We start from the raw sequence: 55969 nt of genomic DNA, 5'->3' as shown, positions 1-55969 counted from the left end.
AAGGTATGGTGCTTTTTTGGTCGCCGAACTTCCTTCGGTTCATGTTTGTGCGGCTCGCCACCGTGCTGTGCCTGGCCGTATTGCTTCCCGCACCGTCTGCGGCGCAGGCTCCGTTGCGCATCGACTATCCCGACTTCTGGCCCTTCTTCACCCGCGACGAGGCGGGGGAGATGACCGGCTTCTTCCACGACATCGTCACCGAGGCGCTGGCGCGCATGGGCATGCGGGCCACATGGCACGCCTTTCCCTGGGGGCGCTGCCAGGAGAACGTGCGCTCCGGCGAGGCGGACGCCATGATCACCGTGCCCACCGCCGTGCGTCTGGAATACTCCGGGACCCACGCCGACCCCTTTCATCTCAAGGAGTTGGTGGTCTTCACCCGGACCGATCATCCGAGGCGGGCCGAGGTGGAGTCCCTTGCCTCCATCGACGACATCCAGGCCGCCGGATTTTCGGTGGTCACCTATGTGGGCAACGGCTGGAACGAGGAGAACATTCGCAGCCGGGGCATCAAGACCTACGAGGTGCCCTACCTGGCCAACGTCTGGCTCATGCTGGCCCAGGGCCGGGCCGATATCGTCATCGAGTGGCCCGGCGGCGCGTGGCCGGACATAACGGCTCAGGGGCTGGCACAGGAGATCGTCCAGACCGGGGTGGTCCTGGAGTCCATGCCCTTCCATCTGCTCATCGGCCGGAACTCGCCCCACGCCGATATCCTACCCCGGTTCAACAAGACCATCCTTGCAATGCGCCTGGACGGAACCATCGACCGCATCCTGAACACCTACCTCGACCAGCTCCGGCTGGACCAGCCCTGAAGCCGATTCCCCGGTAGAAGGGAATGGGGTGTTCTTTCGCAGCGCCGCGCCCGCTGGATCGCCGCGGTCGCTGGTCACCCGTGCAGTGAAATGACCGTGGCCACGCCGGAGATTTTTTTCATTTCGACGACTGATCATGTTTGAATACCGTCTCCGTCCGGCCCATCGCGTGCTCATGACTTTTTTGAGACTCCTTTCACAGTGTTAAAAATGAGCCACTTACAAGATCGGACCTTCGCGAAAAAAAGAGCGAGCTACTTGACGAAACTCTTTTTTCTAGGCATGGGAAACCGTATCCTCGGCGGATAAGCATTGGTCCGAGGTTCCATGCACTATTTACCGTGAAAGGACTGAGTATGGTTTTCGACTGGCTGCATTTTTCCATCATGTTGTTCTTGCTTGCGGGGTTGTTGTTCGCATGCGGTCCGCTGATACTTGCGGGCCTGCTCGCCCCGAGGGCAAAAGGCGGGGACACCGGCATGCCGTACGAGTGCGGCATGGTCCCCTACGGGAGTTCGTGGTCGAGGTGGGGGGTGTCGTATTATGTCTACGCCCTCATCTTCCTCGCCTTCGACGTGGATGTCCTTTACCTCTTCCCGGTGGCCACGGCGTATGCGGACGCCGAGGGCTGGGTCTCCTTCGTGAAGGTATTCATCTTCCTATTTTTCCTCATTCTTTCCATCGTCTACTTCTGGGCGAAAGGGGTGTTCACATGGCCGCGCAGGATTCGGTAGGGCACAAGGAGTTCCTGACGGCGGGCGGTCACCACATGGACCCGCCCATCGTCAACGTGAAGCTGGCGCAGGACATTCTGGATGTCTGCCGCTCCATGTCGCTGTGGCCCATGACCTTCGGCCTGGCCTGCTGCGCCATCGAGATGATGGCCACCGGCATGGCCCGGTTCGACATGGCCCGGTTCGGGGCCGAGGTCTTCCGGCCCTCGCCGCGTCAGGCAGACGTCATGATCGTGGCCGGAACAGTGACCAAGAAGATGGCCCCGGCCGTGGTCAGGCTCTACGAGCAGATGCCCGGTCCCAAGTGGGTCATCGCCATGGGCAACTGTGCCATCTCCGGCGGCCCGTTCAAGATCAAGGACAACTACAACGTCGTCGAGGGCGTGGACACGCTCATCCCCGTGGATGTCTACGTGCCGGGCTGTCCGCCCAGGCCTGAGGGACTGCTTGAGGGCTTCTTCCAGCTTCAGCGCCAGATCACGGGCAAACGCTGGTGGCCGGTGGCCGCCAAGGTGGAGGGCTGATCATGCTCCAGGCACTCGCAGGCATACCCACCCAGTTGGTGGCCCGGCAGGACAAGGGCACGACAGGCAACGTCTGGTCCGTGTTCCTGGCCCCCAAGCAGATTCTCAAGACGGCCCGCAAACTCATGGAGGCCGAATACTCCCTCGAAGACATCCTTGCCCTGGATTTCAACGAGGGATTTCTGGTGCTCTATCACTTCAACCGCTGGACCATCGACGAGCGGGTGACGCTGCGCGTCCTCGTTTCCAGGGACAATCCGGTGGTGCCGTCCATCGCCTCGGTCTTTCACGGGGCCGAGTGGCACGAGCGGGAAACCCGCGACTTCCACGGTGTCATCTTCGAGGGCAATCCGAACCTCGTGCCGCTGCTTATGCCGGCCGAGGACGTTGATGTGCATCCGCTGGTCAAGTCCGCCAAGGCCCGGCTTTCCATCAAGGAGGTCTTGAGCCTTGGCGAGATCGTTTCCTCCACCGGGGAAATAGATGCGTTGTTTGCGGAAGCGGAGGCCGGGGAGGCCTCCGACGCGTAGGCCGGGGCAACCGGTCGGTATATAAACCGGACTGAGAGTTTATGTCGGCTTACCAAAACATGGACCAGATGACGGGTGATTTCTACACCCAGAAGTTTGAGGCCGCAAAGCAGGACGGAACCCTGATCATCAACATGGGTCCGCAGCATCCCTCCACCCATGGAGTGCTCCGGATCGTGATCGAGGTGGACGGCGAATACATCGTCCGCGCCGAGCCCGTATTGGGCTACCTGCACCGCATGCACGAAAAAATGGGCGAAGTTCAAACCTGGGGAGGCTTCATCCCCAACATGGGCCGCGTGGACTACGGCCACGCCATGGCCTGGAACTGGGCCTACGTGGGCGCCGTGGAAAAACTCATGGGCATCGAGGTGCCCGAGCGCGCGCAGTATCTGCGGGTCATCATGACCGAGCTCAACCGCCTCACCTCCCACCTGCTTTGGTGGGGGGCCTACATCCTCGACCTGGGTGCCTTCACGCCCATCATGTACGCCTTTGACGATCGCGAAATGCTCCTGGACATCCTGCAGCGCCCCTCGGCCTCCAGGCTGACCTACAGCAACTTCCGCGTCGGCGGCGTGCAGATGGACATGGACGACAAATGCATCGAGCTGATCAAGGCATTCATCCCGCACTTTCGCGACCGCCTGCCCATGTATCACGATCTGGTCACGGAGAACATCATTCTCCGCCGCCGCATCGAGGACATCGGCATCATCGACCAGGACATGTGCCGCCGCTACGGCTGCACCGGACCGGTTCTGCGCGGAGCGGGCGTGGCCTACGACGTGCGCCGCAGCGAGCCGTACTCGGTCTACGACCGGTTCGACTTCGAGATCCCGACCCAGGATTCGGCTTGCTCGGCCGGGCGCTACCATGTCCGCATCGCCGAGATGGAGCAGAGCCTGCGCATCATCGAGCAGGCCCTGGAGCAGCTGCCCGGGGCCGAGGGCTCGCACATCGTGGACAAGGCCCCCAAGCCCGCCATGAAACCCCCGGTGGGCGAGGCCTACTTCGCGGTGGAGGGCGCGCGCGGCAAGATCGGCATCTATGTCGCCTCGGACGGGACCAAGACGCCGTACCGCGTCAAGCTGCGCGCTCCGGGCTTCTCCAACATGAACGCCTTTGCCGAGGCGGCCACGGGCACCATCCTGGCCGACGCAGTGGCCATTCTCGGAAGCCTCGACCTGATTATCCCCGAACTCGACAGGTAGGATGGATCAATGAACGAATTCATACAGAACCTGATACCGCTGGTCGTAGCCGTGGTCGGCTCCATGGCCTGGCTGGCCGTCAACGCCCTGGTGCTGGTCTACTGCGAGCGCAAGTTCGCGGGCCACATCCAGCGCCGGCCCGGCCCCTTTGAAGTCGGTCCCCACGGCGTGTTGCAGACCCTCATCGACGGCCTCAAACTCATGGGCAAGCAGCTCCTGACCCCGGACAACGCGGACCGTTTCCTCTATTGGCTGGCCCCGATCCTGTCCATGATCCCGGTTTTGCTGCTCTTCATGCCCATTCCCTACGGCCCGGTGCTCACCGGCATGGAGGTCGATCTCGGCCTGCTGCTGATCTTGGCCTTCTCCAGCTTCAACGGCCTGGCCCTGATCCTGGCCGGTTGGGGCTCCAACAACAAGTGGGGCATCCTGGGTGCGGCCCGCGCCGTGGCCCAGACCGTGGCCTACGAAATCCCGCTGCTGCTCACCGTGCTGGCCATCGCCTTCATGACCGGCACCCTCAACCTGACCGAGATCACGGCCCAGCAGGCCGGACACATCGGCAACTGGTTCATCTGGAAGCAGCCGCTGGCCTTCATCATCTTCATCGTCGCCATGTTCGGCGAGACCAACCGCGCTCCCTTCGACCTCGCCGAGGCCGAATCGGAGCTGACCGCAGGATTCCACACCGAGTATTCGTCCATGGGCTTCGGCCTCTTCTTCATGGCCGAGTACGGGTACATGGTCGTCATCTGCTCCATCTGCTCGGTGCTCTTCCTGGGCGGCTTCCACGGCCCCATCCCGGGCATAGAAGGGTGGTGGTGGATGCTCATCAAGACCTACGCCCTGCTGTTCCTCATGATATGGGCCCGCTGGACCTTCCCCCGTGTGCGGTTCGACCAGCTTCTGAACATCAACTGGAAATGGCTGCTGCCGCTGGCGACGTTCAATCTGCTGGCCACGGCACTGATCATGAAGCTGTAGGGGTGTCATAATGAACGCTTTGAGAAAACACGTCATACAGCCGATACTCGACTGCTGGAGCCTGCTGGTGGGGCTCAAGATCACGGGCAAGTACTTCTGCAAGCCGCTGATCACCGTCCACTACCCGCGCCAGGTCATCGACAGCGAGAACCTGTCCACCTACGGCGGGCACGTGGAACTGGTCGGCATGCCCAAGGACCCGGCCATGCCAAAGTGCATCTCCTGCATGATGTGCGTGACCAATTGTCCGTCCAACTGCCTCAAGGTCGTCAAGAGCAAGCCGCCGGCGACCACGCCGGAGCAGGAGCAGGCCTGGAAGGAGGCCGAGGAGCGGGGGGAGAAGGTCGTCAGGCCCAAGGCCCCCAAGCAGCCGACCAAGTTCATGTACGACTACACGCTGTGCAGCCTGTGCGGCACCTGCATCGACAACTGCCCTGTCAACACGCTGCGCTTCTCCAGCAACATCTATTGGGTGGCCACCTCCCGCAAGGAGATGCACATCGATCTTCTCGCCCGGCTGCGCGAGCAGGCGGCCGAGGTGTCCGCCTCCGCTCCCAAGCCCGAAGCCAGGCCGGCCGCGGCGCAGAAGGAGGCATAATATGGAAATAATGGCTAAAGTGGCATTCTGTGTCTACACGGCTGTCATCCTCGGCGGGTCCATTCTCGCCGTGTCGAGTTCCAGCCTGGTGCGCGCCCTGGTCGGGCTGATCATCACCCTGATCGGCGTGGCGGGCATGTATCTGCTGCTGGCGTCCCCCTTCATGGCCTTCATGCAGTTGCTCATCTATGTCGGCGCGGTCAGCGTGCTGATCTTCTTCGCGGTGATGCTCACCCGGGCGGAAAGCGGCGGCGACGAGTCCGGCCGTGTGCCCATGAAGACCAGCGTCCTCGGGCTGGCCGCCACCATCGCGCCCGCGGCGGTGCTGGGCTGGCTGGTCATGACTCGGCCGGTGGAGTCCATCGCGGTGCCCACGGAGGTGAGCATCAAGCAGCTGGGCGAGGGATTGCTCAGCTCCTACTTCCTGCCCTTTGAGCTGATCTCGGTGATCCTCATGGTGGCCATGGCCGGGGCCGTGCTCCTGACCTGGGAAAAAAGGGAGGGAAAATAGATGAGCGCCCTGACCCTTTACCAAATCGTTGCGCTGATCCTGCTGTGCGCGGGCCTCTTCGGCCTGACCCAGCGGAGAAGCCTTGTCGGCATGCTGATCTGCGTGGAGCTGATGCTCAACGGCGCTGGCCTGTCCATCGTGGCGGCTGCCCAGCTCACGGATTTCAGCGCGACCCTCGGCCAACTCGGCACCCTGTTCGTCATGGGACTCGCGGCGGCCGAGGCCACCCTCGTGCTGGCCATAGTCGTGGTCGTTGCCCGGCGGTTCGGTTCCGCCCAAACCAGTGACATCACTACCTTGAAGGAATAGCTATGATGGACGGGGTTACCATAGAGAGTTCCCGGATACTCCTGCCGGTGGTGATCACGCTGATCGCGCCGCTCTTTATCTGGCTGAACCGCAAAGATGAAAACAAACGGGAGGCGGTCAGCTTTGTCGCCGCCGCCGCCACGTTCGTGTGTGTGTTGTCCATGGCTCCCGCCGTGCTGAGCGGCGAGGTGTGGTTCTTCCATGTGACGACGATAATGCCGGGCATCACCATTGCCTTTGCCGCCGACGGCCTGGGCATGATCTTCGCTCTCATCGCGTCGTTCCTGTGGTTTTTTGCCACCAGTTACAACATCGGCTACATGCGCGGGCTCAAGGAACACGCCCAGACCCGCTACTACATCTGCTTCGCGGTGGCCATCTTCGGCGCCGTGGGCGTGGCCTTCGCGGCCAACGTGTTCACCCTCTACCTCTTCTACGAGGTCATCACGGTGTTCACCTATCCTCTGGTCTACCACCACGAGGACGACGAGGCCAAGTCGGGCGCGCGCAAGTACATTGTCTACCTGATGGGAACGTCCAAGCTCTTCCTGCTGCCCGCCATGGTCCTCACCTACGTGCTGGTCGGCAACCTGGACTTCCACCTGACCGACATCGTCAACGGCATGTTCTCCGCCGAGGTGGTGGCAGAGCATCCCAGGCTGGTGGCGCTGACCTACTGGCTGTACATCTTCGGCATTGGCAAGGCAGCGCTCATGCCCTTCCACAACTGGCTGCCCTCGGCCATGGTCGCGCCCACCCCGGTCTCGGCCCTGCTGCACGCGGTGGCGGTTGTCAAGGCGGGCGTGTTCTGCGTCAGCCGCATCGTCCTCTCGGGCTTCGGCACCAAGACGGCGGGCACGCTGACCTTGAGCGACGTCTTCGTGGGAGCACCGGGCACCATGCTCGGCGACACCACGCTGGGCATCGGCACCGCATACATCGCGGCCTTCACCATCGTGGTGGCCTCCCTCATCGCCCTGACCAAGGACGACATCAAGGCGCGGCTGGCCTATTCCACCGTGTCCCAGCTCTCCTACATCGTCATTGGCGTGACCATGCTCACGGATTCGGCAGTGCAGGGCGGGGTGATGCACATCGCCCACCACGCCTTCTCCAAGATCACGCTGTTCATGGCGGCCGGGGCGATCTACGTGGCCACGCACCTGAAGAAGATCAGCCTCATGGATGGGCTTGGCCGCAGGATGCCGTGGACCTTTGCCGCCTTTGGCCTGGCCTCGCTTTCGATGATCGGCATGCCGCCGGTGTGCGGGTTCGCCTCCAAGTGGTATCTGGTCAACGGCTCGCTCCAGGCCGAGCAGATGCCGCTTCTGCTGGCGCTTCTGGCCAGTACCGCGCTCAACGCGGGCTACTTCGTGCCCATCCTCTACCGCGCCTTCTTCAAGACGGCCGCGCCCGAGGCGAACATCGCGCAGTACAGCGAGGCGTCGAAAACCATGGTCGTGCCGCTGTTCATCACCGCGATCATCTCCGTGTTGCTGGGTCTGTACCCGCAGACGTTCCTGAACTTCGTCAACGTCTTCGGCAAGTTCTAGGGGGATATAATGAGTCAGAACGGACTGGGCGAGCTGCTCGCCAAATGGAGAGACAACAGGAAGACGTGGAAGATCATCTTCTTCGTGGTGCTGGCCGTGCTGCTGGTGCTCAACGTCCCCTTTGTCACGCATCACCCGCACTTCGGCCTCGACAAGTACCCCGGGTTCTTCGCCGGATTCGGCCTTGTGGTCGGCCTTGGGATGGTCATCATCATGAAAAAGATCATTCAACCCTTCATCGCCAGAAAGGAGGACTACTATGGAGATTAGCTTCTACCATCCCTCCGTGGCGTTCCTGGCCCTGGCGCTCCTGGTGCCGTTTATCCCCAAAGAACAGTGGATGAACAAGGCCTTTCGCGGCGCGCTGGCGCTGCTGCCGCCCTTCATCGCCCTGGCCAGCATCATGACCATCGAGCCGGGCATGTACGGTGCCATCGGCTATCTCGACCAGGCCTTGGTCCTTGGCCGGGTGGACAAGCTGTCCATCGTCTTCGGCCAGGTCTTCGCGGTCATCGCGGTGGCCGGTGCCATCTACGGCATGCATGTGGAGGACCGGGGGCACTATGTCTGCGGCTCCCTCTATGTGGCTGGCGGGTTCGGCTGCGTCTTCGCGGGCGACCTGCTCACGGTCTTCCTGTTCTGGGAACTGATGAGCATCGGCTCCACGTTCCTCATCTGGCAGGCCCGGACCAAGGAATCGGTGGGCGCGGGCTTCCGCTACTTCATGTATCATACGGTGGGCGGCCTGTTCCTGCTGGCCGGCCTGCTGCTCAAGTTCAAGGCCACCGGCTCCTTCGCCTTCATCGGCGTCGAGCCCGGCGCGGCCCAGCTCTACGACTGGCTGATCCTCATCGGCTTCTGCGTCAACGCCGCGGTGGTGCCCCTGCACGCCTGGCTGCCCGACGCCTACCCCCGCGCCTCCATCGGCGGCGCGGTGTACATGTGCGCCTTCACCACCAAGACTGCGGTCTACGTGCTCTGCCGGGGCTTCGCGGGCTGGGAGGTTCTGGCCATAGCCGGTACCTGCATGGCGGTCTTCGGCGTCCTGTACGCGTGCATCGAGAACAACGCCCGGCGCATCCTCTCGTACCACATCGTCTCCCAGGTGGGGTACATGGTGGCGGGCATCGGCATCGGCACGGCCATGACGCTCAACGGCGCCATCGCCCACGCCTATGCCCATATCCTCTATAAAGGTCTGCTCTTCATGGGCACCGGCTGCCTGCTCTACGCGGTGGGCACGGCCAAGCTCGACAAGCTGGGCGGGCTGGCCTACCGGCTGCCGTGGGTCATGGTCTGGTACATGGTGGCGGCCCTGTCCATCTCGGGCATGCCGCTGTTCAACGGATTCATCTCCAAGACCATGACCATCGCCGGGGCGGCCGAGGCGCATCATACGCTGCTGGCCCTGGGCATGGAGATCGCGGCGGTGGGCACGTTCATCTCGGTGGGCATCAAGCTGCCGTACTTCGCCTTCTGGGGCGGCAAGCGGGACTACGTGGGCGAGATCAAGCCCATCCCGGTCAACATGTACGTGGGCATGGCCCTGACCGGCCTGCTGTGCATCGCCCAAGGCGTCTACCCCGACATGCTCTACCGCTACCTGCCGTTCGCCTCGGATTACTCCTTCAATCCCTGGACCATCGACAAGGTCATCAACTCCGGCCTGCTGCTCGGATTCTCGGGGCTGGCCTTCTACCTGACCCGCGCCATCATCACGCCGCATGCCAAGCTGAACCTCGACTTCGACTGGTTCTACCGGCTCATCGGCCGCGTGGTCATGCGGACCCTGTGCTGGCCAGTCTCGAAGGTTGACGACTTCTGGACCGAGGTCTACCGCACGGCCGGTCTGCGCTCGCTGATCGGCATGGGCGACGGCACCTCCTGGTTCGACAAGAAGGGTATCGACACCGTGGTGGACGGAAGCGCCTACACCGTCAGGAACATCGGCAGGGCGGGGGCCAAGGTCCAGAACGCGAGCCTGCAAGACTACCTGGCGTATGCCGCCGTTCTTGGCCTGGGCATCTTCGCCCTTGTTTGGTACTTCGGCTAAGCCGGACAATCTAAGGAGAGCTAGCTTTGGACTTCGGATATCCGGTACTCACACTGTTGATCCTTTTCCCGCTCGTCGCGGCCTGCGGACTCTTCTTCCTGCGGGCTCCGCAGGTCGTGCGGATGTACACCTTCGTGGTGTCCGTCATCGAGCTTCTTCTGGCCGTGCCCCTGCTCGGCTATACACCAAACGCGGACTTCCAGTTCGTCGAGCGTCATCACTGGGTCCATCAATGGGGCCTGGAATACTACCTCGGCGTGGATGGAATCAGCATACTCATGGTCTGGCTGACGCTGGCGGTGCTGCCGCTTTGCGTCATGTGTTCCTGGACCTACATCGGCAAGCGGGTCAAGGAGTTCCACTTCTGCCTGCTGTTCATGACCTCGGCGGTGCTGGGCGTGTTCTGCGCCCTTGACTTCGTCCTGTTCTACGTCTTCTGGGAGGCCATGCTCATCCCCATGTACCTGCTCATCGCGGTTTGGGGCGGAGACGACAGGAAGTACGCATCCCTCAAGTTCTTCCTGTACACCCTGGCCGGTTCGACCCTGCTCCTGGCGGCCATCGTGGCCTTCAGGATCACGGGCGGCACCTTCGCCATCCCGGAGTTGATGGAACACGTCTTCACCTTCCGCTTCCAGTTCTGGGCATTCCTGGCCATGGCGCTGGCCTTTGCCATCAAGGTGCCCATGTTCCCGTTCCACACCTGGCTTCCGGCGGCGCACGTGCAGGCGCCCTCGGCCGGTTCCGTCATCCTGGCGGCCGTGCTGCTGAAGATGGGCACCTACGGGTTCCTGCGCTTCTGCCTGCCGCTGACCCCGGCGGCCAGTGAATACTTCGCCCCGATGATGATCGCCATATCCATTGTCTCCATCATCTACGGCGGAGCCATCGCCCTGGGCCAGACGGACATCAAGAAGCTGGTCGCCTACTCTTCGGTGGGCCACATGGGCTTCGTCACCCTGGGCATATTCCTGTTCAACGTGCGCGGCGTGGAAGGCGCGCTCTTCCAGATGCTCAACCACGGCATCGTCACCGGCGCGCTCTTCATGATGATCGGCGCGGTCTACGAACGCAGCCACAGCCGCGACATCGAGAAGAACATGGGGCTTGGCAAGTACATGCCCGCCTTCATGTTCTTCTGGGGACTCATGGCCCTGGCCTCCTTCGGCTTCCCGGGCACCAACGGGTTCGTGGGCGAGATACTGGTCTTTGTGGGCGCCTTCCAGAAGTCCATCTGGATCGGCATGCTCTGCGTGCCCGGCGCGCTGCTGGCCGCGGCCTACATGTTCCGCGTGTCGCTCAAGATGGCCTGGGGCAAGCCCGCCACGGCCAGGAACTGGAAGGATCTCAACGCCAGGGAGTGGGTCTACCTGACCATTCCGGCGGTGTTCGTGCTCTGGATCGGGCTCAACCCGGCCCTGTTCTTCAAGGTCATCGACCCGTCAGTCGAAAAGCTGCTGGAGAACTTCGACAGGCGCAAGGTCGCCCACCTGGAGACCGAGCAGCCCATGCAAACCGCCGCAACCGCCATCTTCGGTGTCGTTGCGGACAAGCAATAGGGAGTGGCAGACGTGAACTTTGATATCACTCTGGTTGTTCCGGAACTGTACTTCCTGTGTCTGGTCCTGGTTTTGATGATTCAAAGCCTCGGCGACAGGGAATGGAAACCCGTGGTGGAGAAATGGCTGCCCTTTGGCGCCGGCCTCGGCTTCTTCGTGGCCATCGTCAACTACGGCCACGAAGGCCTGATGCTCTGGGATGTCTACAGGGTAGACATGATGTCCCAGTTCTTCAAGATCGCCATCGCGTTCGGTTTCTTTGTCACGGTCATCAACGCCGCGCGCCAACCCACGCTGGCCGAGGGCAAGCGCAGCGACTACTACATGATGCTCGGCTTCTCCGCCCTGGGGCTGATGATGCTCTCCTCGGCGGTGGAGCTGATCACCATCTACCTCGCTTTGGAGTTGGCCTCCTACAGCCTCTATGCGGTCATCCCCCTGCGCGCCAAGAACAAGGGCGCGGCCGAGGCGGGCGTCAAGTACATCCTGTTTGGCGCGGTGGCCACGGCCCTGGCCCTGTATGGTCTGTCGTACATCATGGCCAGCCAGCACACCACGTACATCGCCGAACTGATGCACAAGTCGTGGACCTTTGCGGACCAGCCCATGGCCGTGGTCGGCCTGTGCCTCTTCCTGGGCGGCATGTTCTTCAAGCTGGCCCTGTTCCCGTTCCACTTCTGGTGCCCGGACGTGTACCAGGGGGCCAGCAACGAAACCGCCGCCTTTGTGGCCACGCTGCCCAAGATGGGCGCCATCGTCATCCTGGCGCGGCTGGCCGTGTTCCTGAAGCCGGGCCTGGAGATCACCACGCTGCTGGCTGTGCTCGGCGCCCTCTCAATGACCTATGGAAACCTCGCAGCCCTGGCCCAGACGGACATCAAGCGGCTGCTCGGGTTCTCGTCCGTGGCCCACGCGGGCTACATCATGGTCGGTCTAGTCAGCGGCACCTCCGAGGGGCTGGCCGCAGCCGCCTTCTACGCCTTGGCGTATCTGGTCATGAACCTGCTCGTGTTCTGGGTGGTCTGCCGGGTGGCCGTGGATGGACGCAACCTCAAGCTGAATGATCTCAATGGCTTGTACAAGAAAGCTCCGGTGCTGGCCTTTTCGCTGGCCGCCGGAGCCTTTGCCCTGGTCGGCCTGCCGCCCACCATGGGCTTCATGGGCAAGTTCTTCCTGATCACCTCGGCCTGGGATCATGGCTACAACTGGCTGGTCATCACCCTGGTGCTCAACTCGGCCATCGCCATCTACTACTACCTGAGCCTGTTCCGTCATGCCTTCACCGAAGACAAGACCCCGGATCTGACTCCGGCCCCGGACAACAGTTGGTTCGCCTCGGCCGGAGCCGGGCTGCTGGCTGGCGCGGTGCTGCTGGCGGGCATGGTCCCGGCCCCGCTCTTCAACCTGGCGGTTGAGGCGGGCAGGAGCCTGATGCCGTAGTCTGGTCCTTGTCTCATGCAAACCAGGGGGAGCCTTCCAACAAAGGCTCCCCCTTTGCGTGGGCGGGGCCGAGTTGCCTGTCTGGGAGGTGGACGTGACGAGGTGCGTGCCGTAGACTGTGGGAAAATTAATGGGACAATGAGCGAAAACGGAGGGAGCGCCATGCACGAAACCAGCCTGGGCGGCACCTTGCGCGATTATTTGAGCGGCGAGGAGATCGACGAGACCACCTTCGAGGAGTTTCGGCAGGCATTGGCGCGGCTGCTGGTGGAGGAGAAGGGGTATCCGCGCGAGCGAATCAAGGCCAAGGTGGGGCTGACCTATCGCGTCGAGGGCGAGGCGTTCGAGCGGCCGCTGGACTACGTGGTTTATGACGACCAGGGCAGGCCTATCTTCATCATTCTTTTCTGTGCGGGCAATGTGGGGAGCTTCGAGCGGGAGACCGTGTGTGCCGGGCGACTCATCAAGGACGGCCCAGTGCCCTATGCGCTGGTCACGGACACCATGACCGCCTCGCTCATGGACGTTTCCACCGGCGAGGTGGTGGCCACGGGCATGGCCGCGCTGCCCGACTGGGACACCTTGCAGGACATGGTGGCCCGGGCGGCGGTCACACCGCTCACCGACGAGCAGCGCGAGCGGCAGACCCGCGTTTTTCATACCTATTGCGGTTTTCTCTTCGGCACTTGCTGTAGCGAGTCGTGCTCCCTGCCGCCCAAAAGCGGGGAGGGCAAGTGAGCCGGGCCGCTGTCGCTAATCATCCACGAAGACGATGCAGCCCTCGGGGCAGCAGTTCATGATGTCCTGGACCTCGTCCTCACTCACCTCGGACCGGTTGACAAAGGGCATGTCCAGAACCTCGTCCCATTCGAAGACATCGGGATTGAGGTCGATGCAGCCCCGGCAGGAGCGGCAATCGCCCAACTCGATGGCGACCTCGCGCAGGGTGGTGTCGGCGTTGTTTGTGCTCATAATTAGATAATAGTTCCTGTTCTTATTTAAGGCAAGTGTTTTGGTGCGAAAGTTCGCGAGGAGTGCGGTGCGGATGATGGAAACCAAGAGGTCGGTTCAGGCTGTCGCCGCATTCCTGCGGGGAAAAGGGTGGCTGCTTTCCGAAGACCCGGAAAACCAGATCGTGTCCCTGGGGTCGCGCTGGAACAATGACAACTTCGTGATCACCGTGGATGAGTTGTATGGGGAGAGCCGGTATCTCCTGCGGCTGACACGCGGCGGCGGATTCGGACTCATGGCGCGCATCGCTTACGAGTTCGCGGTGTTGCAGGCCGTCCGCCGGTCCGGGGTCACGCCCCGGCCCTTCTTCTGCGACGAGGCGGCCGAGGTGGACGGTCAACCCACGGGTGCGCTGCTCATGGAGTTTTTGACAGGGCGACCCCTTGCCTGCGACACCCACTGGCGGTTGGCTGCCCAGACCCTGGGCCTGATTCATTCCCTGCCCGCCGACGGAAGGTTCGTGGTGCGCGAGGAGCCGGTCATGGACGTGTACGGCATGTGCGGCGGGAACGAGGCCATGGACACGCAAGCGCATGGCGCGGAGTTGAATCGGCTGGCGCAGCGGGCCGCGAGGCTGTTGACGGGAGAAGATCGGGTGGTGACCCACGGCTCGGCCCAGCCGTCGGACTTCATCGTGGACGAGGACAGGGAACGGGCCTGGCTTGTGGACTGGGAGAACGGGGGCGTGTCTACCCGCTGGGTGGATGTGGGCCTGTTCATGTCCGGGGCCGCGACGGTTCAGGTGGGCGCGTATTGCCGGACCGACGACGAGCGGCGGGAGTTCTTGGAGGCCTATGCCCTGGCCGCAAGGGTGGTCATGCCCATGGAAGCCATGCTGGAGCGGGCGGCTGTGTTCGAGCGCGCGTGCGAACTGCGAGACGAAGCACGGGAAGGGCGGTCCGATCCCCAGGAACCCGGCGGGGTGTGAACCTGGTGGAGCCGTTCGCCCGGGCTCAGACGTTGAAGCGGAACTCGATGATGTCGCCGTCGCGGACCACGTATTCCTTGCCTTCGAGCCGGGCCAGACCCAGCTCCTTGGCCTTCTTGAAGGTACCCGCCCGCAGGAAGTCCTCGTAGCCGATGACCTCGGCCCGGATGAATCCCTTTTCAAAGTCGGAATGAATGACCCCGGCCGCCTGAGGCGCTGTGGAGCCCCTGCGCAGGGGCCAGGTGCGGCATTCGTCCTCGCCTGCGGTGAGGAATGAGATGAGTCCGAGCAGGTGGTAGGTCTTGGCGATGACCGTCTCCAGGGCGGAGCAGGCGATGCCCAGATCATCGAGGAACATGCGCTTTTCTTCGGGGTCGTCCACTTCGGCCAGTTCGCGTTCAAGCTTGGCCGAGGCCGCCATGTGGGCCATGCCCATCGTTTCCTCGGGCAGGGCCACGGACGCCTCATCGCCCTCGGGGCAGTTCCAGACATAGAGAATGGGCCGGGCCGAGAGGAACTTGTAGCCCTTGAGTTCCGGCAGACCGGCCACGGCCGGATCGGTGCGCAGTGGGCGCTCCGCTTCGAGCATGGCCATGGCCCGGGCCAGGGCGTCCTCTTCCTTGAGGTCCACCAGGGCCTTGTTCTTTTTCTTGTCCACCGCGAGCTTTTCAAGGCGTTTTTCAATGACGGCCATGTCCGTGACCATCATGTCCGCCTCGATGGCTTGCCACTGGACCTTGGGATCGTTCATGCCGGAGAAGGCGTCGAGCACGCCGATGAAGCAGTCGTAGGGGCGGACTTCGTTGAGCACGCGCTCGCCCAGCCCGGTTCCCTTGCCCCCGCCGCCCGGGATGTCGAGGTATTCGATCTCGCTGTAGGTTACCTTTTTGGGATCAAAAAGCTCGATGAGGGGGTCCAGGCGGCTGTCGGGCACCTTGACCATGGCCCGGTTGCCAGCGGCCGCGGCCGAGGGGCCAGCCAGGGCGGCGAAAAGATCGGTCTTGCCGGAACCGGAAAATCCGAAAATTGCGGTCTTCATGGACGACTCCCGTGCTCGATGTTGCGTTGGCCGGGTGAACCTATCAGCATTCCCGGCGATTGCAAAGACGGATCACCACCCCACCATTGAACAGGCCGGGGTTTTGCTCTACTGTCCGGCCATGGATGCAAAAAAGACCATATTTCTCATCGGCCCGCGTGGCTGCGGCAAGACGAGCGTGGGCCGCGCCCTGGCCCGTTGCCTGGACTGCGGGTTCGTGGATACGGACCATCTGGTGGTCGAAGCCGTGGGCTGCGAGATCGCCGACTATGTGGCCGAGCACGGCTGGGACGCCTTCCGCGACCGCGAGACCGAGGCCCTCAAGCGGGCGGCGGCATTGCCCGGAGTGGTCGGCTGCGGGGGCGGCATCGTCCTGCGCGAGGGCAATCGGGCAATTCTCAGGACCGGGGTGGTTCTCTATCTCCAAACCTCGGTCGAGACCCTGACGGCGCGGCTGACACGGAACCCCAACGAGGCCCAGCGGCCCTCCCTGACCGGCAAGTCCCTGGCCGACGAGGTGCGCGAGGTGCTGGCCGCGCGCGCCCCGCTCTACGAGGCCTGCGCCGATATCGTGCTGCCCGAGGGGCCGCTCGACGCGGTGGTGGACAGGGCCCTCGGGGAACTGGAGCGGCTCGCCTGACCCATTTTGACAGCAACGTCGGCCGGGTATACTAGTCTGATGACCGACAAGCAGCCACGTCAGAAAACGATCAAACCACGCCGTCCGGACCGAATGATGCGATCAAGACTCCTGTCCCCGTATTGGATGCCAGTGTGGCTCTTCGCCGGGGCCATAGCCGTGGGGGCGACCCTGCTTCGCCTGGACACCAGCCATCCGGGCGGGCCGATCTCGCTGTTGGATGCTGTCTTCACCGCCACCTCTGCCGTCTGTGTCACCGGGTTGGTCGTGGTTGACACCGGGAGCTACTTCTCCCTTTTTGGGCAGCACGTCATCCTGGTGCTCTTCCAACTCGGCGGCCTGGGTATGATGACCTTCACCACGCTGATTCTGCACCTCATGGGCAAGCACGTCTCCCTTGGCGACCGCATCGCGGTGAGCCAGAGCCTGTTGCATGATCCCTCATTCAGTCTGCCCCGTTTCCTGGGTCGGGTGGTGGGCTGGGTGCTGGCCCTTGAGGCCGTGGGCGCGCTCTGCCTGTGGTTGATGGACCCGGTGGGGTTTTCGCCCTATTCCGCTGTGTTTCATTCGGTTTCCGCCTTCTGCAATGCAGGGTTTTCCCTGTATCCGGACAGCCTGACCCAATGGCAGGGCCACGTGGGCATCAACATGGTCTTCATGCTCCTGATCACCGCCGGGGGGCTTGGGTTCTTCGTGCTCAACGAGTGCGCAGGGCTGGTAAAATCGGTGCTGCTCGGGCGGCGCCCGGCGCGCAGGGGAAGCTATCTTCTCAGCTGGCATTCCACCATCGTGTTGCGCACGTCACTGTTTCTGGTGGTCGCTGGAGCCGCAGTCATATTCGTGGCCGAGGGGGTGGCCGGGACCGGCCCAGCCGACCCGTCCACCCGGTTGCTGACCTCGCTCTTCCAGTCGGTCACCTGCCGAACGGCCGGATTCAACACCGTTGACATAGGAATGATGTCGAACGTGTCGCTGGTCTTCATGATGGCGCTCATGTTCATCGGCGGCTCGCCCGGCTCGTGCGCGGGGGGCATCAAGACCACTTCGTTTCGCGCCCTGTGGGGGTTTGTGCTCGCCCAGTTCAGGGGGCGCGACCAAGTCCGCGTGGGGCGGTACGCCTTGAGCCAGAGCGCGCTGAACACCGTGTTTTCCCTCTTCATCATCGCCACCATCCTGGTGGCTGTGGGGACCATTGCGCTGACCTCACTGGAGACGGTTGGGCACTCCTATCTCATGGGCCGTGACAAGTTCATGGTCAACATGTTCGAGGTCATTTCGGCCTTTTGCACGGTGGGGCTGTCCACAGGCTTGACGGCAAGCCTCAACGGGGCGGAAAAGGGAATGATCGTGGTCTTGATGTTCGTGGGCAGGCTCGGGCCGATGTGGCTGCTGTCCGCCCTGCACAGCTGGCAGACGGAGTGCCATTACCGTGTGCCCACCGAAAACCTGCCGCTGGGCTAGCCAAGGAGCGAAAATGAGCAGGAAGATGGAAATCGGCGTCGTGGGGCTCGGCAAGTTCGGCTTCGCCCTGGCCTCGGCCATGATCGAGCTTGGGCACGAGGTGGTCGGTGTGGACCGCAGCGAGGCCAACATCCGCCGGGCGCAGGGTATGCTTACGCAGGTCTACCAGGCCGACGCCACCGACGAGAAGGCCCTGGAGCAGATCGGCTTCAAGGAGCTTGAGACCGTGGTGGTCTCCACCGGATCGTCCATGGAGGCGAGCATCCTTGTGGTACTCAACCTTCAGGCGCTGGGCGTGGACCAGATATGGGTCAAGGCCATGAGCGAGGAGCATGAGCGGGTGCTCTACAAGCTGGGTGTTCCCTTCGTGGTTTTTCCCGAGGCCTTCGTGGCCTTTCAGCTTGCCCACCGGCTGGCCGCTCCCGGCTTGCACGACTACCTCGGCCTGGGCAAGGACGTGGTCACCCGCGAGATCCTCGTCAGCCAGTGGACCGGCAAAACCCTGCGCGAACTCAATCTGACCAACAAGTACTCGGTTCAGGTCATCGCCTTTCGTCACGCCGGTGATTCGGATTTCAGCTTCGTGCCCCAGGCGGACAAGGCGCTGGAGGAGGGCGATGTGCTTGTCCTGCTCGGCAACACCAAGAATGTGATGAAAATTTCCAACCATTAGGGGATGGAGCATGAGCGGCAATGTCTTTGGCACACTGTTTCGGCTGGCCACCTACGGCGAATCCCACGGCCCTGGGCTGGGGGGCGTCATCGACGGCTGCCCGGCGGGAATCCCCCTGGACGAGGGCATGCTTCAGCGCGAGTTGGATCGCCGCAAGCCGGGCCAGGGCGGATTGGCAGCCACGGCGCGCAAGGAGGCGGACCGGGTGCGCATCCTCTCCGGCGTGTTCGAGGGCGTGACCACGGGCACACCCATCGGCTTTCATGTGGACAACACCGACCACCGCTCGGCCGACTATTCGGCCGTCAAGGACATCTATCGTCCGGGCCATGCGGATTTTTCCTTTGAGGCCAAATTCGGCCTGCGCGACTATCGCGGCGGGGGCCGCTCGTCCGGACGCGAGACCGTCAGCCGCGTGGCAGGCGGGGCCGTGGCCCAGGCCCTGCTGCGGACCGAGGGCATCGCGGTGTACGCCTATACCGTGGAGTTGGGCGGCATCCCGGCCCGGCTGGTGGACTGGGAGGGGGCGCAGGATCGACCGTATTTCAGCCCGGACCCAGATGCCCCGGCCGCCTGGGACGAGCGGGTCAGAAGCGTCAAGGCCTCGGGCGACACCCTGGGCGGGGTGGTGGAGATCCGCGCCGTGGGCGTGCCCGCAGGGCTCGGGGAGCCGGTCTTTGACAAGCTCGACGCCCGGCTGGCCGGTGCCCTCATGTCCGTGGGCGCGGTCAAGGCGGTGGAGATCGGGGCCGGGTGCCGGGCAGCGCGCATGCTGGGGAGCGAGAACAACGATCCCATGACCCCGGACGGCTTTGCGTCCAACAACGCGGGCGGCGTGCTGGGCGGCATCGCCTCGGGCCAGGACATAGTGGTCCGGGCCTTCATCAAGCCCATCCCGTCCATCGCCCGCGAGCAGCGCACCGTGACCCGCACCGGCGAGGCCGCCACAATCACCGTGGGCGGCCGCCACGACATCGCGGCCATCCCGCGCATCAATCCGGTGCTCAAGGCCATGGCCGCCCTGACCCTGGCCGACCTCCTGCTCATGGACAGGCGGCTGGGAATGCGCGAATAACCCGGGCCGCCAAATCGGCGACAGAAAGCCCGTCTCCGGCAGATGCCGGGGACGGGCTTTGTCGCGTCGAAACAGGCTGAAACTACTTGGTCTTCTTCATCCGCACGGCCGTGCCGTAGCAGGAGTAGTATTTGTCGCCCTCGGGGTGGAAGGCCACGCTCTCGCGGTAGCCGATGATGGCGTCCGCATTGACGTCCACGGCCTGGGCCATGAGCCCGTGAAAGGCGTTGTCAAAGACGTAGCTCCGGCAGACGATGAGGCCGAAGGCGGACTGGATTTCCCGGCCCGGTATGGTCTCGGTGGTCACGATCTTGATCTTCCCGGCCATGTACATGTCCTTGGCCAGGGTCAGACGGTGGTCGGTCTTGACGTCTTCCCTGAAGGTGCCCTGCTTCTTGGGCGAGCCGAAAATGAGCGCCATGCGTCAGTCCCCCCGATGCTGGTGTTTGAAGCGGTGCTGACGAGTTGTAGCCCACCGGGCGTACATGGGCAAGCATTTGAAGCTGTTTGGCCCGGGCAGTCGGAAAAAAGGGGCCGGATCGCTGTTGCGCGGTCCGGCCCCGTGGTTCATGGGTGGCTTGGCTCGTCAGGGCGTGACCTGCATCAGGTACGCCTTGTCCGGGTCCAGGTACTCGCGGACAAGCTGGCGAATCCGCTCGGGCGTGACCGTGCGGGCGCGCTCGATGATGTCCTGGTCGTAGCCCCGGTCAAAGCCCTGGATGAGCAGGGTGGCCGCCTCGCGGCTGCGTGAGATGAGGGACTGGTGGTCCTGGTAGTAGTCGCCGGTGAGGATGTTTCGGGCGCGCTCAAGCTCGGCCTCGGGCAGGGGTTTGGCCGCAAGATCGGCCAGGATGCGGCGGAAGCCGTCCAGGGACTGGTCCACCTTGTCCGGGCTGGTGCCGATGTACAGGGCGATGAAGCCGGTTTCGCGGCTCTGCCAGAGCATGGAGGTGACCGAGTAGGCCAGCCCCTGCTTGTCGCGCAGGTCGCGGAAGAGCAGGCCCGATTGGCCGGACAGGGCCGCCTTGAGCAGTTCCAGTTCGACCGAGGCCTCGCGGTCTGTGCGGCCCGGGGCGGGGAAGACCATGATCAGATGCGATTGATTGCGATCGGGCAGGTGCAGCGTTGTTTCGCGAGCCTCGTTCCACTGCGGGGTGGTGTACTGGTAGGCGCTGCCCGGCGCGGTCATGGTCCGGGAAAGCTCGGCGGCAAAGGCTTCGATCTCCTGGCTGTCGAACTGGCCGCACACGGCCAGGACAAAGGGCTGCATGGACTGCCTGCCCCAGAAGCGCATGATGTCCTCCTGGGTCATGGCCTCCACGCCCTCGATGGTGCCCTGGTGGAGCATGGCATACGGCCCGGTCTTGTAGAGGAACGGGAAGAGGTGGCGGAAGGCGAGGCCAAGGGGCTGGTCCTCGCGCCGCTTGATGGCCGCGATCTGGTCCTGCCGGGCGCGCTCGATCTCGGCCGCGTCAAAGGCCGGGGCAGTGAGGATGTCGCGCAGCAACGGCAGCACCTCGCCCGTGAACCGGGTGGGGAACTTGGACTCAAGGGCAAAGACGTTGCGGCCGGAGCTTGCGCCCACGCTGGCCGCGTGATCGGCCAGGAAATCCTGGATCTCGGTGGCCGACATGACCATGGTGCCGCGGGTGAGGGCCTTGGCCGTCAGGGCTGCCAGCCCCTGCTGGTCCGGGGTCAGTTCGCCGTCTCCGCCGGTCCAGTAGATGCTCATGGCCGTGTAGGGCAGGGTGTCGTCGGGCAGCACGACCAGGGTGTTGCCGCCGGGCAGGGCGATCTCGCGCGCCTGATCGGGCAGGCTCGCCGCCTGCTGCGCGGCCGTGAGCGGTCTGGCGGGCCAGCCCGCCTGGGCGATGGCGGTCAGGCCTTCGCCCGTGACATCGCTGTCCTCGGGGGTCAGGACACAGGCGGCCAGCCGGTCGGGCCGCACATACTCCCCGTAGAGCGCACTTAGTTCGTCGCGGCCGGTCTGGGTCAGGGCGAAGAGATAGTTCTGCTCCGCCTGCTCGCCGTTCTCGAAGAACTGGAAATAGCCGAGCTTGCTGGCCAACCCCGAGAGGGTCTCCTTGGTCAGGAACAGGGAGTCCTCCAGGTTGAGCCGGGCGCGCTCGATCTCGCGGTCGGTGAAGCTCTGGGGGTCGAAGGAGGCCAGCTCGGCCATGAGTTCGGTCCAGAAGGGTTCGAGCTTGTCCGCGTCCAGGGTGGCGCTCAGGTAGAGCATGCCGCCGCGCTCGATGGACAGGGTCGAGAGGGAAATGTCGTCCACCAGTTGCTTGTCATACTTGAAGGTCCGGTACAGGCGCGAGGAATCGTCGCCGCCCAGCAGCTGGCAGAGCAGTTCAAGGGCGGGAATCTTGGCCGAGGCCGCGTGGGGGATGGGGAAGGTGGCCCCGAGGTAGACCTTGTTCCACTTGCCGGGCAGCGCGACCACCCGGGGGCCGTCGCCCTCGGCGGGCAGGGCGATGGGCTCCGGCGGCGAGAAGGTCCGTGTGTTCTTCAGCCCGCCCAGTAGCCGCCGGGCCTCGGTCAGCACCGCGTCCGGGTCCACCTTGCCGACCACGGACAGGAGCATGGACTGGGGCTGATAGTGCGTTGCCACGTATGCGTGGATGTCCTTGTCCGTGATGGCGGACACGGTTTCGCGATAGCCGATGATGGGCCACTCATAGGTGCTGCCCTGCCAGACCATGCCTTGCAGGGTCTTGAAGAGCCGACTGCCCGGGGTGTCTTCCCCGCGCTCAAGCTCTTCGAGTACCACCAGCCGCTCGCTGGCCAACTCGTCGGGGTCGATGGTGGCGTTGAAGGCCATGTCGGTGATCACGTCAAGCCCGATCTTCCATTTGTCGTCGGGCACTTCCACGTAATAGACCGTGTAATCGAAGCTGGTGCCCGCGTTCATGCTGCCGCCCACGGTTTCGATGTCGCGGGCGCTCTGGCCCGGGCCGCGCTTTTTGGTCCCCTTGAAGACCATGTGTTCCAGCAGGTGGCTGATGCCCGCGATTTCCGGGGTCTCGTAGGCGCTGCCCGCATGGACGTAGAGGCGGGCGTTGACCAGCGGGAAGCGGTCGTCCTGTTTGATCAGCACGGTCAGGCCGTTTTCAAGCCGGACTATGTGCGTGTCGCTGGCGTCGCGCTCGGCCAGCGAGGGCAGGGGCGGTACCCCGACACCGGTCGGGGTTTTCTTGTTCGTGTGCGTCTGGCACCCGGTCAGGACCATGAGGAGTACTCCCAAAAGCATGATTTTACGGAACATGTTGTTTCTCCGAGGGCTGCGCCCCCTAGGGGCGTCGGATTGATTTCCATTGGTCGATTCATTTGAAATAATACCGGGATGGGTTTGAGGCAAGCGGTGTTGCGGTTGTTCTGGTCGGCAGGGTCCGACACTAACCGAGGCCGGGCGCGATGAATACCACAATCCTGCCCCGGGGCGAAATTTAGACACCACCAAACGTTCGTTTGATGTCCCACAGAGGAATGCGGCCAAAAAAATCGCCTGCGAAAACCAGGGTGCTTGACCGAGCAATCAAAGGGGGTTACGGCCGATTCCGGCTCGGAATTGCTGGACTTTCCTCCCCGCGCTTCTGGTGGGAATATTGACAAGAATCCTTGCCGCGGCATAGAAAATTCGGATTGCTTGTCAAGGGACTTTGTGTGTTCAACAAAACGGAGGAAGTGAATGTCCATCAGTTACGCACCTGCTGGCAGAACCGGTAAATGGGACGGCGCCATGGACTGGGTCCAGATGCTGTCCGGAGCCGGTCTGATCCTGTTCATGTGGTGTCACATGATTCTGGTATCCAGCGTTGTCATCAGCCCGGCCGTCATGGACGCCATCGCGGAATTTTTCGAGGCCACCGGCATGGCCCAGGTCGGCGGCCCCCTCGTCTTTCTGCTTTTCCTGACCCATTTCGTGCTCGCGGCCCGGAAGATACCCTTCGGCTTCGACGGCCAGAAGACCATCTGGCAGCACGCCAGGATGCTGCGCCACGGCGACACCTGGCTGTGGGTCGTCCAGGCCGTGTCGGCCATGATCATATTGATCATGGGCTCCATCCACATGTGGGTGGTCCTGACCGATCTGCCCATCACCGCCATCAAGTCGGCCGAGCGCATCCAGTCCGGCTTCTGGGCCGTGTTCTACCTGATCCTGCTGCCCCTGGTGGAGGTGCATGTGGGCATCGGCCTCTATCGCATCGCCGTGAAGTGGGGATTCATCAAGGACAAGGAACGCGCCCGTTTCAAGCGCGGCGAGAACATCCTTACCCTCGTCTTCATCGGCATCGGCCTGATCACCCTGATCCGGTTCCTGTTCCTCAGTGTCAACTAACGGAGAAATCGTCATGCAGACTATCTACACCGATTTGCTTGTTGTCGGCGCGGGTCTTGCGGGCGAACGCGCGGCCGTGGAGGCCGCCGACGCCGGTTTCTCCGCCATCTGTCTGAGCCTGGTGCCCGCTAGGCGCTCCCACTCCTCGGCCGCCCAGGGCGGCATGCAGGCATCCCTTGGCAACAGCGTCATGGGCGAGGGCGACTGTCCCGACGTCCATTTCGCCGACACGGTCAAAGGCTCGGACTGGGGCTGCGACCAGGAGGTGGCCCGCCTCTTCGCCGATGCCGCGCCCATCGAGATGCGCCGTCTGGCCCACTGGGGCGTGCCCTGGAACCGCGTGGTGCCCGGCAAGTCCATCTACTTCAAGGGCGGCAAGCAGTTCGAGAAGATCGAGAAGGAGGAGAAGGAGGGGCTGATCATGGCCCGGTCCTTCGGCGGCACGGCCAAGTGGCGCACCTGCTACACCTCGGACGGCACCGGCCACGCGGTCATGTGCACCATGGACAACCGCTGCGCCCAGATGGGCGTCGAGGTCCACGACAAGACCGAGGCCATCGCCCTGATCCACGACGGCGAGACCTGCTCGGGCGTGGTCGCCCGCTGCCTGCGCAACGGCGAACTGCGCGTCTATCTGGCCAAGGCGGTGATGATCGCCTCGGGCGGGTTCGGCCGCATCTATCCCAACACCACCAACGCCGTCATCTGCGACGGCGGCGCCCACGCCATGTGCGTGGAGACCGGCCTGGTGCCCATGGGCAACATGGAGGCGGTCCAGTTCCATCCCACGGGCATCGTGCCCACCGACATCCTGGTCACCGAGGGGTGCCGGGGCGACGGCGGCACATTGCTCGACGTCAACGAGAAACGGTTCATGGACATCTACGAGCCGGACAAGGCCGAGCTGGCCTCGCGTGACGTGGTCTCCCGCTGGATGACCCACCACATGCGCGAGGGCCACGGGGTCAAGAGCCCCTACGGCGAGCACCTGTGGCTCGACATCCGCCACCTGGGCGAGGAGCACATCACGGGCAAGCTGCGCGAGGTCTACGAGATCTGCACGTCCTTCCTCGGTGTGAATCCCGTGCATCAGCTCATTCCGGTGCGGCCCACCCAGCACTATTCCATGGGCGGCGTGCGCACCAACAAGGACGGCGCGGCGTACGGCCTCAAGGGGCTCTTCTCGGCTGGCGAGGCCGCCTGCTGGGACATGCACGGCTTCAACCGGCTGGGCGGCAACTCCCTGGCCGAGACCGTGGTCGCGGGCGGCATCGTGGGCCGCAAGATCGCCGAGTACCTCGAGGGGTGCGAGACCATCTTCCAGACCGCGCTGATCAGCGACGCCGTCAAGCATCAGCAGGCGCGTATCGACGCCCTGGTCAAGTGCACCAACGGCTCGGAGAACGTCTACAAGGTCCGCGCCGCCATGCAGGACGCGCTGAACAAGTGGGCCAACATCTTCCGTACCCAGGAAGGACTTGAAAAGTGCGTGGCCTCGCTCCAGGATACCCTGGTCCGGGCCAGAAACGTGGGCCTTCGGTCCGACGGCAAGGGGGTCAACCCCGAGTTGGCCGCCGCCCTCAAGCTGGAGGGTCAGGTCAAGCTGGCGCTGATGGTCGCCTATGGGGCGCTCACGCGCACTGAATCGCGCGGCTCGCACAACCGCGAGGACTTCCCGGCCCGCAACGACCGCGACTGGCTGACCCGCACCCTGGCCTACTGGAAGAGTGCGGACGACACCCTGCCCACCCTGGAATACGAACCGGCCACCGCCGTGGTGGAGATTCCCCCGGGCGACCGAGGCTACGGCAAGTCCGAAATCATCAGCGCCGACGACAAGAAGGAATAGACCATGTCCAGACTGCTCAAATTCAATATATTCCGCTACAATCCCGAGGATACGCTGTCCTCGCCGCACATGGAGGAGTTCGTTCTCGAAGAGACCGACGCCATGACCCTGTTCATCGCGCTCAATCGCATCCGCGAGGAACAGGACCCGTCGCTACAGTTCGATTTCTGTTGCCGCGCTGGCATCTGCGGCTCCTGCGGCATGGTCATCAACGGCCGCCCCGGGCTGGCCTGCCATACCAAGACCAAGGACCTGCCCGGCGAGATCACGCTGCTGCCCCTGCCGGTCTTCAAGCTGGTGGGCGATTTGTCCGTGGATACGGGCAGTTGGTTCCGCGAGATGTACACCAAGACCGAATCGTGGATTCACACCGACAAGGAGTTCGACGCGGACGCCCTTGAGGAGCGGATGGACAACAAGGTCGCGGTGGGCATCTACGAGCTTGAGCGGTGCGTGGAGTGCGGCTGCTGCATCTCCGCCTGCGGCACGGCCCGGCTGCGCGAGGACTTCCTCGGCGCGGCCGCCCTCAACCGCGTGGCCCGGTTCCTCATCGACCCGCGCGACCAGCGGACCGACTCCGACTACTACGAGATCATCGGCAACGACATGGGCATCTTCGGCTGCATGGGCCTCCTGGCCTGCGAAGACGTGTGCCCCAAGCACCTGCCGCTGCAAAACCAGCTCGGCTTCCTGCGCCGCAAGATGGGCATCACGTCCCTCAAACGCATCTTCAGGAAGTAAAGTGGGGAATGCCTCCGGCGGCCAGGGGGAAACCTCTTGAAAGAGGTTTCCCCCTGGACCCCCTTCCAGAACTTTCTGGTGCCACGCCGCCAGGAAGGGCAGGGGAGGCGGGCGAGCCGGACGGCGGCGTGGAGGGGCGCGTGATGAATTGTCGTCGCCCTCCGCATGACAGAAACAACCCCAAAACGGCGTCCTCGCCGTTTTCGCCAAAAAGTTTTGGAAGATTCTCAAGAAACCTTTTTCAAAAGGTTTCTTGAGCCGCCGGAGGCATCCCCTCCGGCACATCTCGCCAAAGGGAGGCTTACAATGAGAGAGATTCCGGTCCAGGACGTCATCGACGCGGTGGCGGCCATGTGCATCAAGGCCAACACCGAACTGCCCGACGACGTTCGCGCCAAGTTCGAGCAGGCCATGGCCGAGGAGACGAGCGCCTCGGCCAGGGAGGTGCTGCGCCAGTTGCTGGAGAACGCCGATCTGGCCAGGGACACCAAGCTGCCGCTGTGTCAGGACTGCGGGCTGGCGGTGTTCTTTGTCGAGGTGGGCGACGATGTGCGTGTGGTGGGCGGCAACCTGCGCGAGGCCATCAACGAGGGCGTGCGCAAGGGCTACGCCGATGGCTTCTTGCGCAAGTCCTCCTGTCATCCGCTGACCCGGGCCAACACCGGCGACGGTACCCCGGCCATCATTCACTTCGACATGGTCCCGGGCGACAAGTTGAAGCTGGTCTACATGGCCAAGGGCGGCGGCAGCGAGAACATGAGCCGCGTGACCATGCTTTCCCCGGCCCAGGGCTGGGAGGGCATCAAGAAGTTCGTGGTCGAGCGCGTGGCCGAGGCCGGGCCCAATCCCTGCCCGCCCACGGTCATCGGCATCGGCATCGGCGGCACCTTTGACCATTCGGCCAAGATCGCCAAGCAGTCGCTCATGCGCCGCCTTGACGACACCCACCCCGACCCGGACATTGCGGCCAGGGAGAAGGAGCTTGAGGACGCCCTCAACGACCTGGGCATCGGCCCCATGGGCCTTGGCGGCAAGACCACGGTGCTGGGCGTCAAGATCACGATGGAACCCTGTCATCTGGCGAGCCTGCCGCTGGCCGTCAATGTCCAGTGTCATTCCCAGCGTCACGAGGAGGTGGTGCTCTGATGGCCGAATATACCCTGAACACGCCGCTGACCGATGCGGATGTCGAGAAGCTCAAGGCAGGGGACGTGGTCTTTCTGAACGGGACCATCTATTCCGCGCGCGACGCGGCCCACAAGAAGCTCATGGAGCTGCTGGACGCGGGCAAGGAGCTGCCCTTTGACCTCAAGGGCGCGGCCATCTACTACGTCGGCCCCAGCCCGGCCCCTCCGGGGCGGCCCATCGGCGCGGCCGGACCGACCACCAGCTACCGCATGGACACCTACGCGCCCAGGCTGCACAGCCTGGGCCTGAAGGCGACCATCGGCAAGGGCAAGCGCAGCGACGAGGTCAAGGCGGCCATGCGCGAGCACACGGGCGTCTACTTCGGAGCCACGGGCGGCGCGGGCGCGCTGCTCTCCAATTCCATCGTCGAGTCCACGGTCATCGCCTTCGAGGAACTGGGCCCGGAAGCGATCCGGGCCATGAAGGTCAAGGACTTCCCGCTGCTTGTGATCAACGACTGCCATGGGGGCGAATTATACGTCAAACCGAGGCTTGACACAGCCGGGTAATTGATTCACCAAGGGGCTGGGCGGCGCTGTCGCCCGGCCCTTTTTGCCCGGTATACGGGCACAATTCCGAGATCGCAGAGGTTTTTCAGTCATGGAAAAGGCGTACGTTGGACAGATCGACTGTCAGGACCAGGACCATCAGGAAGAGAAGATCTACACGCCGTTCCCCGGCGCGGACGAGAAGTATGACGACGGCTCCGATTGGCGGCTCTACAATCCCGACAAGTATCGTGACCCTAGCTGGTCTCCTGACAAGGAATAGCATGCAAGGGGCCCAGTGCCCCTTTTTCATTTCCTTCTCCGGCGGGTCCCCGCTGCCTCCGGCTTCGGTGGTGCTCGTGCCTGGTTTGTCCCGAATTCCGCTGCATTTCGTCCATCGAATCCGTGGGTTGCGGCCTGCGCCGCTGATCGTGCGCGCCTGTTCCGGGTGCTTGCCAGGGGTGGCGTTTCGGAGTATCCCTCCTCATTTGGAGGAAACAGACAATGGCCGAAAAGTTCGCCCGGCGCATGGGCACCGTTCACCGTTCGTTCATCCGCGAGATTCTCAAAGTCACGGCTGATCCCGAAATCATCTCCTTTGCGGGCGGGCTGCCCAATCCGGAGCTGTTTCCCGTGGCGGCCATGGACAAGGCGGCCCACGAGGTCTTCGCGACCATCGGCGCGTCGGCCCTGCAATACTCCACCACCGAGGGCGACGCCGGGCTGCGGGCCATCATCGCGCGCCGCTACAGGGAGAACCGGGGGCTCGACGTGGACCCGGACTCCATCCTCATCACCACCGGCTCGCAGCAGATTCTGGACATGGTGGGCAAGGTCTTCATCGACCAGGGCGACAAGGTGGCCATCGAGCGGCCCGGCTACCTCGGGGCCATCCAGGCGTTTTCCCTGTTCGAGCCGGAGTTCGTCACCGTGTCCCTGGAGCCGGACGGGCCGGATCTGGCCGAGCTTGAGGCCGCGTTCCAGGCCGGGGCCAAGTGCTTCTATTCCGTGCCCAATTTTCAGAACCCGTCGGGCGTGACCTGCTCCCTTGAAAAGCGCAAGGCCGTGGCCGCCCTGCTGGACGAATACGACGTCCTCTTCGTGGAGGACGACCCCTATGTCGAGCTGCGCTTCATGGGCGAGGATCTGCCGAGCATCCATTCCCTGTGCCGCAAGCCGGGCATCCTGTGCGGCTCGTTCTCCAAGATCGCGGCCCCGGGCTTTCGGCTGGGCTGGCTTGTGGCTGATCCGGCCTTTCGCGACAAGCTGGTCATCGCCAAGCAGGCGGCCGACCTGCACACCAGCACCGTGACCCAGGCCATCATGCGCCGCTATCTCGAAACCAACGACATCGAGAGCCACGTGGCCCTCATCCGCGAGCGCTACGGCGCCCAGCGCGAGGTCATGGTCGAGATGATCCGGCGGTATTTTCCGCCCGAGGTGTCCATCATCGAGCCCGAGGGCGGCATGTTTCTGTGGGCGACCATGCCCGAGGGGACTTCGTCCATGGACCTGTTCGACGCGGCCATCAAGGACAAGGTGGCCTTTGTGCCGGGCAGGCCGTTCTATGTTGACGGTACGGGCGAGAACACCCTGCGCCTCAACTTTTCCAACTCCGACCCCTTCCGCATCGAGGAGGGCATCCGGCGGCTGGGCAGGAGCATCGACGCCATTTTGAAGTAACCGGTCCGGCCGCCGAGGGACGGGTGGGTCGAGAAGCATACAAGGATTGAACATGGCTCAGCACATCGTAGTGATCGGCGGCGTTGCCCTGGGGCCCAAGGCCGCCTGCCGCTTCAAGCGGCTCGAACCCGGCTCCACCGTGACCATGATCGACCAAAGCGGTCTCATCTCCTACGGCGGGTGCGGCATTCCCTATTTCGTCTCGGGCGACGTGTCCGAGGCCAGGGAGCTGTCCACCACCAGTTTTCACATGGTGCGCGATGTGACGTTCTTCAAGGATGTCAAGGGCGTGGATGTACGCACCCTGACCCGGGCCACGCGCATCGATCGGGAGAACAAGCAGGTGCACGTGGAGAGCGTGACCACCGGCGAAACTGCGGTGCTCGACTATGACAAGCTCGTCATCGCCACGGGCGCCACCCCGCGCAGGCTGGGCCTGCCGGGCGAGGACCTGGCCGGGGTCAGCTACGTCTGCAACCCGGACGATGCCACGCGCATCCGCGACGGCATCTCCAAGGGCGAGGTGAGCAAGGCGGTCATCATCGGCGCGGGCTTCATCGGCCTTGAGATGGCCGAGGCCTTTGCCGACATGTGGGGCATCGAGACCAGCGTGGTGGAGATCACGGACCAGCTCATGCCCAGGCTGGTCAGCCCGGCCCTGGCCGCCATGGCCCAGAAGCACATGGAAGAGAACGGGGTCGAGTTTTTCTTCGGCGAGTCGGTCAAGTCTATCGAGGGCGAGGACGGCCGCGTCACTCGCGTGGTCACAAACAAGCGGACCCTGGAGGCGGATGCGGTGATCATCGCCGCGGGCGTGGTGCCGGTCTCGGACCTGGCGCGCGACGCCGGGCTTGCCGTGCATGACCGCGGTGGGGTCTTGGTGGACGAGTTCCTGCGCACCAGCGACCCGGACATCTACTCGGGCGGCGACTGCGCCATCGTCAAGCACCTGATCACCGGCCAGCCCGCTTTTCTGCCGCTGGGCTCAATGGCCAACCGCCAGGGCCGGGTCATCGGCAGCAATCTGGCTGGCGGCGAGGCCCGGTTCCCGGGCGTGGTCGGCTCCTTTGTGGTCAAGCTCTTCGAGACCTCCCTGGCCGGGACCGGTCTGAGCCTCGAAGCGGCCCTGGCCGCCGGGTTCGACGCCATAAGCGTGCTCCTGGTCCAGCTGGACAGGGCGCATTTCTATCCCACCAAGGAGTTGATGACCCTTGAGATGGTGGTGGACAAGGCAACCCGCCGCGTGCTCGGCGTGCAGGGCTTCGGCAGCTCGGGCGACGCCATGGTCGGCCGCATCAACGCCGTGGCCGCCATCCTGCCCCATGGCCCGGTGGTGGAGGATATCTCCAACCTTGAGATGGCCTACGCGCCGCCGTTTGCCTCGGCCATGGACGTGCTCAACTCCCTGGCCAATGTGGCGGACAACGTCCTTGGCGGCATCAATCGCGGGGTCGGGCCTGACGGATTTGCCGAGCTGTGGAACCAAAATGGCGACGGAACCTGCCATTTCATCGACTGCCGCGAAGCGTCCGACGCCGAGAGCTTTGTGCAGCGCAATCCAGGGCAGTGGCACAACATCCCCCAGGGCGAGCTGCGCCAGCGTCTCAATGAGGTGCCGCGCGACAAGACAGTGGTCCTGGTGTGCAACACCGGCGCGCGTTCCTACGAGGCGCAGGTCATCCTCGATGAGCAGGGGATGGAAAACGTCGTCAACATCCAGGGCGGTATGGCCGCCATCAAGAAGTACGGGATCGAGCTTTAACCTGCTCACATCATGCGCATTCTCATAGTGGACGACGACGAGAGCATCGGACTCTACCTGCAAACCGTGCTGGCGCCCTTTGCCCGGTGCGATGGCGCGTCCAGTGGCGAGGACGGGCTGCTCCTGTTCAGGCAGGCCCACGATCATGGCAGGCCCTATGACGTGGTCATGATGGACATCCTGATGCCGGGCATGGACGGCCACGAAGCGGCCGAAACCATGCGCGCCCTTGAGGCCGACATGGGCATCGCCTCGCGCGACGCCTTCAAGCTGGTCATGATCACCTCCCTGGTGGACGACGCCAACGTCACCCGGGCCTTCTTCAAGGCCCACGCCACCTGCTATCTGGTCAAGCCCTTTGACAAGGAGAGCGTGCTCGACGAGCTGCGCCAGAATCTGGTGCTCTGATTTCCTGATCCAGTTTCGACCAATGAAAAGGGGACGACCAATGCGGTCGTCCCCTTTGTGCTTTTTGGGATGCCATGTGCGGGCCAAGCGCGGATCAGATGCGCCCTTCCTCCACGGCGTGGCATGCCACCACCGAGCCGCTTGGCAGGGTCAGGCGGGCCGGGATGTCGCGTTTGCACCGTTCGTTGGCGTGGGGGCAGCGGCCGTGGAAGACGCAGCCTGGGGGCAGGTTGATGGGGGTGGGCACGTCGCCCGAGAGCTTGACGTGGCCGCCCGCCCGGCCGCCGAGGCGGGGGATGGCCGAGAGCAGGGCTTGGGTATAGGGGTGGCGCGGGCTGGTAAACAGCTCCCTGGCCGTGGCCAGCTCGCACACGCAGCCCAGGTACATGACCGCCACCCGGGTGGAGATGTGCTGGACCACGCTTAAGTCGTGGCTGATGAAGAGATAGGTCAGGCCGAGCTTTTCCTGGGCGTCCATGAGCAGGTTGAGGATCTGGGCCTGGATGGAGACATCAAGGGCGGCGATGGGCTCGTCCGCGGCGATGAACTCAGGCCCCACCACCAGGGCGCGGGCGATGGAGATGCGCTGGCGCTGCCCGCCAGAGAACTCGTGGGGGAAGTTGGTGGCCCAGACCGGGTCTACGCCCACCTGGCGCATGACCTCGGCCACCCGGTCCGAGACCTCGTCCCGATTGAGGGACGGATTGTGGAAGCGGACCGGCTCCTCCAGGATCTGGCGCACGGTCATGCGCGGATTCAGCGAGGCGTAGGGGTCCTGAAAGACCATCTGCATCCGGGTGCGATAGGGGAGCATGGCCGTGGAGCCGAGGTGGTCGATGCGCTTGCCGCGATAGAGAATCTCGCCCCGGTTGGGCTGGTACAGACCCATGACCGTGCGCGCCAGGGTGGACTTGCCGCAGCCGGACTCGCCCACCACGCTCAAGGTCTCGCCGGGCAGCACGTCCAGAGAAACGCCGTTGACCGCCTTGACCACGGTGCGCTGCCGCGTGAGCTTGCCGCCTTGGAACCTGAGCTGGTCGAGCAGGGAGCCTGAGATGTCGAAGTGTTTGTCGATGTCTCTGATTTCGAGGATTGGCTGCATGGTCACATCCCTCCCTGGCGCACGAAGCAGGCGACCTGCCCGCCGCCCTCCACCGGAGTGAGGAGGGGGATTTCGTGGATACATTTGTCGATGCGCTCGGTGCAGCGCGGCTGGAAGGGGCAGCCCGAGGGCATGTCGCGCAGCGAGGGCATCATGCCCGGAATCTGGTTGAGCCGCCGCTTGCCGCCCGCCATCTGCGGCAGGGCCTTGATCAGCCCCTGGGTGTAGGGGTGCTGCGGGGTGTCGATGATCTGCCGGGTGGGGCCGATCTCCACCACCTTGCCCGCATAGAGCACCGCGATGCGCTGGGTCACTTCCGAGACCACGGCCAGGTCGTGGGTGATGAGGATGAGTCCCATGTTCTCGGTCTCGCACAGCTCCAGGAGCAGGTCCATGATCTCGGCCTGGATGGTCACGTCAAGCGCCGTGGTCGGCTCGTCGGCGATGATCAGGCTCGGGCTGGTCAGAAGCGAGATGGCGATGACGATGCGCTGGCGCATGCCGCCGGAAAACTCGTGGGGATACTGGGTCAGCCGTCTTTCTGGCGAGGGGATGTAGACCTTGCGCAGCTTTTCGAGACAGATGGCTTCCGCCTCCCTGTTCGAGACGTTGCGATGGGCGTGGATGGTCTCCTTCATCTGGGTGCCGATGGTCAGGACCGGGTTGAGGGTCATCATCGGGTCCTGAAAGATCATGGAGATGCGGTCGCCGCGGATGGTGCGCATTTTTTCCAGGGAGTATTTCGCGATGTCCTCGCCCTTGAAGATGATCTGGCCGCCGGTGATCCGGCCCGGCTTGGAGATGAGGTTGATGATGGAGAAGCCGAGCACGGACTTGCCCGCGCCCGATTCGCCCACGATGCCAAGGCGCTCGCCCTTGTTTATGGTCAGGGTGACGTCGCGCAAGGCCCGGACCGTGCCCGAGCGCAGGGCGAAATCGACCCGCAGGTTCTTGATCTGGATGAGTGGTTCCACGGTCTACCCCTTGTACAGTTTGGGGTTGAGGAAGTCCCGGAGCCAGTCGCCAAGGAGGTTGATGACCAGGATCAGGGTGACGAGCAGGACTCCGGGGAAGATGGTGATCCACCACGAACCCGAGAAGATGTATTGGAATCCCGCAGTGATCAGGGAGCCAAGCGAGGGCTGCGTCACTGGCATGCCAAGGCCGAGGAAGGAGAGGGCCGCCTCGCTCATGATGGCGTTGGCCACCTGCACGGTGGAGATGACCAGTACCGGCGAGAGGGTGTTTGGCAGGATGTGCCGCCACATGATGCGTATCCTGGGCAGGCCGATGACCCGGGCCGCCTCCACATACTCCTTCTTGCGCTCGGCCAGGACCGAGGCGCGCACCGTGCGCGCGTACTGCGGCCACTCGGCAAGGCCGATGATGACGATGAGCAGCGGCACGGCCACCTTGTTGTACCCGGCCACGCCGAAGGCAGTCTGGACGATGGCCCCGATGAAGATGGCCACCATGTAGGTGGAGAACGAGAGCTGCACGTCGGCTATGCGCATGAGGATGGTGTCGAGCCGGCGGATGTAGCCGGAAACAAGGCCCACGATGATGCCGATGAAGGCTTGCAGACAGACCGCGCCCACGCCGATGATCAGCGAGACGCGCATGCCGTAGAGCATGGTGGAGAGGATGTCGCGCCCCTGGGCATCGGTGCCCATCAGGAACTTGGTACTGCCGCCCTCTGACCAGGAGGGCGGGGTCCGGGCGTCCATGACGTTGATGGTGCGCGAGTCGTAGGGATTGTGCGGGGCGATGACGGGCGCGGCAAAGGCGGAAAATACCAGCGTTGCCAGGATGATGAAGCTGCACAGCGCCACAGGGTCGCGCAGGAAGCTGTGGAGCATGTAGGATTCCTTGAAGCGGGTCCATCTGGTCTGCATCACTTCCTCCCCGCCACGCGCACCGTGGGATTGACGAGCCCGTAGATGATGTCCACCATCGTGTTGACCAGCACGAAGACGAAGCCGACAAACACGAGGTAGGCGACCATGAGCGAGGTGTCGGAGCGCTCCACGGATTCGATGAACATGGAGCCCATGCCCTGCCACTGGAAGACCGTCTCGGTCAGGATGGTGAAGGCGACCATGATGCCAAGCTGCACGCCGCCCACGGTGATGACCGGCAAAAGCGTATTCTTGAAGGCGTGGACCCACCAGACGCGCCGGGGCTTGAGCCCCTTGGCCCAGGCGTATTTGACGTATTCGCTCTCAAGCACCTCCATCATCTCCGAGCGGATGAGGCGGATGAAGAGCGGCAGCATGATGGACGAGAGGGCGATGGAGGGCATGATCAGGTGCAGCAGGCCGTCCACGGTGAGCAGGCCTGTGTCCCACCAGCCGAAAAGCATCACGGTCTTGCCTCGGCCGAATGACGGGAGCCAGTTCAGCTCCACCGAGAAAATGTAGATGAGCAGGATGGCCGTGAGAAAGACCGGAATGGACACGCCGACGATGGACCCGCCCATGATGAACCGGCTGAACAGCGTCTTTGGCCTGATGGCCGAGTAGATGCCAAGAGGCACCGAGAGCAGCACGATGATCAGCGAGGCGCAGAAGACCAGTTCCAGTGTGGCCGGGGCCTTTCTGATGATCACCTCCGAGGCGGGGCGCTTGAAGAAATAGCTCTGCCCCAGGTCGCCCTGGACCGCTGCGCCCAGGAAGCGGACATACTGGACCATGAAGGGATCGTTGAGGCCCAGCTTTTCGCGGATTTCCGCCCGCTCGGCCGGGGTGACCCGCTGGCCCACGAGGTCGCGGACCGGGTCGCCGAAGTTGTGTTTGATGGCGAATCCGATGAGGCTGATGATCAGCATGACGATCACCGCCTGGAGGATTCGTTTCATGGCGAATGCGAACATGGCTACTCGTTTGGTGATGGCGTTTCAGGGACCGGGGGATGCCGTTTTTGCCGCGCCCGGGGCGGCGTCAAAGGGGAACCCCGGCCAGGCCAGGGTTCCCCTTATGTGTCTTTTGCGTCGTTGGCAAGTACGGCCGGAAGCCTACTCGACGATCAGGTCTCCGAAGTACGGGAAGTCCATGACGTTCACGATTTCCTCGGTGTTCATGCTGTCCTTGGAGGCCCAGGAGAGGTTCTGCCAGTGCAGGGGGATGAACCCGGCCTCGTCGTACTGGATCTTCTCCACTTCCTGGAGCATGGCGGCGCGCTTGTCCAGATCGGTCTCGGTCTGGGCGGCCAGGGTCAGCTCGTCCACGCGCGGGTTGCAGTAGCTGCCGGAGTTGTACTGGCCGTAGCCGGTCTCGGCGTTGCGGCACATGGACAGGAACTCGTAGAAGTTGCCGGAGTCCTCGGTGTCCGCGTGCCAGCCGATCATCTGGATGTCGGCTACCTGGGCGTCGAACTCATCCCAGTACTGGGCCTTGGGCATGGTCTTCAGGCTGATCTTGATGTTCAGCCGGGACATCATGGAGACAAAGGCCTCGGCGATCTGGGCATCGTTCACATAGCGGTTGTTGGGGGCGATCATGGTCGCCTCGAAGCCGTCAGGGAAGGTCGACTCGGCCATCAGGGCCTGGGCCTTCTCCATGTCGAAGCGCGGGGTCAGCTCGGGGTTGTAGCCCACGTATCCGTCGGGGCTCATCTGGCCTGCGGCGGTGGCGAAGTTGTTCATGATCTTCTCGACCACGCCGTGGTTGTCGTAGGCGTAGGCCATGGCCAGACGGACCTTGGGGTCCTTCAGGGCCGGGTTGCGTTCGCCGTTGAGCTGCATGGTGATGATGCGGGTGCCGGACATGGTGATCAGCTTGAGGCCCTGCGTGTTGCCGATGCGGTCCAGGTCCTGGGGCGGCACGGGCATGATGAAGTCCACGCCACCGGAAAGCAGGGCGGCCACGCGGGTGGCGTCGTTCTTGATCGGGGTGAGGACGATCTCGTCCACGTTGCCGTTTTTGTCCCAGTAGTCGGCGAAGCGGGTGAACACGGTGCGTACGCCGTGCTCGCGGTAGGTGACGGCAAAGGGACCGGTGCCGGACTCGTTCTCGTTGGCAAACGAGTAATCGGTCTTGACGATGCGGTCCTTCTCCAGGCCCTTGTCGTCGATGCCGGTGTAGAACTGCTTGTCCAGGGGGAAGATGTAGGTGGCCATGTTCAGGGCCAGGCCGTAGGGCTTGGCGGTGACCAGATCCACGGTGTGGTCGTCCACGATATTGACGGCCACGAAAGGCTCGAAGAGGCCCTTGTAGTCGTCGCTCATTTTGAGGCGCTCAAGGGTGAAGGCCACGTCCTGCGCGGTGAAGTCGTTGCCGGAATGGAACTTGACGCCCTTGCGCAGATAAAAGCGCATGGTCAGGTCGTCGATGCGCTCCCACCGCTCAGCCAGCCGGGGCACGAAGTGCATGTCCTTGCTGTCGTAGCGGACAAGTGGGTCAAAGACCATGTGCGAGAGCTGGAGCATGCCGCCGGAGAGCTGGACATGCGGGTCGAGGGAAGTGGGGTCGGCGTCGATGGCCAGTTTCAGGGTTACTTTCTGCGGGGCGGCAGGGGCTTCAGGCGCAGCCTGTTCGGCCTGTTCCTTGGGTTGGTCGCTCCCGCACCCGGCCAGCAGCATGGCGCACAGGGCGGTGGCGACAATGAACAGGGAGAAGGTGCTGGCGGATTTCAACGGCAGCAGTTTCATAAGGATTCCTCCATTGTGATATGATACGCCTCGGCGGTGGGCGTACACCAAACCTTTCCATGCCCTGTGCTGCGTCCGGCATGCCTCCCGGCAAGCGGGTTGGCCTCGGCCTGACAACGCGGTATAAGGGCGGACGAAAACGGAACAGGAATACACGCTTCACGGAATTTTAACAATAGCGCGAGCAAGGTTTGTGCAGGGGGCCTTTGGCGAACAATGTTCTGGAAAAATCTGTCAAACAGCTGTTTTGTGATGTTTATTCTCCTGGCCGCTGGCTGTGGCGCATCTTATGACCCCGCGACCGGTCTTGCGCCGACCAGGATTCTTGACCTGCGAGACGGCTTCGACTTTTCCGTGACCGTGGAAAAAAACGAGGTGCTGGCCCTTGATCTGCGTATGCCCGCCAGGAGCGGCCATTCGCTGGTGGGCGCGTCCTTCGATCCGGCGGTGCTCCGTCTGGACCGCTACCTGGAGCGCGATGGCGGCAACGCCAGGTATCTCTTCACGGCCATGGAGAACGGCCTGACCGATGTGCTCATCAAGATGGAGCCCGAGGGCGGCGGGGACGCCGAGGTCTATAAGCGGGTGAGCGTCACAGTGGGCAAGCGCTCGACGTTGTTTTGAGCCTGATCACGCGAAGCGCTGGGCTGTCTTGGTCAGGCTGAAGTCGAGGAGCGTGGCGCCGTCCAGCACGGTCTGCACCAGAACCAGCGGGCTGATGTAGCCCACGCGCCAGTCGCAGGTCAGGGTCACGGTGTCGTCCGAGGTCTCGGCACTGGTGACCATGGCCCGGATGTCCACGGTCCTGGTTCCCTTCTTGGTCTTTCTGGTGACAGAAAACTCCTTCAACTCCATGAAAGCGGCCCACTGGGCCAGACGCGGCGGCGTGTCGCGCAGGATGCGCAGTGCATAGTCTTCCACCACGGGCTGGGGCTGGCGCTTGCCCATGTCCAGCCGCTCGGTGCGCAGGGGGAACAGCCCCTCGGGCATGACCCGGCGCAGCCGAGCCGTGACTTCGTCGGTCTCGAATTCCTCGCGCAGGAAGATGTTGATCCACTCCTCGCGGCTGGCCACGCCCACAGGCAGGGCCATGCCGAAGGAGAGCTTGGGCATGGGGTGGAACCCGGCCGAGAAGCTCAGCGGCAGTCCGGCCCGGCGCAATGCGCGTTCGAACACGGCCTGGAGTTCGAGCTGGCTTAAGAAGGCGGCCGGGCCGGTCTTCTCGTACCAGATGCGGAAGTGGGAGGCGCGCACGGTCAGGTCGGGTTTCTCCACCGAATAGGGCGGCTGTTCGCCCTCCTGGTCGCGCCCGGCAAAGACGAGCCGGGGCCGGATGTCCTTGTGGGCCTGGGCGGTCAGGGTCGAGACGTGGTCGTCGTGGCCGCACACGCCGCAGTTGCGGCAGGCGGCGTAGCGACAGTCGTCGGTCACCCGTCCGGCCATGGCGCGCTCGCGCTCGGTCAGCAGAAAGCGGCGGGTCAGGCCGCAGGAGAGATGATCCCAGGGCAGGGGTGCCTCGGGGTCGCGCGGTCCGGTGTATTCGTCCCAGTTCAGGCCCAGTTCCTCGACCGCCTTGCGGTAGGGCGCAAGGGAGAGATGGTCCTTCCAACTGGAGAAGAGCGCGCCGTCGCGGTACGCCCGCTCCACCACATCGGCCAGCCGCCTGTCACCGCGCGAGAAGAGCCCTTCCAGCGTGGTCATTTCTGGTTCGTGGTATTTCAGGTTGATCCGTTTGTGGGGGCGGAACCTGTCGCGCAGGTGGCCGATGCGTCTGTAGATTTCCTCGTAAGATATCTGCGGTTCCCACTGGAACGGGGTCTGCGGCTTGGGCACGAAGGGCGACACCGCGGCCGTGACCTGGAGGCGTTTGATGTGCCGACCCGCCGCGTCGCGCACCCTGAGGCAGAGATCGACGATGGCGTCCAGGTCCGCGTCGGTCTCGGTGGGCAGGCCGATCATGAAGTAGAGTTTGACCCCCTGCCAGCCGTTGTCGAAGAGCAGCCGGACGTGCTCGATGAGCTCCGCCTCGGTCACGCCCTTGTTGATGACATCGCGCAGCCGCTGGCTGCCAGCCTCCGGGGCCAGGGTGGCACCAGTGCGGCGGATGGACGAGATGCGCTCCATGATGGGCGCGGAAAGCGAGCCGACGCGCAGGGAGGGGAGCGAGATGGAGACCTGCTCGGCCGCACACTTGTCGAAACTGCGGGTGAAGAAGGTGTCGAGCGCCGAGAAATCGCCCGTGGACAGGGAGAGGATCGATGTCTCCTCGTAGCCGGTTTCGGCCAGTCCCCGGGTGAGGATGTCGTCCAGGGTGTCCAGGGAGCGTTCGCGCACGGGGCGATAGATCATGCCCGCCTGGCAGAAGCGGCAGCCCCGGGTGCAGCCGCGCGCGATCTCCATGGTCAGCCTGTCGTGCACCGCGCCATAGGGCACGGCCGTGCCGCGTGGGAACGGGGCCGCGTCCAGGTCGTCCACCACGGCCTTTTCGACCGTCTCATGGCCCGCTACCAGCGGCTTGAGGGGCAGGCCCGGCCCCTGGTCCTCAAAAAAGGAGGGTATGTAGACTCCGGGGATGTCGATGAGTCCGCGCAGCAGTTGTGCCCGGGATTCTCCGCCGCGCTTGCTTTCTTCGATGCGGCCGAGGATGGCGGGCAGGGCCTCTTCGCCGTCGCCCAGGACCATGGCGTCGAAGAACCGGGCCACGGGCTCGGCGTTGAAGGTGGAGCCGCCGCCCGCGATGACCAGCGGGTGGTCCTCGTCGCGATCGGCCGAGCGCAGCGGGATGTCGCCCAGGTCGAGCATGTAGAGGACGTTGGTGTAGCAGAGTTCGTGGGTCAGGCTGAAGGCGATGGCGTCCAGCTCGGCCAGGGGGGTGTCGGATTCAAGGGTGGCCAGGGGCGCGCCGTGTTCGCGCAGGATGGCCGCGGTCTCGACGCACGGGGTGTAGACGCGCTCGGCCCAGAAGCCGGGGTGCGCGTTGACCGCCTCGGCGAGGATGCGCTGCCCCAGGTAGGACATGCCCACCTCGTACATGTCGGGAAAGGCGAGGGCGCAGCGCACGGTCACCTCGGCCTGGTCCTTGCGGACGGTCCCCCATTCGCTTCCGATGTAGCGGGAGGGGCGGGGCAGTATGGGCAGCAGTTCCTTCATATGTGTGCGCCGTGTCCTTGGGGCGGGTATGAACGAAGAACGGGGCCTGTCCGTTCAAGAACCGGCCCCGTTCCCCTCAGGTGTGGAAGAAAGGCGATCAGCCCAGGTTCAGTCCGCCGCCCGCGCCCGAGAGGTCGAGCCCGCCGCTGGACAGGGAGATGTTGGTGGCGGCCTCGATGTATTTGGTCTTCAGTTCCTCGGGGCAGTATTTGTACTCGAACAGCACGTGATCCATGGAGATCGTGCCGTGCATCTCCTGGTCAAAGGGGTAGCCGAAGGGCAGGAGCACCATCTGGGTTCCCTGCTGGGTGGGCATGGCCTGGATGGTCGCGGGCTCCTCTATGGTCCTGGCTTCGGTATTGAATTTGCCGATGACCATGTCACCGCTGACGAGTTTGACCAGCCTGATGTCGTAGCTCATGGATGCGTCTCCTTGGTGTTGTGGGTCGGTCTCTTAAGTATGTATGGCGGGACGCAGTGTCAAGGAGCCAGTTCCCCGGGCCGGTTTACAAGGTTGCGGCAGGCCTGTGACAGGGGCCGGAAAATCGGGCGGGGGCGCGTCGCTTGTGCGACGGCCCCCGCCCCGGTCGCGTCCTTGTCCATCCCGACAAGGACGCGGCCTATGGTATGGAGGTGAGGAGGATTACGCCTGTTCGGGGCCGTGGAGGATGGCCATGACCTCCTTGGTGTCATGGGGCAGGGCGGCTTCGCCCTTGGCGGCCACTTCCATCTTCGAGGCCACATAGATGGCGATGAAGCTCAAGATCATGACGAATCCGCCCGGGTTGGTGAACTGGAGGAAGCTCGGGAGCATCTCCTTGCCCAGGATCATGGCAAATGAGCCGATGATGCCGACCACAAGTCCTGCGCAGGCACCGTTCTTGGTCATCCTCGGCCACCACACGCCCATGACCAGCACCGGGAAGAAGGTGGAGGCCGCGATGGCAAAGGCCAGGCCCACGAGGATGGCTATCTGCATGTTCTCGGCCCACAAGCCCAGCGGGATGCCCAGCAGGCCGACGAAGACCGAGGCCACGCGGGCCACCTTGACGCGGGTGATTTCAGGCATGTTGGGGTTGAAGACATTGACCACCAGATCGTGGCCGATGGCCCCGGCACAGGCGATGATCAGTCCGGCCACGGTGGAGAGGATGGCCGCAAAGGCTCCGGCCACCACGATACCCAGCAGGATCTGGCCGCCGAAGTATGATCCGGCCACGGGCACGGCCAGGTTCTGGCCGTTTTCGGCCAGCCAGGTCATCTGGTGCTGGCTGACGCCAAGGACGTCGCCCTGCAGGTAGATGTAGCGGATGACGTGACCCACATAGGGGCTCAAGATGTAGAACATGCCGATGAGCAGCAGCACGTAGATGACCGTGCGGCGGGCGGCCTTGCCGTCGGGCGCGGTATAGAAGCGTACCAGGATGTGAGGCAGTCCGGCCGTGCCGAACATGAGCGCCAGGAGCAGGGAGAGGGTGTCCTTGAGGCTGGTCAGCCAGAAGGCGGGAGCGGTGTAGGCCGCGCCGTCGAACATCTTGCCCGTCTCGGGCTCAGGCCCCTTGAAGTTGGCGAGGAACTGCACCACGTCGGTGTAGGTGTAGCCCTTGAGGACAAAGGGGATGAAGGCGAGCAGGAACATGGCGCCGAAGAGAATCCAGAACTGGACCAGCTGGTTGACCGTGGTCCCCTTCATGCCGCCCACGGTGACGTAGACGGTGATGATCAGGGCGATGACGATGATGGCCGTGTCGTACTCCATGCCCAGCAGCAGCCCCATGACCTTGCCCGCGCCGAGCATCTGCGGGGCCATGTAGAAGAGGGAGACAAAGAGCACGCCGATGACGCCGAGTATGCGCGCCGTTTTGGAATGGAAGCGCTCGGACACGAAGTCGGGCACGGTGTAGCGGCCGAACTTGCGCAGCGGGCTGGCCAGGAACAGGAGCAGCGCGATGTAGCCCACGAAGAACCCGAGGGCGTAGATGATGCCGTCAAAACCGAAGAGGAAGGCGACACCGGCCACACCCAGGAACGAGGCGGCCGAGAGATAGTCGGACGAGATGGCCGAGGCGTTGATGAACGAATTGACCTTGCGCCCGGCCAGATAGTAGTCGGCCGAGGTTTTCTGTTTTCGGAACATCACGGTGGTGACCACCGTGAAGGCCAGCATCAGCCCTATGAGGACCAGGGCGGTGACGGGTATTTGGTATCCGGCTTCCATGATCAGTCTCCCTGCGCGATGGTTTCTATTTCGTCTTCAATGGCGTTTGCCTTGCCCACGTACCAGATGAACAGCGCCCAGGTGATGGGATAGACGGCCACGGCCACCAGCCAGTAGTGCAGGGGGAAGTCGAGGATGTTCACGCTGGTCACGGTCTCCTTCGCCAGGTAGACGAGCAGGAAGATGCCGATGACAAAGGCGAAGTACGGAATGCCGATGCCAAGCGCGAAGTTGAGTTGCCGTTTTCTGATTCTTTCGATTCGATCCATGGTGTGCCCCCTTTTGGTTAGCAGGTTTGCCGTTGGGTCCTTTTTAAAGTAGGAATGATGCACGGTGCATGGCATTTCAGGTAAACGGTCAAACTCGCCCGGTCGCGGGTTCGGGGTCGGCCGCCCCTGCGGTTAACGGGTCCATTTGACCGGTAAACGGTCGCCAGGGCGGCCACGGAGCACGATTTGAGCGACGAATCAAGGCACTCCGGCTTTCCCGGGCCGCAAACCGAGGCCGTTTTCGGCGCGCCCGCCGGGCTTGATCGCGAACTGCTCAGAATGGCCCGCGACGGCAAGCTGGCCGGGCTGCGCAGCACGCGGCGCGACCTGGTGCAGGATTGGCTCGACACGGGGCTCTCCGCCGAGCAGACCTGCAAGCGTCTCTCGGCCTACAACCGCTCGGTGATCCAGGCCGTGCTGGAGGCGCACGCCCTGGACGCCCCCTGGCTGCGCCAATGCACCTTCCTCGAATTCGGCTCGGGCGGGCGCGACGAGCAGGTCATCGGCTCGGATCAGGACAACGGGATGATCCTGGCCGCTGGCATCGACCCGGACGAGCTTGAGGACGTGGCCCAGTCCATCGTGGTGGCCCTGGACGGCGCGGGCATCCCCCTGTGTGACGGCGGGGTCATGATCTCAAACGAGCAGTGGCGCGGCTCCTTTGACGACTGGCTGTCCCGGCTCACGGGATGGCTCTCCAATCCGGCCGAGAAGGGGGCCTGGCAGTCGGGCCTGATCCTCGATTTCCGGGGGCTCTTTGGCTCTCCCGAGGACGCGGACAGGCTGCGCGAGCGGCTGTGGGAATACGTGCGCACCAAGCCCATCGCCCTGTCCCTGCTCATCGGCGAACTGACGGACTACCGGCTGCCCCTGACCTTTTTCGGCGCCTTCATCACCGAGCGCTCCGGGCCGTGGCAGGGGCATATCAATATTAAGAACAGCGTCCTGGCCCACCTGACCAACAGTGCCCGCATCCTGACCCTCAAGTACAACCTCGGCCCCAGCAACACCTGTGACCGCATCCGAACCATGGCCGGGGCCGGTCACGTCTCCCGTGGTCACGGCGAGCGGCTCCTTGACGCCTGGGAATACCTCCAGCGCAAGCGTCTCGAGATCGGCCTGGCCTGCGATGCCGAGGACATCCGGCCGCACAGCCACGTCAATCCCGCCGATCTGGACTCGGAGGAACGCGCCCGGCTCAAGGGGGCCATCCAGGCCACCGAGAAGCTGGTGCGCCTCGTCCAGGCCGGGGCCGGGCTGTGAGGCCGGGGCGGGGAGCGGCGTGAAAGGGGGACGGCGTCATATTTGCATCGGTCCCGGGCGGTGGCGATTTCGTGACGCCTGATCCATCCGAAGACCCGCAAGGACGCTTTAGTGAATGTGCTGATCATCAACCTGACCCGGTTCGGCGACCTCATCCAGACCCAGCCCGTGATCTCGGGCCATCGGGCCTTGGGGCATCGTGTGGGGCTGGTCTGCCTGGAGAACTTCGCCTCGGCGGCCAGCCTGCTTGACGGCGTGGACCGGATATTTCCCCTGCCGGGTGCGGGCCTGCTGGCCCGGCTCGACCAGGACTGGCGGCTGGCCGTGCGCGACATGGCCGCCTTTGCCGCCGACATTCCGGCATCCTTTCCGGCGGATGTGGTCATCAATCTGACGCCGTCCGTGTCCTCGCGGCTGCTCACCCGCGCCCTGGCCCCGGCCGGTGCCCGGGTGGCAGGGTTCGGCCTCGACCAGTTCGGCTTCAATGCAGACACCTCGTCCTGGGCCGCATTCCTCCAGATGGCCGGGGCCAATCGCGGGGCCAGCCCCTTCAACATCTGCGACATCTTCCGGCGCGTGGCCGGGCTGCGGGGCGAGGGCAACACCCTGGTCCTGGCGCAGCCCGACCGGGCGGCCCTGGACCGTGCCGACGCCCTTCTGGCCGGGGATTATGGTACTGGACAGGATGCCGGGCATGGGGCTGGAGATGGGGGAGGGCGGGGAGGCTTTCTGGCCCTGCAACCGGGCGCGAGCGAGGAGCGCCGCCGCTGGCCCGTTGAGCATTTCGTGGCTCTGGCCCGGCAGGCCCGGGAGCGACACGGCCTAGTGCCCGTGCTCCTCGGCAGCGCGGGCGAGGCCGCCCTTGGCCAGCGGTTCCGCGCCGCCTACGGGCATGGTTGCGTCGATCTCATGGGCCGCACCTCCCTGACCGGACTGGCCGGGGTGCTATCGCGCTGCCACGCCCTGGTGACCAACGACACCGGCACCATGCATCTGGCCGCCGGGATCGGCGTGCCCCTGGTGGCCGTGTTCCTGGCCACGGCCCAGCCCTGGGACACCGGGCCGTACCGGCCGGGAACCATCTGCCTTGAGCCGGACATGCCGTGCCATCCCTGCGGGTTCGGCACCACCTGTCCCCACGACAACGCCTGCCGCCGGGCCGTGACGCCCGAGGCCATGTTCGCGGCCCTGGACCGGCTCATGACCGGCCGGGACAGCGGCTTCTCTCCCGGCGCGCGCGTCTGGCTGACCCGGACCGGGGACCAGGGGTTCTTCGATCTCGTCTCCCTCTCGGGCCACGGGGAGTCTGATCGCGCCCTGTGGATCGCCCTGCAACGGGCCAACTACCTGCCCTTCCTCGACGACGGTCCGCTTCCCGGCGTCACCGGAATCGGTCGCTCCCTGGGCCCGGGCATGGCGGCTGAGCTGTCCAAAATTTTGACGAGCGGGGCGGACCTGCTTTTCCTGCTCTCCAGGCAGGGCATGGTCCTGGCCGACAACCCCAGGCCCCAGGCCAAAGCCAAGTTTCTCGCCTCCTGGCAACGGCTGCAAAGCGTGCTGGCCGCGGACAAATATCTCAACATACTGGGATTGCTTTGGATGTTCGAGTCGCAGCAATGCGGCGAGGACCTTGCCTCCCTGCTGAGGCTCATTGAGCGCTACCGCGCCCTGTTCGCTTCCCTGTCCGCAGAGTTCGCATAGTCGGCATGGATATTGAATGGTCCAGCCGAACCGACTTCTGCGGAAAAAAGTATCATCCCATTCGAGGAGGAACAGACATGATAGTCATTGACGGCAAGCCTTACGACATCGGCAGCACGAATTTCCAGAACCTGGAGCAGGTCTTCACCAAGGTGGTCGAGGATGGTCGACTGGAAGACCGCATCGTCACCGACGTGATGATCAACGACGAGCATTTCACGGAGATATATCCCCACCAGTCCGAGGACATCGACATGGCCGACGTCAAGTCCGTGGAGATCGTGACCATGTCCACCGACGAGATGGCCGTGGAGGTCACCCTTGAGCTCTACAAGGTGGTCAATCTCATGTCCGAGGGCGGCAAGCGGGTGGCCCAGCTCTTCCGGCAGGCCGACGACGCCGAGGCCCTGGAAACCTACCAGGACCTGCTTGAGGTGATCAGGAATTTTCTGCGCACCATTGGCGTCCTGCGCGACGAATACTCGCTCAAGGACAATGTCGAGTACACCAAGGCGGCCGAGGAACTCAACGAACTGTTCACCGAGATGAGTTCCGTGCTCGAAAACGAGGACTGGATTCTGCTGGCCGACCTTCTCGACTACGAATTTTTGCCCGCGGTGGAGAAATGGAAAAAAGTCATCAAGCTGATCCGCGACGACATCAGGGCCGCCCGGAGGTAGACATGACCGTCAGACACCGGATGATCGACGAGGCGCTGTCCATCGGCCGCCGCGAGCTGGGCTTTCTGGTGGCGGGTGACGTGTTCGAGGCCGAGAAGCTCTCGCGCGACCGCGGGCGCATTCTCGATCAGGCCATCGAGGACCTTGACCGCCACCACCTGGAGATGCTTGCCGACAAGCTGGTGGAGATGAAATCCCTCCAGGACGAGATCACGGGCGAGGCCAGACGGCTGCACTCGTCCCTCAAGAGCGATCTGGCAGACATGAAGCAGCAGAACCGCCGGATGGCCGGATACAGCTTTGGCGCGGGCAACGTGTCCCGGCTCGCCCGCGACCGCTTTGTCAGCAAAAAGAGCTGAGTTCCTTCTTATGTGGATGCGAGGAGCCCCGGCCGGATGCGGTCGGGGCTCTTTTCGCGCGCGGCGATCAATCGAAGCGGTTCCATCTGAGTCCGCCCCGGGCCAGGGGCTCGGCCGCGCCGTCGAAGCCGATGCCCATGCGGGTGAAGCCGGGGCGGCCCGATTCCATGGTGCGGACCGTGCCGCTGTACCAGTAGGGCTTGAAGGTCTTTTCGCGGAAGTTGAACATGAACAGGTTGATGGTCACGGCCGAGCCCACGGCGCAGGTCTCGGGGATGACCCGGTTCTGCACGCTCAGGCCCAGGCCGCCGCTTGAGATGTTGAGCACGGCGTTGGCCGACTGCTCCGCCCCCTCGGGTGAGAGGGAGTTGACCTCGATGTGGGGCACCGCGTCCTCAAAGGACGTGTCCGAGGCATAGGGGCTTTCCACCCACAGCTTGACCCGGATGAACTGTTGGTCGGCCACGCGCTTGCGCGAGTGTCTGCGGCGCGCAACCATGGCATAGCCGCGCGGCGCGGAGAGGACGATGCGGTCCGTCCTGCGGCCCGATTTGTCCGACTCCACGAGCCGGGCGGTGAAGGCGTTGACCCTGCCGCCCTCTGCCTTGACCGGGGCGAAGACGCAGGTGACGTCCTCACCCTCGGCGGCCTTGATGGTGTCCAGGCGCTCGATGATCTCGCAGGTGAGCTTGCCCGAGGCGGCGGCTGTGATGACGAAGCGTACGGCCACCGAGTCGTCGCGGCCCAGCAGGTCGATGGCCGCGCCCTGCTGCTGGAGGGTGCGGGCGATGTTGACCCGTTTGGCCTTGCCGCCCCTACCCCCTGTCAGCATGCGCAGGGCGGCCAGGAGCAGGACCAGGGCGGTCAGGCCGAGCAGCGCGCCCGCGCCCAGGCGGATCGCTTCGGGCGTCAGCCCGGGCAGTTGGTCGGCCAATAGCCCTGACAGTGAGTCCCCAAGGCGGGTGATGGTGTCGTGGATATTCATTGATGATGGCTTGTTAGAAGTTGACGAAGTGTCGTCTGGCGTCCACGACCTTGCCCAGGTAGCGCCGGGTCTCGGCGTGGGGCAGGCTGGTGCGCAGGGTGTCGTAGACCGCGCCCGGGTGCATGCCGTTGATGCGTTGCGCCGCCTTGGCCCGGTCGCTGTGGAAGGTCCTAAGCACCGCGCCCGCGCCGCCGTTGTAGCCAGCTATGACGCAGTATTCGCGCGACACCGGGTCGGCCACGTCCGAGAGGTAGCGGGTGTCGAGGATGTGCAGGTAGGCGGTGCCGTAGGTGATGTTGGTGGGCGGCTCAAAGAGCGCGTCGCGGCCAGGCTGGCCGTCGCGGCCGTTGAGCAGGCGGTAGACATCGCTCCCGGCCGTGGCCGCAACCACCTGCATCAGCCCCAGGGCATTGGCGTGGCTGACGGCAAAGGGATTGAAGTCCGACTCCACCTTCATGATGGCGTAGATCAGGCTGCGGCTTACGGCGAAGCGGGCTGCCGCAGCTTCCACCAACTCGCGATACTTGCGGGCGCGCACGTCCAGGTGGTCTGGAATCATGCGGAAGGTCACGGCGCGCACGGTCTTGCCGTTGATGGCCCGGGTGGTCACGCCCGAGGCCATGAGATGGTCGGCAAACCGCTCCGCCCGCCACGCCCAGCGGATGTCATGGCCTTCGTGGTCCTTGACCTCGCCATAGAGAAAGGGTGTCTCGCCGAGCCTGACCGGGTTGGATGAATACAGGTCCACGGCGCGCGGATCGGCCGGGGTGAGCAGGGTAGTGATGATGGCGGTGCGCAGGCTGTCCATGGGCCGCTCCTGGTCGAGGGTCTCGACCACGACGATCCCCTTGTCAAAGTCCACGCTGGCCCGCGAGAGGTAGTTGTGGGTGTACTTGACGTATTCCTTGGGGGTGGGCACCCGGGTGTCCTTTTTGCCCCACACGGACTCCACGGCCTTGATGAAGTCCTCCACAATCTTCGCCATCTGCTTGAGGTCGGCGGCCAGAGCCGCCGGATTGACGGCATAGGCCTGCGCCTTGCTCCTGGCCAGGGACTCGGCCGCCGCGGCCGGGCTGCCCGTGGCCGCGGCCCGCGCCACCCTGACCGCGTCGTGACGCGAGCAGGAGCCGAGCAGGGCGACCAGGGTGATCAGGGCGAGCAGGGCCAAAGCGCGGTGTTTCATGCCGTGGGCCATATCCTCAAGGCTTGACAGGGTTCGTGCCAGGGGTGAATGTCAAGGAAACCTTAGGGACATTTCCCAGCAAGTTCAAGTCGGTGCAACTTTCGGCACGAGGGTGTCGCCTCGGCCCAATTCCAACAATACGACCGCATCAAAACGACCGGACAGGAAGGCATGATCGAGACGCCCATCATCGAGCGCATAGACGCGGACCTGGAAGAACTCATGGAGCGGTTCTTCGCCGGCTCGCATCGGGAGGTGGAAGCCATGCGGGCCGCCCTGGCCGAGGGCGACTTCACCGCCCTGGCCCGCCTTGGCCACACGGCCAAGGGCACGGGCTACGGCTATGGCTTCCGTGGCATGGGCCACATCGGCCTGGCCCTTGAAAGCGCCGCCCTGGCCAAAGACCACGCCGAGTCCATCTCCCAGGTCGAGCGCATGGCCCGCTACCTCGCCACGGTGCGTGTGGAATACATCCGCTGATTTTCCTCCTACAACAGGGCCATGGCCGAGTCCACATCCCAGTCCTCGTGGACGACCTTGTGCAGGGCGGCCACGATCTTGGCCGGGTTTTCGTGCTGGAAGATGTTGCGGCCCACCGAGAGGCCGGCCCCGCCCGCGCGGATGGAGTCGTGGACCATCTGGACGAGGTCGCGCTCGCTTTCGAGCTTGGGGCCGCCCGCGATGACCACCGGGACGCAACAGCCGTCCACCACTCGGGAGAAGGATTCGATGTCGCCGGTGTAGTTGACCTTGACGATGTCCGCGCCCAGCTCCACGCCCACCCGGGCGCAGTGGGCGACCACGCTGGGGTCGTACTCGTCGGTGATCTTGGGGCCGCGCGCGTACATCATGGCCAGCACCGGCATCCCCCATTCATTGGCCTCGGAGCAGAGTCTGCCGAGGTCGGCCAGCATCTGCGGCTCGGCCTCGTCGCCCAGGTTGACGTGGACCGACACCGCGTCCGCGCCGAGCTTGATGGCGTCGGTGACCGTGCCCACGATGGTCTTGGCGTTGGGAAAGGGCGAGAGCGATGTGGAGGCCGAGAGGTGGATGATCAGGCCGATGTCCTTGCCGCCAGCCCGGTGCGAGCAGCGGGGAATGCCCTTGTGCATGAGCATGGCGTTGGCCCCGCCCTCGGCCACGAGGTTGACGGTTTCGCGCAGGTCCACCAGCCCGTAGATGGGGCCGACGGTCACGCCGTGGTCCAGCGGCACCACGATGGTGCGGCCGTTGTTGCGGTTCATGATCCGTTCCATGCGAATGGCTTTTCCCAGGTGCATGACGCTCTCCTTTGGGGTTTTTGGTCGCTGGCGCGGCCTGAAAAGAAAGAGGCCGCGGACTTTGCCCGCGGCCTCTTTGGTTGCTGATACTTCTCGTCAGACGTTAGCGCACACCAAGACCGCAGGCGTTCCTGTAAAAAAAGCTAAAGAAAAAGAAACGGGCGGTGGTGCGTGTCATGGGTTCCTGCTTATCGGACCATGGTTGGCGGTGTCAAGGGGAGTTTCGGTGTCGGGCTACTTGGCCAGGGCGATGCACTTGAACTCCACCAGCCCGTCAAGGGGCAGCCCGGCCACCTGGATGGCCGCCCGGGCTGGCTTGTGATCGCCGAAGTATTGCGCATAGATGGCATTGAGGTCCGCGAAGCGGGCCATGTCCATGATGAAGACGTCCACGGCCAGCACGCGGCTTAGGGAGGAGCCGCCCGCTTCGAGGATGGCCTTGAGATTGTCCAGGGCCTGACGGGTCTGGGCCTCGAATCCCTCGGCCAGCCCCTGGCCCGGGATGATGCCCAGCTGGCCGGAGACGAAGAGCATGTCCCCGGTGCGGGTTGCCTGCGAGTAGGGGCCCACGGCGGCCGGAGCCTTGTCCGTGTGAATGGTGGCGATGTCGGTCATGGTGTCTCCCGGCTGGCTCCGGGCGGTCATTTGCCGACCCAGAGGTAGTTGTTTTGAACGTGCGGGGGCAGTCGGCGCACGATCTGGACGATGCCTGCCACGGCCACCACGGCGAAGATCAGCCGCCCCCAGAAGATGCCCGAGATGTGGCCGCCGATGAGGGCCAGAAGCAGGGTATCCTCGATCAGCGAGTGGCACAAGCCCATCAGGGTCAGGGAATAGAAGACATCCTCCTTGCCCACGCTGCCCTTGCGCGCCTCGCTGATGATCAGGCCGCCGCCGTAGGACAGGCCCATGGTCAGGCCGATGACCGTGATGGCCGAGGCCTTGGGGCCGATGCCGATGAGCTTGAGCAGCGGGCGCAGCAGCCTGTTCATCATCTCGACGATGCGCAGCGCCGTGAGCAGGCGCATCATCACCAGCAACACCAGGATGACCACGAAGATGGAGGCGAGGTTGATGGACTGGTCCACGGCCCAGGTGGCCAGCGTGGGATCGGCGGCCTGCTGGTCCACCCGGAAGAGTACGGTGGCCGGTTCCTGTAGGGTGCCTGTGGCGGTGTAAATGGTGTTGAGCAGCCAGCCCAGGGTGAAGGCCCCTACCAGCCGCACCGCGCACTGGAAGAGGAAGCGCGCCCCGGAGCGTCTGGCGATGGCGCTTTCCATGGGCAGGGCGTGGGCCACCAGGATGAGCACGGCCAGCACCGTGGCCTGGGCCGTGGTCAGGGGATGGTCCGCCGCCAGGGAGAGGAAGACGATGAGGCCCGCATAGGTCGTGTTGACGATGGCCGTGGCCCAGACCAGCCCCATCTCGGCGGGCAGCCCCACCAGTCCCATGAGCGGCTTGAGAGGCCACGCCAGATAGCCGATCAGTTCCAGTTCCTGGAGGATCTTGACCACGATGATCACCGGGATCATGACCTTGAACATCTCCCAACTGGCGCGGGTTGCGTCCTTGAGCAGGGATTTCAGGTGAGCGATAAGGGCGGGCATGAATCTCCTTGGTGTTTGCGGGCGCACGATAGGGGATTTGTTTCCAAATGAAAAGGGGAGCCCCGAAGGACTCCCTTTTTTGTGTGTGATGCCGGATGGGTCAGAGCACGAGCCGAGCGATGTTGTATCCGGCCACGGCCATGACATAGGCCAGGGCGGTGGAGCCGATGACGCTGGAGGTGGCCCAGGTCCAGCTAGACTCGCGGGCCATGGCCACCACGGTGACGAAGCAGGGGGCGTAGAGCATGGTGAAGAGGATCAGGGCCACGGCCGAGGCCGGGGTGAACATGGGGTCGTTCACCAGCTTCTGGGCCAGGGTGTCGGTGTCCTCGGGGTCCACCTCGCCCAGCGAATAGGCGGTGCCCAGCGTGGAGACGATGACTTCCTTGGCTGCGAATCCGCCGGTCAGGGCGATGTTGGTCCGCCAGTCGAACCCGGCCAGCAGGGACACGGGCTCCAGCGCCTTGCCGATGCGTCCGGCCACGGTGTGGTGGATGGCCGCCTCGGCCTCGGCGTTGTCGATGTCGGCCAGCTGCTCTTCAAGGGCGGCCATGGCGTCCTCGTCCTCGTTTTCGTCCAGGGTCTCAAGCTGGGCGACGATGGGCGCGCGCTGCGCCTCGAAGACCTCGGCGCGCTCCTCGGGCATCTGGGGGAAGGTCATCATGGCCCAGATGAGGATGGAGATGCCAAGGATGATGGTGCCCGCCTTCTTGGCGTATTCCCAGGTGCGTTCCCAGGTGTGGATGAGCACGCCGCGCAGGGTGGGCATGCGGTAGGGCGGCAGCTCCATGACAAAAGGCGTGGAATCGCCCCGGATGACGGTGGAGCGCAGGACGCGCGCCACGATCAGGGCCATGGCCCACGCGCCCAGAGTGATCATGAGCATGACCGTGGCCGCGTTCTCCGGGAAGAAGGCGGCGGAAAGCATCAGAAAGACCGGCACCTTGGCCCCGCAGGTCATGTAGGGGGCGACAAAGATGGTGGCCAGCTTCTCCTTGGGGCTTCTGAGGGTGCGGGTGGCCATGACCCCGGGCACGGCGCAGCCGCCCGCGATGCCGCCCGAGACGATGAAGGGCAGCACCGAGGTGCCGTGCAGGCCGAATATCTTGAAGACCCGGTCGAGCATGTAGGCCATGCGCGCGATGTAGCCCGAGTCCTCCAGGGCGGAGATCATCAGGAACATGAACATGATCAGCGGTACGAAGCCGAGGACGCCGCCCACGCCGTCGATGATGCCCGAGACGAGCAGCGAGCGCAGATGGCCATCGGGCATGGCCTCGGTGACCGTGTCCCCGAGCCAGCCGAAGAAGGATTCGAGCCAGCCCATGGGCACCTCGCCCACGGTGAAGGTGATCTCGTAGATGACATAGACGATGCCGAGCATGATCAGCGGGCCGAGCAGGGTGTGGGTGAGCACCTTGTCCATGGCGTCCGAGCGGCTGACGCGGTCCTGGTCGAGGACGGGATAGGTGACCACGTCCTTGATCATGCCCGCGATGAATCCGTAGCGGTAGTCGGCGATGAGCGCGTCGGGCCGGGCGTTGAGGGTCTTTCTGGTATGCATCTCCACCGCGTCGGCCATGGCTTCGAGCCTGGCGGAGAAGTCGGCGTTGACCGCGCGGCCTCTGGCGATGACATCCTCGTCGCGCTCCAGGTACTTGATGCCGGTCCAGCGCGAGGGCACCTTGTCCGTCAGGAAGGATTCGGCCTCGATGAGGGCCTGCATTTCGACCAGCACCGGGTCCAGGTCCGGGCCGTAGGAGATGGTCAGCGGTTTCCACTCGCCGCGCTGCTCCCGGGCCAGTTCGAGGGAGGTGCGCAGCAGTTCGTCCGCGCCCTTGCCCTCCCTGGCCACAGTCTCCACCACCTTGCAGCCGCTCAGGACGGCCAGCTTGTCGCTGTCGATGTGCTTGCCGCTCTGACGGACCTCGTCCATCATGTTCAGGCCCAGCACCAGCGGCACGCCAAGCTCCATGATCTGCACGGCGAGGTAGAGGTTGCGCTCCAGCGCGTCGGCGTTCATCACGTCGATGACCACCTGGGGCCGGTCCTCCACCAGGAAGTTGCGGGCGACCAGTTCCTCCTGGGTGTAGGCGGTCAGCGAGTAGGTGCCGGGCAGGTCCACCAGTTCGATGGTGTCCTCCCCGGCCTTGATCATTCCGACCTTTTTCTCGACCGTGACGCCGGGCCAGTTGGCCACATGCTGTCGCGCCCCGGTCAGGGCGTTGAACATGGTCGTCTTGCCGCAGTTGGGGTTGCCCGCGATGCCGAGGGTGTACTTGGCCATAATTCTAGTCCTCAAGGGCGGCCACGGTGATGTGGTCCGCCTCGCTGTTGCGCAGGGTGAGGGTGAAATCCTTGAGCCTGAGGGCCACGGGGTCCTTGAGCGGGGCCTTGCCGATGACCTTGCACTCCGTGCCGGGGATGAGACCCAGGTCGCGGATGCGTCTGCCGAGTTCCCCCTCGGCGGACACGGTCACGATCTTCAGCATCTGGTTGACCTGGGCATTGCGCAGGCAAAAACCTGTTTTCATGATGAATGTTCCTCGTGTATTATAATGAAATTCAATTTCAGCAGGCGGCAATGTCACTTGCCGTCGCAGCCGGAACCGTCCGGTCCCTTGTCCGCGCTCGGGCAGGAGCCTGCGCCGGAGCAGCCAGAGCAGCCGCAGGACGGCGTCTTGGACGAGAATTGAATGAAAATTCGGCGTCCGACATAGACGGCGGCCACCACAACGATGGCACCGACGATCAGGGTGTCGAGCATGGCTTCCCTCGCTTTGAAAAATCCCGTTTGGACAGACAAGGGATAAATAGTGATATTGAGAATCGGTGTCAAGAGGTGTCTCGCAGGTCGGGCAAAAAAAACAGAGTGCGGTCGGGGTACGCCCTGTGGGTGGCGTGGCGTCCGTTGCACTTTCCTTGTCAATGGCCGCCAATTGGCTTATACCCGGCATCTCTTACTTGGGACACATGTTCAAGGAGACCTTCGCTTTTGAAGACCAGGCTGCTGTTGATTGCCGAGGATGGCCCGGCCCGGGCCGCGTACCTTGAAACCTTGCGCCAACTCGATGTCGAGGTGGACTGCGTGTCTTCGCCCGACGGCATCGGCGGGGCGGTCATCGAGGTGCCCTACAGCGGCCTGCTCATCGATGTGCCGACCATGATCCGGTGCGAGTGCACGGACAAGAACCGCGTCAACCGCATCGTGGAGCGGTTTCCTTCGTTGCGCCTGATGTATGACCCGGGTTTCGGCGGCATTCGCGGCCTTGCCAGGGGCGGCACCATGCGCGACAATCGCGATCTGGCCGAGTTTGTCCTGAGCGAATGCGTGCCGTTTCCGCCGCGCTCCATCCGGGTGGCGATCCGGCAGGCACTGGTGTTCAACGTGCTGCTGGGGGGCGAC

Annotated in this window: 56 protein-coding genes and 1 pseudogene; 36 read left to right on the top strand and 21 right to left on the bottom strand. The window is 64.0% G+C overall.

Features of this window, described 5'->3' with window-relative positions:
* Nucleotides 1-41 precede the first annotated feature (41 nt).
* The 15 genes from QQS14_RS03150 to QQS14_RS03080 all read left to right on the top strand — a co-directional run bounded on the left by QQS14_RS03150 (nt 42) and on the right by QQS14_RS03080 (nt 13565).
* On the top strand, nt 42-818 hold the full coding sequence (locus tag QQS14_RS03150; RefSeq protein ID WP_285905448.1) for a substrate-binding periplasmic protein: 777 nt from the start codon (nt 42-44) through the stop codon (nt 816-818).
* A gap of 356 nt (nt 819-1174) precedes the next feature.
* Nucleotides 1175-1552 (top strand): NADH-quinone oxidoreductase subunit A, encoded by a 378-nt coding sequence (locus QQS14_RS03145; protein ID WP_285905447.1) that lies wholly within the window; start codon nt 1175-1177, stop codon nt 1550-1552.
* The gene (locus tag QQS14_RS03140) at nt 1531-2076 is read left to right on the top strand and encodes an NADH-quinone oxidoreductase subunit B (RefSeq protein WP_285905446.1); all 546 of its coding nucleotides are present in this window, start codon (nt 1531-1533) and stop codon (nt 2074-2076) included. The genes QQS14_RS03145 and QQS14_RS03140 overlap by 22 nt, the downstream gene beginning before the upstream one ends.
* A gap of 2 nt (nt 2077-2078) precedes the next feature.
* Nucleotides 2079-2606: an NADH-quinone oxidoreductase subunit C gene (locus tag QQS14_RS03135; RefSeq protein ID WP_285905445.1), complete on the top strand. Its 528-nt coding sequence runs from the start codon at nt 2079-2081 to the stop codon at nt 2604-2606.
* Nucleotides 2607-2647: 41 nt separating this feature from the next.
* Nucleotides 2648-3820: an NADH-quinone oxidoreductase subunit D gene (locus QQS14_RS03130; RefSeq protein WP_285905444.1), complete on the top strand. Its 1173-nt coding sequence runs from the start codon at nt 2648-2650 to the stop codon at nt 3818-3820.
* Nucleotides 3821-3829: 9 nt separating this feature from the next.
* Complete coding sequence (gene nuoH / locus QQS14_RS03125; protein WP_285905443.1) at nt 3830-4804, top strand: NADH-quinone oxidoreductase subunit NuoH; 975 nt, start codon at nt 3830-3832, stop codon at nt 4802-4804.
* 10 nt (nt 4805-4814) lie between these two features.
* Nucleotides 4815-5402 carry a 4Fe-4S binding protein gene (locus tag QQS14_RS03120; RefSeq protein WP_285905442.1) on the top strand — a complete coding sequence of 196 codons (588 nt, stop codon included), beginning with the start codon at nt 4815-4817 and terminating at the stop codon, nt 5400-5402.
* A 1-nt stretch (nt 5403) separates the two neighbouring features.
* The gene (locus QQS14_RS03115; RefSeq protein WP_285905441.1) at nt 5404-5913 is read left to right on the top strand and encodes an NADH-quinone oxidoreductase subunit J family protein; all 510 of its coding nucleotides are present in this window, start codon (nt 5404-5406) and stop codon (nt 5911-5913) included.
* On the top strand, nt 5914-6222 hold the full coding sequence (gene nuoK / locus QQS14_RS03110; protein ID WP_285905440.1) for an NADH-quinone oxidoreductase subunit NuoK: 309 nt from the start codon (nt 5914-5916) through the stop codon (nt 6220-6222).
* 2 nt (nt 6223-6224) lie between these two features.
* The gene (locus tag QQS14_RS03105) at nt 6225-7775 is read left to right on the top strand and encodes a monovalent cation/H+ antiporter subunit D family protein (protein WP_285905439.1); all 1551 of its coding nucleotides are present in this window, start codon (nt 6225-6227) and stop codon (nt 7773-7775) included.
* A 9-nt stretch (nt 7776-7784) separates the two neighbouring features.
* On the top strand, nt 7785-8045 hold the full coding sequence (locus QQS14_RS03100) for a hypothetical protein (RefSeq protein WP_285905438.1): 261 nt from the start codon (nt 7785-7787) through the stop codon (nt 8043-8045).
* Complete coding sequence (locus tag QQS14_RS03095; protein WP_285905437.1) at nt 8035-9828, top strand: Na(+)/H(+) antiporter subunit D; 1794 nt, start codon at nt 8035-8037, stop codon at nt 9826-9828. The genes QQS14_RS03100 and QQS14_RS03095 overlap by 11 nt, the downstream gene beginning before the upstream one ends.
* A 26-nt stretch (nt 9829-9854) precedes the next feature.
* Entirely contained in the window at nt 9855-11387 is a 1533-nt protein-coding gene (locus QQS14_RS03090) for a complex I subunit 4 family protein (RefSeq protein WP_285905436.1), read from the top strand.
* A gap of 12 nt (nt 11388-11399) precedes the next feature.
* Complete coding sequence (locus QQS14_RS03085) at nt 11400-12827, top strand: NADH-quinone oxidoreductase subunit N (protein ID WP_285905435.1); 1428 nt, start codon at nt 11400-11402, stop codon at nt 12825-12827.
* 162 nt (nt 12828-12989) lie between these two features.
* Nucleotides 12990-13565: a type I restriction enzyme HsdR N-terminal domain-containing protein gene (locus tag QQS14_RS03080; protein WP_285905434.1), complete on the top strand. Its 576-nt coding sequence runs from the start codon at nt 12990-12992 to the stop codon at nt 13563-13565.
* 15 nt (nt 13566-13580) lie between these two features.
* Here QQS14_RS03080 and QQS14_RS03075 read toward each other — a convergent pair whose 3' ends face one another.
* On the bottom strand, nt 13581-13799 hold the full coding sequence (locus QQS14_RS03075; protein WP_285905433.1) for a 4Fe-4S domain-containing protein: 219 nt from the start codon (nt 13797-13799) through the stop codon (nt 13581-13583).
* A 76-nt stretch (nt 13800-13875) separates the two neighbouring features.
* Between QQS14_RS03075 and QQS14_RS03070 the strand changes: the two genes are divergently transcribed.
* On the top strand, nt 13876-14766 hold the full coding sequence (locus QQS14_RS03070; RefSeq protein ID WP_285905432.1) for an aminoglycoside phosphotransferase family protein: 891 nt from the start codon (nt 13876-13878) through the stop codon (nt 14764-14766).
* A 25-nt stretch (nt 14767-14791) separates the two neighbouring features.
* Here QQS14_RS03070 and QQS14_RS03065 read toward each other — a convergent pair whose 3' ends face one another.
* Nucleotides 14792-15805 (bottom strand): DUF933 domain-containing protein, encoded by a 1014-nt coding sequence (locus tag QQS14_RS03065; protein WP_285905431.1) that lies wholly within the window; start codon nt 15803-15805, stop codon nt 14792-14794.
* Nucleotides 15806-15926: 121 nt separating this feature from the next.
* On the opposite strand from QQS14_RS03065, the gene aroL reads away from it, so the two are divergent.
* The 4 genes from aroL to aroC all read left to right on the top strand — a co-directional run bounded on the left by aroL (nt 15927) and on the right by aroC (nt 19654).
* Nucleotides 15927-16445: a shikimate kinase AroL gene (aroL, locus tag QQS14_RS03060; protein ID WP_285905430.1), complete on the top strand. Its 519-nt coding sequence runs from the start codon at nt 15927-15929 to the stop codon at nt 16443-16445.
* Nucleotides 16446-16541: 96 nt separating this feature from the next.
* Nucleotides 16542-17906 carry a TrkH family potassium uptake protein gene (locus tag QQS14_RS03055; RefSeq protein ID WP_285905429.1) on the top strand — a complete coding sequence of 455 codons (1365 nt, stop codon included), beginning with the start codon at nt 16542-16544 and terminating at the stop codon, nt 17904-17906.
* A gap of 13 nt (nt 17907-17919) precedes the next feature.
* Nucleotides 17920-18579, top strand: coding sequence for a potassium channel family protein (locus tag QQS14_RS03050; RefSeq protein ID WP_285905428.1), 660 nt, complete (start codon nt 17920-17922; stop codon nt 18577-18579).
* Between the two features lie 10 nt (nt 18580-18589).
* Entirely contained in the window at nt 18590-19654 is a 1065-nt protein-coding gene (aroC, locus tag QQS14_RS03045) for a chorismate synthase (RefSeq protein ID WP_285905427.1), read from the top strand.
* Nucleotides 19655-19736: 82 nt separating this feature from the next.
* Here aroC and QQS14_RS03040 read toward each other — a convergent pair whose 3' ends face one another.
* Nucleotides 19737-20075: a hypothetical protein gene (locus QQS14_RS03040; protein WP_285905426.1), complete on the bottom strand. Its 339-nt coding sequence runs from the start codon at nt 20073-20075 to the stop codon at nt 19737-19739.
* 165 nt (nt 20076-20240) lie between these two features.
* A complete protein-coding gene (locus tag QQS14_RS03035) occupies nt 20241-22925 on the bottom strand; it encodes a M16 family metallopeptidase (RefSeq protein ID WP_285905425.1) in 2685 nt (894 codons plus the stop codon).
* Between the two features lie 423 nt (nt 22926-23348).
* Between QQS14_RS03035 and QQS14_RS03030 the strand changes: the two genes are divergently transcribed.
* From QQS14_RS03030 to QQS14_RS02990, 9 genes are all read left to right on the top strand, one after another.
* The gene (locus QQS14_RS03030; protein ID WP_285905424.1) at nt 23349-23999 is read left to right on the top strand and encodes a succinate dehydrogenase/fumarate reductase transmembrane subunit; all 651 of its coding nucleotides are present in this window, start codon (nt 23349-23351) and stop codon (nt 23997-23999) included.
* Between the two features lie 13 nt (nt 24000-24012).
* Complete coding sequence (locus QQS14_RS03025) at nt 24013-25848, top strand: fumarate reductase flavoprotein subunit (RefSeq protein ID WP_285905423.1); 1836 nt, start codon at nt 24013-24015, stop codon at nt 25846-25848.
* 3 nt (nt 25849-25851) lie between these two features.
* Nucleotides 25852-26589, top strand: a complete 738-nt coding sequence (locus QQS14_RS03020) for a fumarate reductase iron-sulfur subunit (RefSeq protein WP_285905422.1) — start codon at nt 25852-25854, stop codon at nt 26587-26589.
* Between the two features lie 306 nt (nt 26590-26895).
* Nucleotides 26896-27735: a fumarate hydratase gene (locus QQS14_RS03015; RefSeq protein WP_285905421.1), complete on the top strand. Its 840-nt coding sequence runs from the start codon at nt 26896-26898 to the stop codon at nt 27733-27735.
* Entirely contained in the window at nt 27735-28286 is a 552-nt protein-coding gene (locus QQS14_RS03010; RefSeq protein WP_285905420.1) for a Fe-S-containing hydro-lyase, read from the top strand. Before QQS14_RS03015 ends, QQS14_RS03010 begins: the two co-directional genes overlap by 1 nt.
* A 91-nt stretch (nt 28287-28377) precedes the next feature.
* Nucleotides 28378-28548 (top strand): hypothetical protein, encoded by a 171-nt coding sequence (locus QQS14_RS03005; RefSeq protein WP_285905419.1) that lies wholly within the window; start codon nt 28378-28380, stop codon nt 28546-28548.
* A gap of 221 nt (nt 28549-28769) precedes the next feature.
* Nucleotides 28770-29948 (top strand): aminotransferase-like domain-containing protein, encoded by a 1179-nt coding sequence (locus QQS14_RS03000; protein ID WP_285905418.1) that lies wholly within the window; start codon nt 28770-28772, stop codon nt 29946-29948.
* A gap of 52 nt (nt 29949-30000) precedes the next feature.
* The gene (locus QQS14_RS02995) at nt 30001-31710 is read left to right on the top strand and encodes an FAD-dependent oxidoreductase (protein WP_285905417.1); all 1710 of its coding nucleotides are present in this window, start codon (nt 30001-30003) and stop codon (nt 31708-31710) included.
* A gap of 12 nt (nt 31711-31722) precedes the next feature.
* Nucleotides 31723-32118: a response regulator gene (locus QQS14_RS02990; protein WP_285905416.1), complete on the top strand. Its 396-nt coding sequence runs from the start codon at nt 31723-31725 to the stop codon at nt 32116-32118.
* A 94-nt stretch (nt 32119-32212) separates the two neighbouring features.
* Here QQS14_RS02990 and QQS14_RS02985 read toward each other — a convergent pair whose 3' ends face one another.
* From QQS14_RS02985 to QQS14_RS02965, 5 genes are all read right to left on the bottom strand, one after another.
* Nucleotides 32213-33220: an ABC transporter ATP-binding protein gene (locus tag QQS14_RS02985; protein WP_285905499.1), complete on the bottom strand. Its 1008-nt coding sequence runs from the start codon at nt 33218-33220 to the stop codon at nt 32213-32215.
* Nucleotides 33221-33222: 2 nt separating this feature from the next.
* Complete coding sequence (locus tag QQS14_RS02980; RefSeq protein ID WP_285905415.1) at nt 33223-34194, bottom strand: ABC transporter ATP-binding protein; 972 nt, start codon at nt 34192-34194, stop codon at nt 33223-33225.
* Between the two features lie 3 nt (nt 34195-34197).
* Entirely contained in the window at nt 34198-35115 is a 918-nt protein-coding gene (locus QQS14_RS02975) for an ABC transporter permease (RefSeq protein ID WP_285905414.1), read from the bottom strand.
* Nucleotides 35115-36092: an ABC transporter permease gene (locus QQS14_RS02970; protein ID WP_285905413.1), complete on the bottom strand. Its 978-nt coding sequence runs from the start codon at nt 36090-36092 to the stop codon at nt 35115-35117. Before QQS14_RS02970 ends, QQS14_RS02975 begins: the two co-directional genes overlap by 1 nt.
* Nucleotides 36093-36233: 141 nt before the next feature.
* Entirely contained in the window at nt 36234-37868 is a 1635-nt protein-coding gene (locus tag QQS14_RS02965; RefSeq protein WP_285905412.1) for an ABC transporter substrate-binding protein, read from the bottom strand.
* A gap of 252 nt (nt 37869-38120) precedes the next feature.
* On the opposite strand from QQS14_RS02965, the gene QQS14_RS02960 reads away from it, so the two are divergent.
* Nucleotides 38121-38492, top strand: a complete 372-nt coding sequence (locus QQS14_RS02960) for a hypothetical protein (RefSeq protein WP_285905411.1) — start codon at nt 38121-38123, stop codon at nt 38490-38492.
* Between the two features lie 6 nt (nt 38493-38498).
* Here the strand turns inward: QQS14_RS02960 and QQS14_RS02955 are convergent, their stop codons facing one another.
* From QQS14_RS02955 to QQS14_RS02940, 4 genes are all read right to left on the bottom strand, one after another.
* The gene (locus tag QQS14_RS02955) at nt 38499-41018 is read right to left on the bottom strand and encodes a TIGR03960 family B12-binding radical SAM protein (protein WP_285905410.1); all 2520 of its coding nucleotides are present in this window, start codon (nt 41016-41018) and stop codon (nt 38499-38501) included.
* Nucleotides 41019-41115: 97 nt separating this feature from the next.
* A complete protein-coding gene (locus QQS14_RS02950) occupies nt 41116-41439 on the bottom strand; it encodes a hypothetical protein (RefSeq protein ID WP_285905409.1) in 324 nt (107 codons plus the stop codon).
* Between the two features lie 222 nt (nt 41440-41661).
* The gene (locus tag QQS14_RS02945) at nt 41662-43236 is read right to left on the bottom strand and encodes a sodium/solute symporter (RefSeq protein ID WP_285905408.1); all 1575 of its coding nucleotides are present in this window, start codon (nt 43234-43236) and stop codon (nt 41662-41664) included.
* Between the two features lie 2 nt (nt 43237-43238).
* The gene (locus tag QQS14_RS02940) at nt 43239-43505 is read right to left on the bottom strand and encodes a sodium/substrate symporter small subunit (RefSeq protein WP_285905407.1); all 267 of its coding nucleotides are present in this window, start codon (nt 43503-43505) and stop codon (nt 43239-43241) included.
* A 186-nt stretch (nt 43506-43691) separates the two neighbouring features.
* On the opposite strand from QQS14_RS02940, the gene QQS14_RS02935 reads away from it, so the two are divergent.
* The 4 genes from QQS14_RS02935 to QQS14_RS02920 all read left to right on the top strand — a co-directional run bounded on the left by QQS14_RS02935 (nt 43692) and on the right by QQS14_RS02920 (nt 47508).
* Nucleotides 43692-44768 (top strand): putative nucleotidyltransferase substrate binding domain-containing protein, encoded by a 1077-nt coding sequence (locus tag QQS14_RS02935; RefSeq protein WP_285905406.1) that lies wholly within the window; start codon nt 43692-43694, stop codon nt 44766-44768.
* A 111-nt stretch (nt 44769-44879) separates the two neighbouring features.
* Entirely contained in the window at nt 44880-46469 is a 1590-nt protein-coding gene (locus QQS14_RS02930; RefSeq protein WP_285905405.1) for a glycosyltransferase family 9 protein, read from the top strand.
* Between the two features lie 77 nt (nt 46470-46546).
* A complete protein-coding gene (locus tag QQS14_RS02925; protein WP_285905404.1) occupies nt 46547-47149 on the top strand; it encodes a DUF8043 domain-containing protein in 603 nt (200 codons plus the stop codon).
* Between the two features lie 2 nt (nt 47150-47151).
* Nucleotides 47152-47508, top strand: coding sequence for a hypothetical protein (locus QQS14_RS02920; RefSeq protein WP_285905403.1), 357 nt, complete (start codon nt 47152-47154; stop codon nt 47506-47508).
* 67 nt (nt 47509-47575) lie between these two features.
* On the opposite strand, the gene QQS14_RS02915 is transcribed toward QQS14_RS02920, so the two are convergent.
* Together QQS14_RS02915 and mltC are read right to left on the bottom strand one after the other, a co-directional pair.
* Entirely contained in the window at nt 47576-48493 is a 918-nt protein-coding gene (locus QQS14_RS02915) for a hypothetical protein (RefSeq protein WP_285905402.1), read from the bottom strand.
* Between the two features lie 13 nt (nt 48494-48506).
* Nucleotides 48507-49676 carry a membrane-bound lytic murein transglycosylase MltC gene (gene mltC / locus QQS14_RS02910; RefSeq protein WP_285905401.1) on the bottom strand — a complete coding sequence of 390 codons (1170 nt, stop codon included), beginning with the start codon at nt 49674-49676 and terminating at the stop codon, nt 48507-48509.
* A gap of 171 nt (nt 49677-49847) precedes the next feature.
* Between mltC and QQS14_RS02905 the strand changes: the two genes are divergently transcribed.
* Entirely contained in the window at nt 49848-50156 is a 309-nt protein-coding gene (locus tag QQS14_RS02905) for an Hpt domain-containing protein (protein ID WP_285905400.1), read from the top strand.
* Between the two features lie 8 nt (nt 50157-50164).
* Here QQS14_RS02905 and QQS14_RS02900 read toward each other — a convergent pair whose 3' ends face one another.
* The 6 genes from QQS14_RS02900 to QQS14_RS02875 all read right to left on the bottom strand — a co-directional run bounded on the left by QQS14_RS02900 (nt 50165) and on the right by QQS14_RS02875 (nt 55330).
* Nucleotides 50165-50956, bottom strand: coding sequence for a 2-amino-3,7-dideoxy-D-threo-hept-6-ulosonate synthase (locus QQS14_RS02900; protein ID WP_285905399.1), 792 nt, complete (start codon nt 50954-50956; stop codon nt 50165-50167).
* A 234-nt stretch (nt 50957-51190) separates the two neighbouring features.
* Nucleotides 51191-51571, bottom strand: coding sequence for a Rid family detoxifying hydrolase (locus tag QQS14_RS02895; RefSeq protein WP_285905398.1), 381 nt, complete (start codon nt 51569-51571; stop codon nt 51191-51193).
* A 26-nt stretch (nt 51572-51597) separates the two neighbouring features.
* Complete coding sequence (locus tag QQS14_RS02890) at nt 51598-52563, bottom strand: hypothetical protein (RefSeq protein ID WP_285905397.1); 966 nt, start codon at nt 52561-52563, stop codon at nt 51598-51600.
* Between the two features lie 100 nt (nt 52564-52663).
* Complete coding sequence (gene feoB / locus QQS14_RS02885; protein ID WP_285905396.1) at nt 52664-54850, bottom strand: ferrous iron transport protein B; 2187 nt, start codon at nt 54848-54850, stop codon at nt 52664-52666.
* Between the two features lie 4 nt (nt 54851-54854).
* Nucleotides 54855-55097 (bottom strand): FeoA family protein, encoded by a 243-nt coding sequence (locus QQS14_RS02880; RefSeq protein ID WP_285905395.1) that lies wholly within the window; start codon nt 55095-55097, stop codon nt 54855-54857.
* Between the two features lie 53 nt (nt 55098-55150).
* On the bottom strand, nt 55151-55330 hold the full coding sequence (locus QQS14_RS02875) for a FeoB-associated Cys-rich membrane protein (protein ID WP_285905394.1): 180 nt from the start codon (nt 55328-55330) through the stop codon (nt 55151-55153).
* Between the two features lie 228 nt (nt 55331-55558).
* Between QQS14_RS02875 and QQS14_RS02870 the strand changes: the two are divergent.
* A pseudogene (locus QQS14_RS02870) lies at nt 55559-55969 on the top strand (PilZ domain-containing protein); the annotation flags it as partial.

Source organism: Pseudodesulfovibrio pelocollis (genome assembly GCF_030282845.1).
Taxonomy (GTDB): domain Bacteria; phylum Desulfobacterota; class Desulfovibrionia; order Desulfovibrionales; family Desulfovibrionaceae; genus Pseudodesulfovibrio; species Pseudodesulfovibrio pelocollis.
Note: the sequence above shows the minus strand (reverse complement) of the source record. Positions and strands in the feature narration are given on the sequence as shown.

Bases quoted from the DNA above. Each gene is read 5' to 3' on its own strand.
- QQS14_RS03075 (WP_285905433.1), bottom strand. From the start codon at position 13,799: ATGAGCACAAACAACGCCGACACCACCCTGCGCGAGGTCGCCATCGAG.
- QQS14_RS03015 (WP_285905421.1), top strand. From the start codon at position 26,896: ATGAGAGAGATTCCGGTCCAGGACGTCATCGACGCGGTGGCGGCCATG.
- QQS14_RS03105 (WP_285905439.1), top strand. From the start codon at position 6,225: ATGATGGACGGGGTTACCATAGAGAGTTCCCGGATACTCCTGCCGGTG.
- QQS14_RS03140 (WP_285905446.1), top strand. From the start codon at position 1,531: ATGGCCGCGCAGGATTCGGTAGGGCACAAGGAGTTCCTGACGGCGGGC.
- QQS14_RS03030 (WP_285905424.1), top strand. From the start codon at position 23,349: ATGTCCATCAGTTACGCACCTGCTGGCAGAACCGGTAAATGGGACGGC.
- nuoH (WP_285905443.1), top strand. From the start codon at position 3,830: ATGAACGAATTCATACAGAACCTGATACCGCTGGTCGTAGCCGTGGTC.
- QQS14_RS03100 (WP_285905438.1), top strand. From the start codon at position 7,785: ATGAGTCAGAACGGACTGGGCGAGCTGCTCGCCAAATGGAGAGACAAC.
- QQS14_RS03080 (WP_285905434.1), top strand. From the start codon at position 12,990: ATGCACGAAACCAGCCTGGGCGGCACCTTGCGCGATTATTTGAGCGGC.
- QQS14_RS03115 (WP_285905441.1), top strand. From the start codon at position 5,404: ATGGAAATAATGGCTAAAGTGGCATTCTGTGTCTACACGGCTGTCATC.
- QQS14_RS02985 (WP_285905499.1), bottom strand. From the start codon at position 33,220: ATGCAGCCAATCCTCGAAATCAGAGACATCGACAAACACTTCGACATC.
- QQS14_RS03040 (WP_285905426.1), bottom strand. From the start codon at position 20,075: ATGGCGCTCATTTTCGGCTCGCCCAAGAAGCAGGGCACCTTCAGGGAA.
- QQS14_RS03010 (WP_285905420.1), top strand. From the start codon at position 27,735: ATGGCCGAATATACCCTGAACACGCCGCTGACCGATGCGGATGTCGAG.
- QQS14_RS02955 (WP_285905410.1), bottom strand. From the start codon at position 41,018: ATGAAGGAACTGCTGCCCATACTGCCCCGCCCCTCCCGCTACATCGGA.
- QQS14_RS02960 (WP_285905411.1), top strand. From the start codon at position 38,121: ATGTTTATTCTCCTGGCCGCTGGCTGTGGCGCATCTTATGACCCCGCG.
- QQS14_RS02900 (WP_285905399.1), bottom strand. From the start codon at position 50,956: ATGCACCTGGGAAAAGCCATTCGCATGGAACGGATCATGAACCGCAAC.
- QQS14_RS03095 (WP_285905437.1), top strand. From the start codon at position 8,035: ATGGAGATTAGCTTCTACCATCCCTCCGTGGCGTTCCTGGCCCTGGCG.
- QQS14_RS02975 (WP_285905414.1), bottom strand. From the start codon at position 35,115: ATGCAGACCAGATGGACCCGCTTCAAGGAATCCTACATGCTCCACAGC.
- QQS14_RS02915 (WP_285905402.1), bottom strand. From the start codon at position 48,493: ATGAATATCCACGACACCATCACCCGCCTTGGGGACTCACTGTCAGGG.
- nuoK (WP_285905440.1), top strand. From the start codon at position 5,914: ATGAGCGCCCTGACCCTTTACCAAATCGTTGCGCTGATCCTGCTGTGC.
- mltC (WP_285905401.1), bottom strand. From the start codon at position 49,676: ATGAAACACCGCGCTTTGGCCCTGCTCGCCCTGATCACCCTGGTCGCC.
- QQS14_RS03150 (WP_285905448.1), top strand. From the start codon at position 42: ATGTTTGTGCGGCTCGCCACCGTGCTGTGCCTGGCCGTATTGCTTCCC.
- QQS14_RS02925 (WP_285905404.1), top strand. From the start codon at position 46,547: ATGATAGTCATTGACGGCAAGCCTTACGACATCGGCAGCACGAATTTC.
- aroC (WP_285905427.1), top strand. From the start codon at position 18,590: ATGAGCGGCAATGTCTTTGGCACACTGTTTCGGCTGGCCACCTACGGC.
- QQS14_RS03000 (WP_285905418.1), top strand. From the start codon at position 28,770: ATGGCCGAAAAGTTCGCCCGGCGCATGGGCACCGTTCACCGTTCGTTC.
- QQS14_RS02945 (WP_285905408.1), bottom strand. From the start codon at position 43,236: ATGGAAGCCGGATACCAAATACCCGTCACCGCCCTGGTCCTCATAGGG.
- QQS14_RS03135 (WP_285905445.1), top strand. From the start codon at position 2,079: ATGCTCCAGGCACTCGCAGGCATACCCACCCAGTTGGTGGCCCGGCAG.
- QQS14_RS03055 (WP_285905429.1), top strand. From the start codon at position 16,542: ATGCGATCAAGACTCCTGTCCCCGTATTGGATGCCAGTGTGGCTCTTC.
- QQS14_RS02990 (WP_285905416.1), top strand. From the start codon at position 31,723: ATGCGCATTCTCATAGTGGACGACGACGAGAGCATCGGACTCTACCTG.
- QQS14_RS02965 (WP_285905412.1), bottom strand. From the start codon at position 37,868: ATGAAACTGCTGCCGTTGAAATCCGCCAGCACCTTCTCCCTGTTCATT.
- QQS14_RS02940 (WP_285905407.1), bottom strand. From the start codon at position 43,505: ATGGATCGAATCGAAAGAATCAGAAAACGGCAACTCAACTTCGCGCTT.
- QQS14_RS03005 (WP_285905419.1), top strand. From the start codon at position 28,378: ATGGAAAAGGCGTACGTTGGACAGATCGACTGTCAGGACCAGGACCAT.
- QQS14_RS02895 (WP_285905398.1), bottom strand. From the start codon at position 51,571: ATGACCGACATCGCCACCATTCACACGGACAAGGCTCCGGCCGCCGTG.
- QQS14_RS02880 (WP_285905395.1), bottom strand. From the start codon at position 55,097: ATGAAAACAGGTTTTTGCCTGCGCAATGCCCAGGTCAACCAGATGCTG.
- QQS14_RS02905 (WP_285905400.1), top strand. From the start codon at position 49,848: ATGATCGAGACGCCCATCATCGAGCGCATAGACGCGGACCTGGAAGAA.
- QQS14_RS03130 (WP_285905444.1), top strand. From the start codon at position 2,648: ATGTCGGCTTACCAAAACATGGACCAGATGACGGGTGATTTCTACACC.
- QQS14_RS02950 (WP_285905409.1), bottom strand. From the start codon at position 41,439: ATGAGCTACGACATCAGGCTGGTCAAACTCGTCAGCGGTGACATGGTC.
- QQS14_RS02995 (WP_285905417.1), top strand. From the start codon at position 30,001: ATGGCTCAGCACATCGTAGTGATCGGCGGCGTTGCCCTGGGGCCCAAG.
- aroL (WP_285905430.1), top strand. From the start codon at position 15,927: ATGGATGCAAAAAAGACCATATTTCTCATCGGCCCGCGTGGCTGCGGC.
- QQS14_RS03070 (WP_285905432.1), top strand. From the start codon at position 13,876: ATGGAAACCAAGAGGTCGGTTCAGGCTGTCGCCGCATTCCTGCGGGGA.
- QQS14_RS02970 (WP_285905413.1), bottom strand. From the start codon at position 36,092: ATGTTCGCATTCGCCATGAAACGAATCCTCCAGGCGGTGATCGTCATG.
- QQS14_RS02920 (WP_285905403.1), top strand. From the start codon at position 47,152: ATGACCGTCAGACACCGGATGATCGACGAGGCGCTGTCCATCGGCCGC.
- QQS14_RS03120 (WP_285905442.1), top strand. From the start codon at position 4,815: ATGAACGCTTTGAGAAAACACGTCATACAGCCGATACTCGACTGCTGG.
- feoB (WP_285905396.1), bottom strand. From the start codon at position 54,850: ATGGCCAAGTACACCCTCGGCATCGCGGGCAACCCCAACTGCGGCAAG.
- QQS14_RS03065 (WP_285905431.1), bottom strand. From the start codon at position 15,805: ATGAAGACCGCAATTTTCGGATTTTCCGGTTCCGGCAAGACCGATCTT.
- QQS14_RS03025 (WP_285905423.1), top strand. From the start codon at position 24,013: ATGCAGACTATCTACACCGATTTGCTTGTTGTCGGCGCGGGTCTTGCG.
- QQS14_RS02890 (WP_285905397.1), bottom strand. From the start codon at position 52,563: ATGCCCGCCCTTATCGCTCACCTGAAATCCCTGCTCAAGGACGCAACC.
- QQS14_RS02875 (WP_285905394.1), bottom strand. From the start codon at position 55,330: ATGCTCGACACCCTGATCGTCGGTGCCATCGTTGTGGTGGCCGCCGTC.
- QQS14_RS03145 (WP_285905447.1), top strand. From the start codon at position 1,175: ATGGTTTTCGACTGGCTGCATTTTTCCATCATGTTGTTCTTGCTTGCG.
- QQS14_RS03035 (WP_285905425.1), bottom strand. From the start codon at position 22,925: ATGTTCCGTAAAATCATGCTTTTGGGAGTACTCCTCATGGTCCTGACC.
- QQS14_RS03020 (WP_285905422.1), top strand. From the start codon at position 25,852: ATGTCCAGACTGCTCAAATTCAATATATTCCGCTACAATCCCGAGGAT.
- QQS14_RS03050 (WP_285905428.1), top strand. From the start codon at position 17,920: ATGAGCAGGAAGATGGAAATCGGCGTCGTGGGGCTCGGCAAGTTCGGC.